The 55,862-nt window shown below is 61.9% G+C and carries 44 protein-coding genes and 1 tRNA gene; 30 read left to right on the top strand and 15 right to left on the bottom strand.

The window, feature by feature from the left end; genetic code table 11:
• Positions 1-581: 581 nt before the first annotated feature.
• A complete protein-coding gene (locus P792_RS28280) occupies positions 582-971 on the top strand; it encodes a heme-binding protein (RefSeq protein WP_023978688.1) in 390 nt (129 codons plus the stop codon).
• Between the two features lie 138 nt (positions 972-1,109).
• Here the strand turns inward: P792_RS28280 and P792_RS28275 are convergent.
• Together P792_RS28275 and P792_RS0119040 are read right to left on the bottom strand one after the other, a co-directional pair.
• Positions 1,110-1,186: transfer RNA gene (locus P792_RS28275), tRNA-Arg, on the bottom strand.
• A gap of 137 nt (positions 1,187-1,323) precedes the next feature.
• The gene (locus tag P792_RS0119040; protein WP_031240791.1) at positions 1,324-2,367 is read right to left on the bottom strand and encodes an alpha/beta fold hydrolase; all 1,044 of its coding nucleotides are present in this window, start codon (positions 2,365-2,367) and stop codon (positions 1,324-1,326) included.
• A gap of 206 nt (positions 2,368-2,573) precedes the next feature.
• Between P792_RS0119040 and polA the strand changes: the two genes are divergently transcribed.
• The 3 genes from polA to P792_RS28260 are packed head-to-tail and all read left to right on the top strand — an operon-like array spanning position 2,574 to position 7,691.
• Positions 2,574-5,333, top strand: coding sequence for a DNA polymerase I (gene polA / locus P792_RS28270; RefSeq protein ID WP_023978687.1), 2,760 nt, complete (start codon positions 2,574-2,576; stop codon positions 5,331-5,333).
• 3 nt (positions 5,334-5,336) lie between these two features.
• Complete coding sequence (locus P792_RS28265) at positions 5,337-5,963, top strand: SCO family protein (RefSeq protein WP_023978686.1); 627 nt, start codon at positions 5,337-5,339, stop codon at positions 5,961-5,963.
• Positions 5,964-5,975: 12 nt separating this feature from the next.
• On the top strand, positions 5,976-7,691 hold the full coding sequence (locus tag P792_RS28260) for an ABC transporter substrate-binding protein (protein ID WP_023978685.1): 1,716 nt from the start codon (positions 5,976-5,978) through the stop codon (positions 7,689-7,691).
• A gap of 106 nt (positions 7,692-7,797) precedes the next feature.
• On the opposite strand, the gene P792_RS28255 is transcribed toward P792_RS28260, so the two are convergent.
• Positions 7,798-8,994, bottom strand: coding sequence for an acyltransferase (locus P792_RS28255; RefSeq protein WP_161630840.1), 1,197 nt, complete (start codon positions 8,992-8,994; stop codon positions 7,798-7,800).
• Positions 8,995-9,232: 238 nt separating this feature from the next.
• On the opposite strand from P792_RS28255, the gene P792_RS28250 reads away from it, so the two are divergent.
• Positions 9,233-9,700, top strand: a complete 468-nt coding sequence (locus tag P792_RS28250) for a hypothetical protein (protein WP_152530192.1) — start codon at positions 9,233-9,235, stop codon at positions 9,698-9,700.
• 322 nt (positions 9,701-10,022) lie between these two features.
• On the opposite strand, the gene purD is transcribed toward P792_RS28250, so the two are convergent.
• The gene (gene purD / locus P792_RS28245; protein WP_023978682.1) at positions 10,023-11,279 is read right to left on the bottom strand and encodes a phosphoribosylamine--glycine ligase; all 1,257 of its coding nucleotides are present in this window, start codon (positions 11,277-11,279) and stop codon (positions 10,023-10,025) included.
• Between the two features lie 58 nt (positions 11,280-11,337).
• On the opposite strand from purD, the gene xseA reads away from it, so the two are divergent.
• The gene (xseA, locus tag P792_RS28240) at positions 11,338-12,789 is read left to right on the top strand and encodes an exodeoxyribonuclease VII large subunit (RefSeq protein WP_023978681.1); all 1,452 of its coding nucleotides are present in this window, start codon (positions 11,338-11,340) and stop codon (positions 12,787-12,789) included.
• Positions 12,786-13,160: a hypothetical protein gene (locus tag P792_RS28235; protein WP_023978680.1), complete on the top strand. Its 375-nt coding sequence runs from the start codon at positions 12,786-12,788 to the stop codon at positions 13,158-13,160. The genes xseA and P792_RS28235 overlap by 4 nt, the downstream gene beginning before the upstream one ends.
• A gap of 451 nt (positions 13,161-13,611) precedes the next feature.
• On the opposite strand, the gene P792_RS28230 is transcribed toward P792_RS28235, so the two are convergent.
• The gene (locus tag P792_RS28230) at positions 13,612-16,551 is read right to left on the bottom strand and encodes an Rne/Rng family ribonuclease (protein ID WP_023978679.1); all 2,940 of its coding nucleotides are present in this window, start codon (positions 16,549-16,551) and stop codon (positions 13,612-13,614) included.
• A 519-nt stretch (positions 16,552-17,070) separates the two neighbouring features.
• Between P792_RS28230 and P792_RS28225 the strand changes: the two genes are divergently transcribed.
• Together P792_RS28225 and P792_RS28220 are read left to right on the top strand one after the other, a co-directional pair.
• Entirely contained in the window at positions 17,071-17,973 is a 903-nt protein-coding gene (locus tag P792_RS28225; protein ID WP_031240784.1) for an N-acetylmuramoyl-L-alanine amidase, read from the top strand.
• A 237-nt stretch (positions 17,974-18,210) separates the two neighbouring features.
• A complete protein-coding gene (locus P792_RS28220) occupies positions 18,211-19,782 on the top strand; it encodes a 2-isopropylmalate synthase (RefSeq protein WP_023978677.1) in 1,572 nt (523 codons plus the stop codon).
• Positions 19,783-19,977: 195 nt separating this feature from the next.
• Here P792_RS28220 and P792_RS38815 read toward each other — a convergent pair whose 3' ends face one another.
• The gene (locus P792_RS38815) at positions 19,978-20,439 is read right to left on the bottom strand and encodes a hypothetical protein (protein ID WP_023978676.1); all 462 of its coding nucleotides are present in this window, start codon (positions 20,437-20,439) and stop codon (positions 19,978-19,980) included.
• A 24-nt stretch (positions 20,440-20,463) separates the two neighbouring features.
• On the bottom strand, positions 20,464-20,733 hold the full coding sequence (locus P792_RS0119035) for a hypothetical protein (RefSeq protein WP_031240782.1): 270 nt from the start codon (positions 20,731-20,733) through the stop codon (positions 20,464-20,466).
• Between the two features lie 397 nt (positions 20,734-21,130).
• On the opposite strand from P792_RS0119035, the gene P792_RS28210 reads away from it, so the two are divergent.
• From P792_RS28210 to P792_RS0119030, 6 genes are all read left to right on the top strand, one after another.
• Entirely contained in the window at positions 21,131-22,177 is a 1,047-nt protein-coding gene (locus tag P792_RS28210; RefSeq protein WP_023978674.1) for a rod shape-determining protein, read from the top strand.
• 21 nt (positions 22,178-22,198) lie between these two features.
• Positions 22,199-23,143, top strand: a complete 945-nt coding sequence (gene mreC, locus P792_RS28205; protein WP_031240780.1) for a rod shape-determining protein MreC — start codon at positions 22,199-22,201, stop codon at positions 23,141-23,143.
• A gap of 4 nt (positions 23,144-23,147) precedes the next feature.
• Positions 23,148-23,714, top strand: coding sequence for a hypothetical protein (locus P792_RS28200; protein ID WP_023978672.1), 567 nt, complete (start codon positions 23,148-23,150; stop codon positions 23,712-23,714).
• 111 nt (positions 23,715-23,825) lie between these two features.
• On the top strand, positions 23,826-25,733 hold the full coding sequence (mrdA, locus tag P792_RS28195; RefSeq protein ID WP_023978671.1) for a penicillin-binding protein 2: 1,908 nt from the start codon (positions 23,826-23,828) through the stop codon (positions 25,731-25,733).
• Positions 25,733-26,887, top strand: a complete 1,155-nt coding sequence (rodA, locus tag P792_RS28190) for a rod shape-determining protein RodA (RefSeq protein ID WP_023978670.1) — start codon at positions 25,733-25,735, stop codon at positions 26,885-26,887. Before mrdA ends, rodA begins: the two co-directional genes overlap by 1 nt.
• Complete coding sequence (locus P792_RS0119030; protein ID WP_051395872.1) at positions 26,884-27,339, top strand: DUF3293 domain-containing protein; 456 nt, start codon at positions 26,884-26,886, stop codon at positions 27,337-27,339. Before rodA ends, P792_RS0119030 begins: the two co-directional genes overlap by 4 nt.
• On the opposite strand, the gene P792_RS28185 is transcribed toward P792_RS0119030, so the two are convergent.
• Genes P792_RS28185 through P792_RS28175 form a run of 3 tightly spaced genes read right to left on the bottom strand, consistent with a single transcriptional unit; the run spans position 27,323 to position 29,999 of the window.
• Positions 27,323-28,189, bottom strand: a complete 867-nt coding sequence (locus P792_RS28185) for a LysR family transcriptional regulator (RefSeq protein WP_023978668.1) — start codon at positions 28,187-28,189, stop codon at positions 27,323-27,325. The genes P792_RS0119030 and P792_RS28185 overlap by 17 nt on opposite strands.
• The gene (locus P792_RS28180) at positions 28,186-28,560 is read right to left on the bottom strand and encodes a YidH family protein (protein WP_023978667.1); all 375 of its coding nucleotides are present in this window, start codon (positions 28,558-28,560) and stop codon (positions 28,186-28,188) included. Before P792_RS28180 ends, P792_RS28185 begins: the two co-directional genes overlap by 4 nt.
• Complete coding sequence (locus tag P792_RS28175) at positions 28,560-29,999, bottom strand: FAD/NAD(P)-binding protein (protein ID WP_023978666.1); 1,440 nt, start codon at positions 29,997-29,999, stop codon at positions 28,560-28,562. Before P792_RS28175 ends, P792_RS28180 begins: the two co-directional genes overlap by 1 nt.
• A gap of 464 nt (positions 30,000-30,463) precedes the next feature.
• Between P792_RS28175 and P792_RS37055 the strand changes: the two genes are divergently transcribed.
• Positions 30,464-30,673 carry a hypothetical protein gene (locus P792_RS37055; RefSeq protein WP_152530191.1) on the top strand — a complete coding sequence of 70 codons (210 nt, stop codon included), beginning with the start codon at positions 30,464-30,466 and terminating at the stop codon, positions 30,671-30,673.
• A 413-nt stretch (positions 30,674-31,086) separates the two neighbouring features.
• Here the strand turns inward: P792_RS37055 and glyS are convergent, their stop codons facing one another.
• Positions 31,087-33,156 (bottom strand): glycine--tRNA ligase subunit beta, encoded by a 2,070-nt coding sequence (gene glyS, locus P792_RS28165; protein ID WP_023978664.1) that lies wholly within the window; start codon positions 33,154-33,156, stop codon positions 31,087-31,089.
• Positions 33,156-34,043 (bottom strand): glycine--tRNA ligase subunit alpha, encoded by an 888-nt coding sequence (locus P792_RS28160; protein WP_031240773.1) that lies wholly within the window; start codon positions 34,041-34,043, stop codon positions 33,156-33,158. The genes glyS and P792_RS28160 overlap by 1 nt, the downstream gene beginning before the upstream one ends.
• Before the next feature lie 174 nt (positions 34,044-34,217).
• Here P792_RS28160 and P792_RS28155 point away from each other — a divergent pair, with 174 nt between their 5' ends.
• From P792_RS28155 to P792_RS28135, 5 genes are all read left to right on the top strand, one after another.
• The gene (locus tag P792_RS28155) at positions 34,218-35,006 is read left to right on the top strand and encodes a DUF2076 domain-containing protein (RefSeq protein ID WP_023978662.1); all 789 of its coding nucleotides are present in this window, start codon (positions 34,218-34,220) and stop codon (positions 35,004-35,006) included.
• A gap of 218 nt (positions 35,007-35,224) precedes the next feature.
• A complete protein-coding gene (gene surE, locus P792_RS28150; RefSeq protein WP_023978661.1) occupies positions 35,225-35,998 on the top strand; it encodes a 5'/3'-nucleotidase SurE in 774 nt (257 codons plus the stop codon).
• Positions 35,999-36,213: 215 nt separating this feature from the next.
• The gene (locus tag P792_RS28145; RefSeq protein WP_023978660.1) at positions 36,214-37,731 is read left to right on the top strand and encodes an FAD-dependent oxidoreductase; all 1,518 of its coding nucleotides are present in this window, start codon (positions 36,214-36,216) and stop codon (positions 37,729-37,731) included.
• Positions 37,732-37,817: 86 nt separating this feature from the next.
• Positions 37,818-39,653 (top strand): aspartate--tRNA ligase, encoded by a 1,836-nt coding sequence (aspS, locus tag P792_RS28140; protein ID WP_023978659.1) that lies wholly within the window; start codon positions 37,818-37,820, stop codon positions 39,651-39,653.
• A gap of 56 nt (positions 39,654-39,709) precedes the next feature.
• Positions 39,710-40,549, top strand: coding sequence for an EipB family protein (locus tag P792_RS28135; RefSeq protein ID WP_023978658.1), 840 nt, complete (start codon positions 39,710-39,712; stop codon positions 40,547-40,549).
• A gap of 180 nt (positions 40,550-40,729) precedes the next feature.
• Here the strand turns inward: P792_RS28135 and xth are convergent, their stop codons facing one another.
• Positions 40,730-41,497: an exodeoxyribonuclease III gene (xth, locus tag P792_RS0119025; protein WP_031240768.1), complete on the bottom strand. Its 768-nt coding sequence runs from the start codon at positions 41,495-41,497 to the stop codon at positions 40,730-40,732.
• The gene (locus P792_RS28130) at positions 41,494-41,865 is read right to left on the bottom strand and encodes an iron-sulfur cluster assembly accessory protein (RefSeq protein WP_023978657.1); all 372 of its coding nucleotides are present in this window, start codon (positions 41,863-41,865) and stop codon (positions 41,494-41,496) included. The genes xth and P792_RS28130 overlap by 4 nt, the downstream gene beginning before the upstream one ends.
• Before the next feature lie 58 nt (positions 41,866-41,923).
• On the opposite strand from P792_RS28130, the gene P792_RS28125 reads away from it, so the two are divergent.
• The 9 genes from P792_RS28125 to dld all read left to right on the top strand — a co-directional run bounded on the left by P792_RS28125 (position 41,924) and on the right by dld (position 52,428).
• Positions 41,924-43,093 (top strand): deoxyguanosinetriphosphate triphosphohydrolase, encoded by a 1,170-nt coding sequence (locus P792_RS28125; protein WP_031240767.1) that lies wholly within the window; start codon positions 41,924-41,926, stop codon positions 43,091-43,093.
• Between the two features lie 40 nt (positions 43,094-43,133).
• Positions 43,134-44,939, top strand: a complete 1,806-nt coding sequence (gene argS, locus P792_RS28120) for an arginine--tRNA ligase (RefSeq protein ID WP_023978655.1) — start codon at positions 43,134-43,136, stop codon at positions 44,937-44,939.
• Positions 44,936-46,144, top strand: a complete 1,209-nt coding sequence (locus P792_RS28115; RefSeq protein WP_023978654.1) for an SPOR domain-containing protein — start codon at positions 44,936-44,938, stop codon at positions 46,142-46,144. Before argS ends, P792_RS28115 begins: the two co-directional genes overlap by 4 nt.
• A gap of 38 nt (positions 46,145-46,182) precedes the next feature.
• On the top strand, positions 46,183-46,968 hold the full coding sequence (locus tag P792_RS28110; protein ID WP_051395875.1) for a ScpA family protein: 786 nt from the start codon (positions 46,183-46,185) through the stop codon (positions 46,966-46,968).
• On the top strand, positions 46,968-47,699 hold the full coding sequence (scpB, locus tag P792_RS0119020; protein WP_023978652.1) for an SMC-Scp complex subunit ScpB: 732 nt from the start codon (positions 46,968-46,970) through the stop codon (positions 47,697-47,699). The genes P792_RS28110 and scpB overlap by 1 nt, the downstream gene beginning before the upstream one ends.
• 50 nt (positions 47,700-47,749) lie before the next feature.
• Positions 47,750-48,499 carry a Sec-independent protein translocase protein TatB gene (gene tatB / locus P792_RS0119015; protein ID WP_023978651.1) on the top strand — a complete coding sequence of 250 codons (750 nt, stop codon included), beginning with the start codon at positions 47,750-47,752 and terminating at the stop codon, positions 48,497-48,499.
• Entirely contained in the window at positions 48,481-49,275 is a 795-nt protein-coding gene (tatC, locus tag P792_RS28105; RefSeq protein ID WP_023978650.1) for a twin-arginine translocase subunit TatC, read from the top strand. Before tatB ends, tatC begins: the two co-directional genes overlap by 19 nt.
• Before the next feature lie 22 nt (positions 49,276-49,297).
• Positions 49,298-50,560, top strand: a complete 1,263-nt coding sequence (gene serS, locus P792_RS28100; RefSeq protein WP_023978649.1) for a serine--tRNA ligase — start codon at positions 49,298-49,300, stop codon at positions 50,558-50,560.
• 146 nt (positions 50,561-50,706) lie between these two features.
• Positions 50,707-52,428 (top strand): D-lactate dehydrogenase, encoded by a 1,722-nt coding sequence (dld, locus tag P792_RS28095; protein ID WP_023978648.1) that lies wholly within the window; start codon positions 50,707-50,709, stop codon positions 52,426-52,428.
• 647 nt (positions 52,429-53,075) lie between these two features.
• Here dld and P792_RS28085 read toward each other — a convergent pair.
• The gene (locus P792_RS28085) at positions 53,076-55,625 is read right to left on the bottom strand and encodes a helicase-related protein (protein WP_023978646.1); all 2,550 of its coding nucleotides are present in this window, start codon (positions 55,623-55,625) and stop codon (positions 53,076-53,078) included.
• Positions 55,626-55,862 lie beyond the last annotated feature (237 nt).

The raw sequence follows: 55,862 nt of genomic DNA, 5'->3' as shown, positions 1-55,862 counted from the left end.
CCCCTCCCGATGGGGAAGGATATGAGCGATGATCCCGCCTATCCTGTGTGACGTGCTGATCGCCCCTGAAGACAACGGCGCGAGGAGGCATGCCGGGGGGCGATCTCGTGATGGCGAGCAGGCGCCCGGACGCTCCATAGCGTTGGCATATAAAGCCCGGACACTTGGTTTCTGCCTTGTTCTAAGCCTTACCGGGTGTGCATCGCATACGCAGCCAGACATGGATGACAGCGCGGGTGCTGATGATCAGGCGCAACGGAGCGATGGCGCGCATGGATCACATGGAGGGGGATCCCATATGGGTGGTCTATGGACTGAAATGACCCGCACGGCCCTGCAGACCGGCATGGGTTTCATCCATCACTGAACGCTTCATGTGCAGCAGCATTTTCAGGGGGCAGGCCGAGCCTCTTCCGAACTTGCCACTGTCACACGACATGGCGCGGGGCGTCGGGGCTGTCCTGCGCCTGGGGGCAGGCGAGCGAATCGCTGTCGTAACAATCTTCGCCGTTGCGTGATCGGACGTCCGGATTTTTTGTCCCTATAGTCGGATTTCAGACCTACTTAGAAAGAGAATTCCGATGCAGCTCGCTACCGCCCTGGACTATATCGACCGTGCCTTGCAGATTGCCCGCGAGCGCGGCGTGAAGGTTGCGGTTGCCGTCGTGGATGCCGGTGGCCATCTGGTGGCTTTCAAGAAGGATGACGGGACGCAGCTGGGAAGCATCGAACTCGCCCTGTCCAAGGCACGTACCTCAGCCCTTTTCCTGCGTCCGACCGAGGATATGGAAAAGGCCCTGCATGCGGGCAAGACCATGATTGCTGCTCTGCCCAATGTTCTGCCTGCAGGCGGCGGTGCACCCATCATGGTCAATGGAGCGGTCATCGGGGCGCTGGGACTGAGCGGCGGGGAGGGTGAGACCGATGCCCGTCTGGCCGAGGTGACAATCAAGGCCTTCGGCATAAGCTGAGTTGGTCTTCTGCGGCCCCCAGCCAGCGCGTCGCATCGTTGGGGGCTGGCCTGTAGGGGCACTCTGCCTCGGCTGAAAAGCGCGTAGAGAACATGGCGCGCTACAGGGCCGTTGAAGCTGATGTAATTTTCAGAGAAATGGCGGACCCGAAAGGATTCGAACCTTCGACCTTCGCCTTCGGAGGGCGACGCTCTATCCAGCTGAGCTACGGGTCCCGCTGGCTCGCTTCATAACCAGATTTTCCAGAGCACGCCAGTCCCAATTTTCGGGTGTCGATCAGACGTGTGATCGCTGTTTTACGAGCAGGCGCTCTCTCAACACCTCTTGCGTTGGGCGTCTTGCAGGGCAAGACTCAGGGAGCAAAATGGCCCGGATCACCCGCCATCCATGCTGCCGCGGCGGCATCGCCACCAGAGGGGAGAGGCTGGTCCGGGTGCAAAATCCATGAAGCGATGTCGCCCGTCGCATTGCGCCCATTGCGGTCGCGCAGCAGCAGATGGTGCCCCCCGGGAATGAGGTCCTTGCGCACGCTCGCAGGCAGGTGGTGCCAAAACGAGGCCATGGGCGGGGCCGGGATCATCTGGTCATGATCGCCGTACAGGACGAGCATGGGAAGTTGGACATTACGTGCCTGGCCCTGGCCATCGGCCATCAGTTCGACCAGCCCGTGCAATGTGTCCAGACGATATTCATGCAGGGTGAGAGGATCGAAATAGAGTCGGCGAAGGGCAGCAATGTTGTTGGTGGCGATATGCTCCCCCGGCACATGCGCGCCGGTAAAGACCCAGTCCGGGGCGATTGCGTCGAGCCCTTGCAGAACAAGGCGTGAGAAGGGGTCGAAGCGCCATATGGCGGGAGAGACGAGAATGACGCCGCTCAACCCCGCGCCTTCGCGGGCTGCCTGCGGATCGGCCGCCAGAATGGTCGCAACCGCGCCCCCCATGCTCTCCCCCATGATGAAAAGCGGCAGGGTCGGGTTGCGGGCATGGATGAAGCGGGCCTCTTCGCGCGCATCCTGAACCAGCCTTGCGGTGCTGCTCCAGCGGCCGCGACTGGCTGTTTCACCAAAGCCGCGGGCATCAGGCGCTATGGTTTCGATGCCTGAGGCCGCGAGCTGCGGTGCGGAGAATTCCCAGGCGTCGCGACTGTCACCAAAGCCGTGAAGCGTCAGAATGATGGCACGCATCGGCGCTTTGGCAGGCCATACACGCAGCGGCGCAACGGCACCGTCAGACAGGGTGATATGCATCGAGGCGGGAACAAGCGCGGCTTCCTGCCCGCGTGGTTGCGGCGCATGGCGGGGTGGGGCGGTGGTGCAACCCGACAGGATCAGGCCACAGATCACGACAGGAACGAGGAGCGCGAGCCGTGCCCGTGGCGAAACGGACGCGCTCATGCCTTTCTCAGGGCAGGCATCGATCGCCCTTGCCCTGCGACGGTAGTTTGAATGTGGGCGGAACTCTCGTATCATCGGAAGAGTATTGCGTCCTCGGGGCGCGCTGGCCAGTAGGGGCGCAAATCCGCCCCGCCGGGACGCCGTTCGATGGCGTACCCGCAGTAGGAGATGCGCAGCTTGTCATTCTCGATCATACAGGTTGCCGCATGAGCGCCGGGAAACATCTGGTTCTGGTTGATGGTTCGGGCTTTATTTTCCGTGCCTTTCATGCGCTGCCGCCCATGAGCAGCCCCGAAGGGGTGCCGGTCAATGCGGTGTATGGCTTTACCAATATGCTGCAACGTCTGTTGCGCGATCATGTCGGCACGCATCTGGCCGTTGTTTTCGATGCCGGGCGCCAGACCTTCCGCAACGATATCTACCCCCAGTACAAGGCGCATCGTCCCGAAGCGCCAGAAGATCTGCGCCCGCAATTCCCGCTCATTCGCGATGCGACGCGGGCCTTCAATGTGCCCATGATCGAGTTGGCCGGGTTCGAGGCGGATGACATCATCGCTTCCTATGCCGAAATCATCGAGCAAGAGGGCGGTCAGTGCACGATCGTCTCGTCAGACAAGGATCTGATGCAGCTGGTGAGCGATCGTGTGGCCCTGCTCGATCCGATCAAGCAAAAGCCGATCAAACTGGCCGAGGTCGAGGCCAAGTTTGGCGTACCGCCAGAGCGTGTGATTGATGTGCAGGCCCTGATGGGCGATCCGACCGATAACGTGCCGGGTGTGCCGGGGATCGGGCCCAAGGGCGCGGCGCAATTAGTGCAGGAATTCGGCACGCTGGAGGCGATCCTCGCGGCCGCTCCCGACATGAAGAAGTCCAAACGGCAGCAATCGCTGATCGACCATGCCGAGGCCGCCCGTATTTCGCTCCGGCTGGTGACGCTGGCACGCGATGTGCCCTTGCCTGAACCTGTCGAGGCTCTTGGCTGCCGTGAGCCCGACGCGCCCGTCCTGCGTGATTTTCTTGAAAAGATGGGGTTTCACTCGGTCATCCAGCGCATGGGTCTGGGGGCGCTGGCGGGCAAACGCGGCGTCGGCAAGGTCGAGCCGACGGCCAATGAAGCAACCGAAGAGACGACCGAGGGCGACAAGCCCTATGGCCCGTATGAAACCATCCAGTCCATCGACACACTCAAGGACTGGATCGCCCGCGCACAGCACCGCGGGTATTTTGCTTTCGATACCGAGACGGATTCGCTCAATGCCCGTCAGGCGACGCTGATTGGCCTGTCACTGGCCGTGGCACCGGGCGAGGCGGCCTATGTGCCGCTGCGTCATGAGGGCACGCTCGAGCACCCTGCGGGCGGCCAGCTGGATATGGCAGAGGTGCTCGAAACCCTGCGCCCGCTTCTGGCGGATGAGTCGGTGCTGAAGATTTTCCAGAACGCCAAATACGACCTGCTCGTGCTGTCTCACGCGGGTATCGATAACGTGGCACCGATTGATGACACGATGCTCATTTCCTATGCCCAGTCGGCGGGTGAGCACGGTCAGGGCATGGATGAACTGTCACGCCTGCATCTGGGCCATGAGCCAATTTCCTATGACTCCGTCACGGGAACAGGGCGTAGCAGAGTACCTTTTGCACAGGTCCCCATAGCCCGCGCAACGGAGTATGCGGCCGAGGATGCCGATGTGACGTTGCGTCTGTGGCTCGCTCTCAAGCCTGCCCTGCGCGAGCGTCATGCGCTGGCGCTCTATGAGGAAATGGAACGCCCTCTGGTTGCCATCCTCAGGGATATGGAACAGGCGGGGGTCAAGCTCGATGCCGCGGAACTGCGCCGCATGTCGGCCGATTTCGGCTCGCGCATGGCCGAAATGGAAATCGAGATCCATGCTCTGGCGGGGCGCAGTTTCAATCTGGGGTCGCCCAAGCAGCTTGGCGAAATCCTGTTCGACGAAATGAACCTGCCCGGTGGGAAACGCACCAAGGCGGGCGCGTGGGGCACGGATTCATCGGTGTTGCAGGAACTGGCCGATGCCGGCCATGAACTCCCCTCGCGTATTCTGGCGTGGCGTCAGCTCGCCAAACTGAAATCGACCTATGCGGATGCGCTGGTACAGCAGATGGATGTGCGCACCCATCGCGTGCACACCTCGTTCCAGATGGCCATCACCACCACAGGCCGTCTGTCATCCAACGACCCCAACCTGCAGAATATTCCCATCCGCACCGAGGAAGGCGGGCGCATCCGCCGTGCCTTCATTGCCGAAGAGGGCTATGTGCTGGTTTCAGCGGATTATTCCCAGATCGAACTGCGCCTTCTGGCCGAAGTGGCCGATATCGGCCCGTTGAAGGAAGCCTTCACGCTGGGGCAGGATATCCATGCCCGCACGGCTGCCGAGGTGTTCAATCTGCCGCTCGAGAATATGGACCCGCTGACGCGTCGACGCGCCAAGGCCATCAATTTCGGCATTATCTACGGCATTTCGGCTTTCGGTCTGGCGCGTCAGCTTGGCATAGCTGCAGGTGAGGCGCGTCGTTATATCGATGCGTATTTTGCCCGCTATCCGGGTATTCGCGATTACATGGATCGTACCAAGGATGATGCCAAGCGTGATGGTTACGTCACCACGCCGCTGGGGCGTCGATGCTACGTGCCGGGAATTGGCGAAAAGAACGGGGCCAGACGTGCTTATGCCGAGCGTCAGGCGATCAACGCCCCCCTGCAGGGCGGGGCTGCCGATATCATCAAGCGCGCCATGGTGCGTCTGGGGCGGCGCTTGCCACAAAGCGGGCTGGACGCCAGAATGTTGCTTCAGGTGCATGACGAACTGCTGTTCGAGGTCCGGGCTGACCAGGCCGAGGCTCTGGCAGAATTCGTCCGTATCGAGATGGAGCAGGCCGCGACACTGAGTGTGCCGCTGGTTGTCGAGACAGGTATTGGCAAGAACTGGGCGGAAGCACATTAAGCAATGAACAAGAACCGTACACCCCGCAAGACCTGGACCGCTCCGCGTCTTTCCATTGTCGTCCTCATTCTCGCTCTGGCGCTCAGCTGGAGCGCGTATCGCCTTTCTGAGAAATACGGCAGCACGGTTTCGACCCAGGGCAACGAGATTGGCGGGAGTTATCGTCTGGTCGCGCTGGGCGAGGGCAATGTCACCGAGGGTGATTTCAAAGGGAACTGGGTTCTGGTCTGGTTCTTCGACACGCATTGTCCCAAGGGACTCTGTGGTCCGGTGCTGAAAACCATGAGCGATACCAAGCTGGCTCTTGCGCGCGAGGGGGTGAAGGTTGCCCCGTTGGCCATTACACTCGACCCGCTTCACGATGAATCAGACGACCTCAAGAAATACGCCCTGCCTCTGGGCGATCACGTCGTGCCGCTCACGGGCTCACCCAGCATGATCGACCGGGTGGCGCAGGAATTTCACGCACCCAACGAGATGGTCCATGCCGAAGATGGTACAGCCTATCATCTCCCGGCCCCACGTATTGTGATCATGGACCCGCAAGGGCGTTACGCCGGGACGGTCGATTCGACAGCAGGGACCGAGGCGCTGGTAACGCGCATCCATCAGCTTGCCCATCGCGGCTGAGAGCAGCGCAGCGTGAGAGGGCGTTACGGCCTCATTCTTGCCGGGCTGGGCGCCGTTCTTCTGGCGCCCTCCCTTCACAGCCAGGGAGCACAGGCGGCGCCCCCCGGTGCAGCGGAAGCATCGCCCGCGATGTCAGATGGCATCACGCAAGGTAGTCCTCATCGCGGTGGTGGGTTGCGCCTGACCGCCGATGCGCCGGGCGGTACGCTGGACCCGCAAATCAATTACACCAGCGAATATATCCAGCTTTTCGTGAACATGTATGACGGGCTCGTAACCTATCGTCAGGCTGATGGGACACGCGGGCTCGAGGTCGTGCCGGATCTGGCGGAGGCGCTACCCGAGGTGAGCGCGGATGGTCTGGTGTGGGCGTTTCGTCTGCGTGAGGGGATACGCTTTTCCGATGGCGCGCCGGTAACGGTCGAAGATGTAGCGGCATCGCTGCGCCGCATCTACAAGGTGGGTAGCCCCACCGCCTTGTCCTTCTATGGCAATATCACCGGCGCCAAGGCCTGCCTTGCCGATCCGGCTCATTGCCGTCTTGAGGGGGTGACGACCGATCCGGCGACGCGGCGTATTACCATCCGGCTCGATGCCCCTGACGGCGAATTTCTTCAAAAGCTCGCTTTTCCTCATGCTGTGATCCTGCCCAGGGATGCTCCAGCGACGGAATCGTCGCTGACGCCCCTGCCGGGCACAGGGCCATATCGGATCACGCATTATGATCCGTCGCGCCGGATGGAGATCGGGCGTAATCCCTATTTCAGGGTCTGGAATCCGGCCGCGCAGAGCGAAGGCTATGTCGATCGGATCGATTATGATTTCGGCTTGTCTGACGAGGCCGAGGTGACCGCCATCGAGCAGGGGCAGTATGACTCGATGCTCGATGCCAAGCCGCAGGACCGGCTGGACGAGTTGGGCAGCCGGTTTACCGATCAGGTGCATCTGCAGCCGCTTCTTGGCCTGTATTATTTGGCCCTGAATGTGCATGAGCCGCCTTTTGACTCGCTTGCCGTCAGGCAGGCCATCAATCATGCGATCGACCGCCATGCGATGACCATTCTCTATGGCGGTTCGGCCATTGCCGAGCCGCTTTGCCAGATTGTGCCGCATGGTATTGCCGGGGCCGATATTCCATGCCGGTTCGGGCGGCTATCCGATTCCGGGCAATGGCAGGGGCCCGATATCGATCGCGCCCGGGCACTTATCCGCCAGAGTGGCCATGCCGGGCAAAGCGTGACGCTTGTCGTGCCCAATCAGGCTATTGGACTGGCGATGGGGGTCTATCTGCGGAACATGCTGCAATCCTTGGGATTTCAGGCCAGTGTGCGCCCTATGACACCCGCCACGGCGGAAGGCTATGCCCGCAATTCAGACAATCACGTGCAGATCAGCCTAGCTTACTGGTATGCGGATTACCCGTCGCCTTCGACTTTTCTCGATGCCTTGCTGGGTTGCGACAACGCACGCCCTCACTCTGACAGCGCAACAAATGCGAGCGGGTTTTGTCATCCCGGGCTTCAGAAGCTCATGACGCAGGCCGAGCACAGCCTTGATGCGGGACAGGCTCGCACGCTGTGGGAGCAGGCAGGCACATTGGCGATGGAGCAGAGCGCCGTCATACCGCTCATTCAGATGCGCTATGTGGACTTCGTCTCGAAACGTCTGGGGAATTATCACTACTCATTGCTCAACCACATGCTGATTTCGCAGGTCTGGGTGCAATAGGCTCGCGCATCCCGCACTCCGGTTCCTCAAAGGGCGTGGTCGTTCAAGCACCGTCTGAAGAGAGCGCTCAGATGCTCTCACGCTCTCGCCCAAACGATCGCTGCTTTCATGGAGTGGCGCCTGGCCAGCCACGTAGCCGCTTGTCGAGCGGCTGTGAAAAACCGAGGCTGATCACGCGGCCGAGGCCGAATACAGCAAGCAGGGTAGGGGGGTAGATCAGCCATGCCCAGCCGGTATCGAGCCCCGATAACCGGGTGAGCGCGACGACGGGCATGACGATGAACATGTGGCTGAGATAGATTTCATAGCTGTCTTGTCCCCAGCGACGCAGCCAGCGTGTATGTCGCCCAGTGTATGCGGCCCCCCATCCCCGGGCGAAAGCCCAGACACACAGGCCTATGGCCGTATTGAAAAACAACGGTGTCGCGAGCCCGAAAAGGGACCAGCACCAGCCCCCCTGCAAAAGATAGAGCGCCATACCGGCAATGCCTGCTGAACCGGCCATCGTGACAGCCAGTCGGTAACGCGGGTGCAAAGTCCGCCTTGCGACCAGAGCCGCGAACACACCCGTGGCGATGGCGCTCATGCCTGGGCCATAGGCCTTTTCCTGCCATATCTCGGTAGCGTCACGCAGTTGCCACTCGAAATACGGCGCGGCGAGAGCGAGAAGTGCTGCACAGATCAGCAGGGCTGTTCTGGAGCGACCGAGGCTCAGGCAGATCAGCGGGAAGGCAAGGTAGAAAACTTCCTCGACCGAGAGTGACCAGAGCACATCCCAATAAGCCGGCAGATATCCTGTGCGGCCCTCATAGACATTCAGATGCATGAACAGGGCGGAAAAGGCCGCTCCACCGAGGCTTTGTCCCGGATGGTCCGGCACGAAGCTTGGCACATGCAGCGCACCAAGCGTGCAGCAGATGGCGATGAGGGCAAGAAGGCAGGGCAGGATACGCGCAGCACGTCGGCCCGAGAAGGCGCGCCAGTCGAGCGCGGCAGGACGGCCGTAGCGTCTGATCATGTGATCCGTGATCAGGAAGCCGGAAATGACGAAGAACATCGTCACCCCCTTGATGCCGCCCCAGTTAAGCATCCTCAGCACGCGATACGGCATGACGCTCGCAAGACTGGTTTCTGTAAGGGGAAAACGCAGAGCCAGATGATGAATGACCACCAGAAGAATGGCGATCCCACGCAGGCAATCGATCCCGTCATTACGACGCGGGCTGATCCCGTCCTGCGCTTGGTGGGCGGCGCAAGCGAGAGGCGTGGCGGAAGGGGACAGGGAACGCGGAGGCGCGCTCATGATGTGGCAAAGCTCCGCAGGGATGATGACGCTGCGACCTGACATCCCATCATGGCACCATGATGGCCGATGCGACGCGAGCATGGCCCATCCTCGTCGCGTCAGTGAACTCTTTGGCGCGGCAACTAAGGTCGATTGTTACCTAAAACTTCAATATAACGTGATATATGGGACTCGTAACGTTATTTTCGCTATCGTGAAGATGTCGTCGTGTTGTAACGGCGTCATGGAGAACACGATGATGCAGCATACGATCATGGCGGTATTCGATACCGCCCGTCATGCCCAGATCGCTGTTGATGACCTTCTGGTTTGTGACATCCCATCAGAGACAATCCACCAATATCCCCTGCATGCAGGCGATGCCCCTGCCGAGGCCATGCGAACGGGCAACGAGCTTCATCGTCCACCGGGCGTGTGGACGTGGCTGATCAATGATCATCCACAGCCCGGTTCGGACAAGGCGCATCAGGTGGCGCTTTATAACGAGAGCCGTGCGCGAAACGAGCCTGTGCTGGTTGCCGTGGCGTCATCTACGCTGAACGAAGCCAGGATCAGGAAAATCCTCAATGACCATGCCCCGCTGGATGTAAAGGGCTCGGAAGAAGGACAACATCATGAGACCACGTCGCTTGCGCAGGAAAGCCAGATGGACCCGTCGTTCCTTGAGCCCACGGCCCCTGTCGAAATGACGGAATACCACTAGGGCCTTTTAGCCTTCCCGGTCCGGTCTGATTGCCGGGCCGGGGAGAGGCTCACCGTATCCTTGCGTAAGGCGGCTCCTATCCCGGCGAGGGAGAGGAGTACGCATGCCTTTGCGCATTGTGTTTATGGGCTCACACGCGCGCGCCGTCCCTCAGGCGGATGCGGCCACGGGTCAGACTCAAGCCTGACGCGGCCGGTTTGATCCGCCGCCGACTCAGACTTTCGTATTCGGCAGGCAGAATTACCTCGCCTGTTCCGACAACAGGACCAGGTTGCTGCCTTCAGAACGGCCCTGACGCATTCGCAGAAGGGACAGGCTGGCTTCAGAGACCGATATCGCGACGGTAGATCCCGTCATCCCAGTCTATAGCCGAGACGCCTTGATAGGCCCGTGCCCGTGCCTCTTCCGGCGTTGCACCTGTGGCGCACACGGTCAGGACGCGGCCACCGGAAGCGACGAGCTTACCGTCCTGCATGGCTGTGCCGGCCTGAAACACCTGTACGCCTGGCACAGCATCGGCCCGCTCGATGCCCCGTATCACCCCACCTTTGGAAGGGGTGCCCGGATAGCCACGCGCCGCCAGCACGACCGAAATCGAGGCCTCATCGGTGAAACTGATGGCGGCGTCATCAAGGCGTCCCTCGGCCAAGGCTTTGAGCACGGGCAGCAGATCCGATTGCAGGCGGATCAGCAAGGCCTGTGCCTCGGGGTCGCCGAAACGCACGTTGTATTCGATCAGCTTGGGGCCATCCTCGGTCAGCATCAGCCCTGCAAAGATGATTCCCCTGAAGGGCGTCCCACGCCGGACCATCTCGGCCAGCATCGGGCGCACCATGATATCGAGCGCCTTTTCCTGCGCGTCGCGATCGAAATTGGGCGGCGGCGACACGGCACCCATGCCTCCGGTATTGGGCCCTGTATCCCCTTCACCAATGCGCTTGTGGTCGCGCGCGGCACCAATCAGCACAGCCTCACCGTCAGAGCAGAAGGCGAACAGCGAGACTTCCTGCCCGACAAGACATTCCTCGATCACAATGCTGGCGCCGGCGGCACCGAAACTGCGATCGGTCAGGATATCGATGATGGCGGCCTCGGCCTCTTCGAGCGTCAGGGCCACGATCACGCCCTTGCCGGCGGCCAGACCATCGGCCTTGATGACAATGGGGGCACCGCGGCGACGCACGAAGGCGAGGGCAGGTTCTGCTTCCTGAAAACGTTCCCATCGCGCCGTGGGAATACCGGCGGCATCGGCCACATCCTTGGTAAAGCTCTTGCTGCCCTCAAGCGCGCTAGCGGCCTGGCTCGGCCCGGCGCAGGCAATGCCGGCTTCGGCGCAGAGATCGGCGAGACCGGCGACAAGCGGCGCTTCCGGGCCGGGAACGACGAGATCGATTCGCTGTTCACGGGCGAAATTCACGAGGGCCGTGACATCGTCGGCGGCAAGAGGGACCAGCGTACCAAGCGTCTGCATGCCCGGATTTCCCGGTGCAATGAAGAGCGTTTCCAGCTCCGGAGAGCGGGAGAGGCAGGCTGCTAGAGCATGTTCGCGTCCGCCTGATCCGACAAGTAACACCCGCATTGTCATTCTTCCTGTTCTGACTGGTCGTAGCCCGCGTTCCGTAGCATAGACTGTGCTCATGAGCGAAAACGATCACAGCGCGAGCGGGAATGTCCCCGAATATTCGGTCAGTGAAATTTCCGGCGCCATCAAGCGTACGCTCGAAGGCAGCTTCGGCCGCGTGCGTGTGCGCGGCGAGATTACCGAACTCAAGCGCTATCCCTCGGGCCACATCTATCTCTCCCTGAAAGACCAGGGAGGCAAGATATCGGGCGTGATCTGGCGCGGCTCGGTCTCACGCCTTGGCATGGTGCCCGAGAACGGGGTCGAGGTGATCGCAATCGGCCGCGTTTCGGCCTATGGCGACAGGTCGAGCTATCAGCTTGTCATCGACCAGATGAGTTTTGCGGGTGAGGGCGCGCTTCTCGCCAAGATCGAGAAGCTGCGCCAGAAGCTTCTGGCCGAAGGGTTGTTCGACAGCGAGCGCAAGAAGCCGCTGCCCTTCCTGCCACGGCTGATCGGGCTCGTGACTTCGAGCCGCGGGGCAGTGCTGCACGATATTCTCACCACATTGTCACGCCGCTTTCCACGCCCGGTTCTGGTCTGGCCCGTGGCTGTGCAGGGTGAGGGCGCTGCGGCCCAGATAGCGGCGGCCATCGAAGGGTTTTCGAGCCCGACCCTGCCTGAAGCGCTCCGACCCGATCTGATGATCGTGGCGCGCGGTGGCGGTTCGCTGGAGGACCTCATGGCCTTCAATGATGAGTCGGTTCTTCGCGCCGTGGCAGCCTGTCCCATTCCGCTGATCTCTGCGGTCGGGCACGAAACCGATACCACCCTGATCGATTTCGTGTCGGATCAGCGCGCGCCCACCCCCACGGCTGCGGCTGAGATGGCCGTTCCGCTTCGTTCGGAGATGGTGGCCGATCTGGCTCATCGCGGCGCACGGCTTGCTGGTGCCCTGTCGCGGCAGTTGCAAATGGCCCGGGCGCGACATGACCAGATCGTTGCGCGCCTGCCCGATCTGCCGGGATTGCTGGAAACAGCGCGTTTCAGGCTGGACGAGCGCGGACAGCGTCTTGAGCTTGCCCTGCCAATGGTGGCGTCCAAAGCTCGGCAACGTCTGATGACGCTTGAGGGGCGCATGCCCTCGGCCGCTCACTTCATGGGCCAGAAGCAGGCGCGTCTTGGCCTGGCCAGCGCCGCTCTGGCTTCGGGCATCCGTTATCGCATGCAGCAGGAGCGTGCGTCATTCACGCATGCGCGTCTTGGAACCGAAACGGTCAGCGCTCGTCTTGGTCTCGATCGGGCGAAATTGTCCGGTATGGTGGGCAGGCTTGAGGCCGTGTCGCCCGAGGCGGTTCTGGCCCGCGGTTACGCACTGGTGCAGGATGCACAGGGCAAGCCGGTAACAACCGCTTCCGGGCGGCCACGCGGCGGTGCCATTACGCTTCGTTTTGCAGATGGCACGCGCCAGGGACGGCTCGACCCTCTGGGAACGCAAAAGAAAGAACAGGGGGATTTAGGACTATGAAAACGCGCTTTGCACTCACACTGGCGCATGCCGGTCTGCTTGGGGTTTCGCTTCTGGCCGGTTGTGCCGACACGCCTGCGCCCCAGCCAACTCAAGCCCAGACCCAGGCGCGTATTCCGCCGCAGGACTTCGCACCGGGCCTGACCGGCGAAACACCGTTGCCCGCCAATGAGGCGCAACTGACCAATGATCCTTCGGCCCCGGTTAACACCCCCCTCTGCGGTGCCGTGCAGCAGGAGACCAACCGTATGGGTGGGCAGGTGTTCAGCGACGGTCTGGCCTCAGGCAGTACCTGCCCGCAAAATGCGTGCTTCAACCCGCTCACGGGCACGTATATCGCAGCGACCGGCGCACCGAGCGTTTGCCGCTAAACTGGGTGGGTATCTTTCCCCGGATTTCCTACTAAAGACTGTATTCGCCTGATAATGCGATACGGTCACGGAGCGAGCCTTCTGCGTTGAGACGGGGTGGCGCTCGCTCGGTGAGCGTATGACCCGACGGGCGAATGTCGAGCGTGCTCGATTGGCGCACTGTTTCGCACGGTATGGGGTCGAGGCCGAGGCGAGTGCAGCCCTTGACTGCCAAGGTGAATACAGTTCCGCCTGCGCGTCACTGTGGCCGTTTGGCGTATCAACCTAGATTTATAGCGGAGATTGCGCGGTCACTCCGTGCCTGTTCCGGCTTAAGGAAACTGCCTTTCTCGGGATGTCTTTTCGCGGCTGCTTGCGATACCGGGCCTCGCCATCCGTTCTCCCAAACAAAAAAAAACAGGGCGGTGTGAGCCGCCCCGTTTTTCCGCTTCAACAATGAAGTCTGTTGCGATTACCGCTTCCACCAGCCCGTGCGGGGCTTGGCAGGAGCAACCTCATCGACATTGATGGGCTGCACGACCGGTGCTGCATCGTCGGCCTTGGCCTTGCCACGGCGGGCCGAGGTCTTGGCGGGCGCCTTCGCAGCCTGTTCCTCTGCCTTCACCGCGCTGTCAGTCTCAACGTCGCTCGCAGCTGCCTTGCGCGGCGTGCGGCCACGGCGTGGCTTGGGTGCATCGGCGGTTGCTGCTGCGGGTTCCGCGTCAATAGCATCCCCTTCAGGCAGGGCAGCTGCAGCAGGTGCCTTGCGAGGGCGGCCGCGACGACGGGCTGCGGGCTTGTCCTGATCGGCCTCTGCCACAGCGACCGGCTCAGCCACGGAGGCTGAGTCCGATTCCACCGGCGCAGTCGGCGCGGGTTCGGCCTGCTCAGCAGCCACCGGACGACGACGCGGACGGCCACGCCCCTTGCGGGCACCAGCCTCATCACCCTCGCGAACGCGGCTTGCAGCCGTTTCGGCGGGCGCTTCTGCCGGAAGGTTGGTGGTCGACGCAGGGATTTCTGCCCTTACAGATTCCCCGCCATTGTCGGTCGCACTATCTGCCAGAGTGAGCTTCGGCTCCTCATTGCGCGCAGACGGTGCGCCCAGACGGGATTCTGCCTGTTCGATCATATCGAAGATGTCGAACGAGGCGCCACCGAAGGGATCGGCCGGGGTAGGGCCATTCCAGCGGTTTTCCGGCTGGTTGCGACGACGATCCTCGTTGCCACGCTTGGCGCCATTGCGCTCACCGTTGCGGTCCGCGTTGTCGCGTGTCTCGGCCTTGCGGGGCTCTTGGGCACGGGTTTCGCGCGGCGCTTCGGCCTGGCCGCGTTCCTCACGGGAGACACGACGCGTGCGCATGCGACGACGGCCGGGAACGATCAGGGCTTCGCTGTCGCCAGTTGCCTGATCGTCACGCGATGCCGCAACGTCCTGCTCAGGTGCCGTGCCTTCTTCGTCCTCTGCTTCATCAGAGACATCGGCCCCGGCTGCCTGCGGCATGTCGCGCGACTCATCCGAGCGTCGGCCATTGCGACGACGACGGCGACGGCGACGGCGACCGCCATCTTCACGGCCGTTTTCCTCGCGCGGCGCTTCGTCACGGCTTTCCTCGGCCGAAACCGCGTCCAGATCGGATTCCTCTTCCACAACGATGGAAGCAGGTGCGACGGGGGTCGCTTCAGGTTCATGACGCTCGGGCTGTGCCGCGCGCTGCTCGGCAGGAACCTGCGGGCGCAGGCGTTCGATACGCAGATCGGCCGGTGTCAGGCTGTCATCCGGCTGGAACGACACGCGCATGCGGTGGCGCTGTTCGATCTCGCCCAGCCAGTCGCGCTTGTTGTTGAGGATGTAGAGCGCGATGCCCGACGTAATGTGGACACTGATCTCGGCGGCTTTCTGCTTCAGCCCTTCCTCGTCCAGGGCGCGCAGCACATGCAGGGCGGCACTTTCAATGCCGCGCACATGGCCTGTGCCCTGACAATGGGGGCAGGGAACCAGAACGGCTTCCGAGATCGACGGGCGCAGTCGCTGGCGGGACATTTCCAGCAGGCCGAAATGCGAGATCTGGCCAATCTGGATGCGTGCGCGGTCAGAACGCAGGGCATCCTTCAGGCGCTTCTCGACCATCGCATTATGCTTGCGGCTTTCCATGTCGATGAAGTCGATCACGACAAGCCCGGCAAGGTCGCGCAGACGAAGCTGACGGGCGACTTCCTCAGCGGCTTCGAGGTTCGTGCGGACTGCCGTATCCTCGATATTGCGCTGACCGGTCGAGCGACCGGAGTTCACGTCGATCGAGACGAGGGCTTCGGTCTGGTTGATCACCAGATAGCCACCCGATTTCAGCTGGGCCGTGGGCGAGAAGATCGCGTCCAGATGGCCTTCCACATGGTAGCGACCGAACAGGCTCTGGCTCTGGTCGCGCCAGAGTTTCACCTTGTTGGCGTTATGCGGCATCAGAAGACGCATGAATTCGCGCGCATTCTTCCAGGCCGGCTCACCATCGATGATGATTTCTTCGATGTCCTTGCTGAACAGATCGCGAATGGCGCGCTTGATCAGATTGGCTTCTTCATAAATCAGCGTCGGGGCGACCGATGACAGCGTATGGTTGCGGATATCGTCCCAGAGCTGAAGCAGATATTCGCAGTCACGCGTGATTTCGGGCCCCGGACGCTGCGCACCAGCCGTGCGCACGATCATGGCCATGCCGCGCGGCAGGTCGAGCTCGGCAATGACGTCGCGCAGGCGCTTGCGATCGCTGTCGGATGTGATCTTGCGCGATACGCCGCCGCCGCGCAGGGCATTGGGCATCAGCACGCAATAACGTCCCGCCAGAGACACATAGGTGGTCAGAGCCGCACCCTTGTTGCCGCGCTCTTCCTTGACGACCTGAACGAGCAGGATCTGGCGACGGCGAATGACTTCCTGGATCTTGTAGTTACGCAGGAAGCGTGCCGTGCGACGGGCGGCTGCACCCTCGTCACCCGTGTCATGCTCACCACCAACGGTCTCGGGGCGGGCTTCGAAATCGGGCTGCTCTGCAGGCTCGGCCTGTTCCGCATCCGCAGTGGTCTCGGCGCCTTCGTTCTCGGTCTCGACGCGCTCATCGGCGCGGAGATCTTCGTCCTGAAGGGCGAGAAGCTTTTCGCGGTCGGCAACCGGGATCTGGAAATAATCCGGATGGATTTCGCTGAAGGCAAGGAAGCCGTGACGGTTGCCGCCGTAATCGACAAAAGCAGCCTGAAGGCTGGGCTCTACGCGAATGACCTTGGCGAGGTAGATGTTGCCCTTGATCTGCTTTTTTGATGATGTTTCGATATCATAATCTTCGAGACGATCACCATCCATGACCACAACGCGGGTTTCTTCCGCGTGTGTGGTGTCGATCAGCATACGCTTGTTCATAAATAAGGAGACTCCGGTCAGCCCTTGTCACGGCCGGCATCAAACCCTGTGCAGACACAGTGGCGTTTCCGGCGCGCGCGGCAGAATGTCGAGGCGTGGTTTGTAAGAAAGAGCCATCAGACCAGCGCTCGCGGAACAGCGTCGGACACAGGTCGATGCCTGCTCCGGTAGTTTTCCACAAAACGAGACTGGCAGATTTCATGCGGCCCCTGCGAGTTGTCATCTGCGCCCAGGCCTGGAAGACTGACCTCTCTTGTCGTCCCGCGGCTGTGCCTGCGGGAGGGAGGGGGCTCTTGCAAACCATGATGACGCGCGAAGCATGCCAGAAAACGGGAGCGGCGCGTGGAGAATGCCCCTCTAGACGGGGCTCTGTCCTGGCGCCGGATCGACCGTATCGTGATCCTTCTCCCACAGGATGACGGAAAATGCCGTGCTATGCAAGATGGCCGCCATCGCCTTGTTGACACCTTATTTTTTGATCAGAAGATGCGCTGTCATCTCTCATCACCGGGGCCGCCTATGCCTGTTTTCGATCCGACCCGCCGCAAGGTGACGCGACTTCTGGGGGGCTCGCTGGCCACAGGCACGCTGCTGGGTGCGTTTCCTGCGCGTGCGGAAGGCCACCGGGCAGCCCATCACGTAGCGCAGGGGGCGGGCAGCCATCATCTGACGCCGCACGCCAGCGGCAAGGCGCCTGCGCTGACAGGCAAGGCCGCACCACCGCGCCCTGTGATCATGCTCGACCCCGGTCATGGAGGCAAAGACCCAGGGGCGATCGGTGTGAGCGGCACCTATGAGAAACACATTGCCGCGGCCGCAGCGCAGGAACTCTATCATCAGATCAGAAGTGCCGGACGCTATGATGTCGTGATGACGCGAGCGGACGATCATTTCATTCCGCTCGAGGGGCGCGTGGACCTTGCGCACCGCCACAAGGCACAGCTTTTCATTTCCATGCATGCTGATGCCCTTCATGACCCGGAGGTGAGGGGCGCTAGCGTTTATACGCTTTCCAACGGTGCATCAGACGCGCAGACCGCCTCACTCGCCCAGACCGAGAATAGCGCCGACCGGTTTGCTGGCCCGGCATTTCACGGCATGTCCTCCGAGGTGCAGGCCATTCTCGCCAGTCTGGTGAACGAGGAGACGAGGCGGGGGTCGGCGCATATGGCCGCCAGTGTTGTATCAGCTTTCCAGCCGCGTATCGGCCTGCTGCGCCATCCCGCGCGTCATGCAGCCTTTGTCGTTCTCAAATCGGCCGATATTCCCTCTGTGTTGGTCGAGATGGGTTTCATGTCCAACCGGCATGACGAGGCGGCCCTGAGGCAGGGAGGCTATCGCAAGCAGGTGGCGACCGCCATGAGCGCGGCAATCGATCGCTATTTCGCCGGATCTGGCATGAATATTGCGCATTCGGGCTAGAAAATGATGCGACTGCGCTAGGCAAGAGCTGGTCTTTTACAGTAGGAAGGGCGTCATGAACATTCTGGCGCCCCTTTCAAGCATAGGATCCCGTGCAGCAGCACGCGCCGATCTGTGCCCGGGCCTCCTTCTTCGTACGCTTCGACTTATCTGCCCCTGAGCGCATTTTGCGGCCGGTTCGACCGGCGCGTTCAGGGGTTATGATCCTGTTGTTCAAAGCCACGAAAAGACAAAGCCATGACCATCATCCATCCTTCTTTCGGCACGGTTGCTGACGACCGCGTTATCATTTTTGACACCACCCTGCGTGATGGCGAGCAATCGCCCGGCTTCTCGATGAATCTGGAAGAGAAGATCCGTATGGCGAAGGCTCTTGAAGAGCTGGGTGTCGATGTGATCGAGGCCGGGTTCCCGGTTGCGTCGCCCGGCGATTTTGAGAGCGTGCAGAAGATTGCCGAGACGGTCCGCGAGGCCGTGGTGTGTGGTCTGGCCCGAAGCGGTGGCAAGCGGGACATCGAGGCCGCAGGCGAGGCTATCGCCAGGGCGCCGCGTCGTCGAATTCACAACTTCATCTCCACCTCCCCGCTGCACATGAAGTACAAGCTGCGCATGGAGCCAGAGACGGTTCTGGAGCTGATTGCCGAGGGCAACAAGGCATCGCGCCACTTCACGGATGACGTGCAGTGGTCGGCTGAGGATGGTTCACGCACCGAGCCGGATTTCCTGTGCCGTTGCGTGGAAATGGCGATCCGTCATGGCGCGACGACCATCAATATTCCTGACACGGTTGGCTTCACCACGCCGGATGAATTGCAGGCTATTTTCACCATGCTGCGTGAGCGCGTGCCGGGTGCGGAAAAGGTGATGTTCTCGACCCATAACCACAACGATCTGGGTCTGGGTGTTGCCAATACACTGGCAGCAGTTGCCGGTGGCGCCCGCCAGATCGAGTGCACGATCAACGGTATTGGTGAGCGTGCAGGCAACGCGGCGCTGGAAGAAATCGTCATGGCGATCCGCACGCGTCGTGACAAGATTCCCTTCCAGAACCGCATCGAAACGCCACGTCTGCTGGGGATTTCGCGCCTGCTGGCTAATATCACCGGCTTTGACGTGCAGCCCAACAAGGCGATTGTCGGGCGCAATGCCTTTGCTCATGAGAGCGGTATCCATCAGGATGGCATCCTGAAGAACGCAGCGACCTACGAGATCATGACGCCCGAAAGCGTGGGTTGGAGCAAGACATCGCTCGTTCTGGGCAAGCATTCGGGGCGCGCTGCCTTCCGCGACAAGCTCAAGGCGCTGGGCTATGACCTGCCAGATGAAAAGATCCAGGATGCGTTCGAGCGCTTCAAGGTTCTGGCGGATCAGAAAAAGACCGTATTCGATGACGATATCCGCGCCCTGGTCGATGACGAAACCCGTGATCACGACCGTATCCGTTTTGTCGCGCTGGAGCTGACGGCTGGCTCGAAGCGACCGGCCGAAGCAGCGCTCGAATTGCTCGTGGATGGCGTTGTGCGCACGGCAAAGGTCAGCGGCAACGGTCCTGTCGATGCTGCCTTCAAGGCAATTGGCGAGATCTTCCCGCATGAGGCCGAGCTGGCGCTGTTCTCTGTCGGCGCCGTGACCGAGGGCACGGATGCTCAGGCCAAGACGACTGTCCGTCTGCAGGAGGGCGGCAAGATGGTGGATGGTCAGGGCGCTGATGCCGACACGATCGTTTCCGCAGTGCGTGCCTATGTTCATGCGCTGAACAAGCTGCTGGTTAAGCGTGCCCGCAGCGAGCCCGAGGCGCTTAACGCCTGATCAGGCGGCAGATTCGATGTTTTCAAGCCCCGGCGGCCTCAGGCTGCCGGGGTTTTTTCATGGCACCATGAGGCTCTCATGAACTTGCACCCGCTTATGAGAGCAGTAACGGCCCGGGATAAAGGAAACCGCCCCGAAGCGGCATCGCTGCGGGGCGGTTTCCGTGTGGTGTTCAAAACGGCACAGCCGTTTCGACTAGTATCCGTAACCCTGATTATAGGCTGGATAACCCTGCTGGGCGGGATACGCAGCTTGGGGCTGCGCGGGATAGGCCGGAGCGGCGTAGCCGTTCTGGCCATTATTGTAATAGGGCTGCTGATAGCCCTGTTGGGGCGGGGCCTGGTTGTTGTAACCACCCTGGTTATAATACCCGCTTTGAACGTAACCCCCTCCAGGCCGGTTCGGCGTGGTGGCTGCACCACCAGCCGCGCCGACCAGTCCGCCTGCCAGCGCGCCGATCGCTGCTCCACGTCCACCACCCGCAAGGGCACCGATCGCCGCACCCGCACCGCCGCCGATCAGGGCGCCCGAACCGGCGCGCGAGCCCGGGTCATAGGGGCTGCCGCAGGCGCTGAGCAGGGTACAGAGACCCGCCGTACCCAGAATAGCCAGTGGCCATTTGCGGCGTGAGGGGCGGGGCGAGGGAGCAAGTATCATGACACGCTTTCAGCGGGTAAGAGATCAGTAACCGGAACGCGGGCGGTTGGGGGTGGTTGCGGCACCACCGGCAGCACCCAGAGCGCCGCCAGCAAGAGCGCCAATGGCGGCACCACGGCCACCACCGGCCAGCGCACCAATGGCAGCGCCACCACCAGCACCGATCAGGGCACCGGAACCAGCGCGTGCGCCGGGGTCATAAGGATTGCCGCAAGCGCTTAGGCCCAGCATGCCGAGACAGGCCGAAGCGGCCAACAGCTTGCGCGAGCTACGGAAGGAAACACGCTTGGTCATTGTTCTTGTATCCTAGGTCATTTGTCCAACACTGTCAGAACGGGGTGGTTTTTGATGAGTTTCCTCAAGCCACTGAGTCGTGAACAGGTTATGAACAAATAAGCCGATGACTCGGGTTGGGAGCATGTTCGCATCATGGCCAAGCTGGGACGATTTGTAACGCAAGGTAACTGCCGCGATAAAGCATGGCTACGGCGGTGTTTATGGTCATTAAACTGCAATTTTCCCCAATCACCCCTTGCCCCCCACACGGGGCCCCGGTAAGCCACCCGCCAGAATATCTCGCGCCATGACTTCAGCCCGCCAGGGGCTTGCGTAGCCCCCAAGGGGATCATGCAGGCAAGATGGAGGCAGGGCGCAACCCGCGCGCGCAAAACCTTTCAGCCAGGAGGCTTGAATGTTCTCACGTCTGCTGGGTCTCATGTCGGCAGACATGGCTATCGACCTCGGCACCGCCAACACGCTCGTTTATGTCAAGGGACGGGGTATCGTCCTGGATGAACCTTCTGTCGTCGCCATCGCCGAGGTGCGTGGCAAGAAGCAGGTTCTGGCGGTTGGTGAAGAAGCCAAGCTGATGGTCGGTCGCACGCCGGGCAATATCACGGCCATTCGCCCGCTGCGTGACGGCGTGATTGCCGATTTCGAAGTCGCGGAGGAAATGATCAAGCATTTCATCCGCAAGGTGCACAACCGTCGCGCCTTTGCCAGTCCGCAGATCATCGTCTGCGTGCCCTCTGGTTCGACTGCGGTCGAGCGTCGCGCCATTCAGGAAAGTGCCGAAAGCGCCGGTGCGCGCAAGGTCATGCTGATTGAGGAGCCCATGGCGGCTGCCATCGGTGCAGGCCTGCCGGTGACGGAGCCTTCAGGCAGCATGATCGTCGATATCGGCGGTGGTACGACGGAAGTGGCTGTGATCTCTCTTGGAGGCATCGTCTATGCGCGTTCGGTGCGCGTCGGCGGCGACAAGATGGATGATGCGATCATTTCCTACATCCGCAAGACCTTCAATCTCCTCATTGGCGAGAGCTCGGCCGAGCGTCTGAAGATTGATATCGGTTCGGCCTGCCTTCCCGATGACCCGCGTGACCCGGGGCCGGTAAAGGAAGTCAAGGGGCGCGACCTCATCAACGGCGTGCCGCGCGAGGTTCTGGTGAGTCAGGCACAAGTGGCCGAGAGTCTCTCTGAACCCGTCATGCAGATCGTTGATGCCGTCACAACGGCGCTCGAGAATACGCCCCCTGAACTGGCTGCGGATATCGTGGACAAGGGTATTGTGCTGACAGGCGGCGGTGCACTGCTCTACCGTCTGGATGATGTCCTGCGCAATGCGACAGGTCTGCCGGTGACAGTGGGTGAATCGCCGCTCTCCTGTGTTGCGCTCGGTACTGGGCGCGCGCTTGAGGAGATGCGTCGCCTGCGGAATGTCCTGATCTCGATGTACTGATAGCCAGGGAGCATCCCGTCGATGCTGTCGATACAGGGACGACATGCACTCGCGAAGCTGATGCTGCCGTTTTTCTTCATTCTGGCGGTCGGGTTGATCATGCTTGGTCTGACCCGACGACCGGCGGTTGATTCCCTGCGCATGAAGCTCGCCGACGGGCTTTCTCCGGCTTATCGCCTGATGGCGGCCCCGGGTACAGGTTTCGGGCACCTCCGTCAGTCTCTTGTCGGGCTGACCGATATCGCCGGCGAAAATGCTCGCCTGCGGGCCGAAAACCAGAAACTGCGCCGTTGGTATGATGTTGCTGTAGCGCTCGCGGATGAGAATGCGCAGCTCAAGGCCAGCCTGCACTGGATTCCTGACAACGCGCCCAACTTCGTCAGCGGTCATGCCCTTCGCGATGCGGGCGGGTTATATGGCCGTTCCATTCTGCTGGCAGTGGGTGACGATCATGGAATCGTGCCGGGTGACGTCGCGCTCGATGCCTCAGGCCTTCTGGGCCGCGTAACCGAAACCGGGTCGCATACGGTGCGTATCCTGATGATCAATGACGAAGCGAGCCGTATCCCGGTCATGCTCACCGCGTCACGCGGCAACGCCATCATGGCCGGCGATGGCTCGCTTTATCCGCGTCTGATCTATTATGCGCAGGATAACCGCCCGGTAGAGGGTGAGCGCGTGGTCACAGGCGAACAGCCCGCACCAGAAGGGCGTGATCACGGGGCTTTTGCGGGCATGCCGGGTGGGCTGGTGGTCGGTACAGTGCATTACCTGCGTCCCGGTTCACCGGTCGTCGTGCCGGAGGCAGCGCTGGATCACCCTGATATCGTTCGTGTGTTCAACTACATGATCGCTGACCATAACGGTCCCGATGCCCCGGGGCGCGTCCATCTCACCCCGCCCATGCCGGTTGCGCCGGAACTGCCTTTCGTTCCGTTCCAGAAGCCCGTGCGCGGGCAGGGCTGACACCATGGTTTCCCATCGTCTGCCCCCTGATATCCATCCCGGCATTGCTCCCCGACAAACCCTGCGTCGGCGTATCGACGGACTTGTACGTGCCCTCATGCCGTCGCTTTTTGTGGTCGTCTGTGCACTCACTCTCTCGGCAGGGCTTGGCCTGCCGGGCCAGAGCGAGCTCTGTTTTGGCATCGCGGCGAGTACCGTGTTTTTCTGGTCCTCGCATCGCCCCCAATCCATGACGCCTTTCATGACGTTCTGTGTGGGGGTGATCTGTGAGGCGCTGAGCTTCGGGCCGCCGGGTGTGTTTCTTTTTTCGATGCTTGTGTTTCATGGCGTTGCGCATCTGTGGCGCTATGGTTTGAGCCGGATCAGCTTTCTGTTCGGCTGGGCGCTGTTAGGGGCTCTTGCCCTTGTTTTGTCGTTGTTTGGATGGATCATCGCGTGTATCGGGTCGTTGGCATTGCTGTCTCCGGGGCCGAGTCTCTTTCAGGCAGCGGTGACGATTGGTATCTATCCGACACTGAGCGCGCTGTTTGCCTGGGCGCGTCGTACAGTGGCCAACCCCGAGCAAGCCTGAAGGCCCCGACTTGACCCTTACGTCCCGTTACAGCGCAGTGCCTTGTGTTGAACGTCCGACCGGCGAAGGCGATGTTGTGACCTGTCTTAGGCTCGGGATCCTTGCCGCGTGATGAGAAAGAGCAGGCGGACTCCACCTTCCCGGGCACGTGCCAAACGCGAGGAGATCACCCCCTCGCGCGGTGTCTTTACGCGCAGGGCGCTTCTTGTTCTGGCAACGCAGGCCGGTGTGCTCGGCGTGTTGGGCAAGAAGCTCTATGATCTTCAGGTGCATGAAGGGGACCACCTGCGCGATCTGGCGGCGCGCAATCGCACGAGCAAACGATTGCTGGCCCCGGCGCGTGGCCAGATTGTCGATCGCTTCGGCATCCAGCTTGCTGGCAACAAGGTCAACTGGCGGGCGCTTCTCATGCCTGAGGAGACGACCGATCTGCACGCAACGATTGCCCGTTTCGGTCAGATCATCGCGCTGGACGAGCGCGACCAGGCCCGTATCGAGCGCGACCTTCGTCATATCCGCAAATATGTGCCTGTTGCGCTCAAGGACTTCCTGAGCTGGGACGATATGGCGCGTATCGAACTGAACGCGCCCAGCCTGCCTGGCGTGCTGATCGATGTGGGAACGACGCGCCTTTATCCCTATGGGCCGCAGCTCGCGCATATCGTCGGCTATGTTGCCCCGCCTAACGAGCGCGATGTGGCCTCAAGTCCCATGATGGCGCTGCCCGGTATGCGCGCGGGCCGCGCGGGCATCGAGCAGACGCAGGATCTCCTGCTGCGTGGCGAGCCGGGCTCGGTCGAGATGGAGGTCAACTCCAAGGGCCGTGTCATGGGCGAGATGGACCGCCTGGACGGTCAGCAGGGCGATGAAGTTGTCCTGACCATCGATGCCGGCTTGCAGCAGATGGTGCTTAACCGCATTGGTGATCAGGCGGCGAGCGTTGTGGTGATGGATTGCCGCAACGGCGAGGTTCTGGCCATGGTCAGCACCCCGTCATTCGATCCGTCGCTTTTCGATTCCGGCGTGAGCCATGCCCAATGGATCGAGTGGACGAACAACGTCCGGACACCGCTCATCAACAAGACCGTGGCGGGTGTTTACCCACCGGGCTCGACATTCAAGCCCGCCGTGGCGCTTGCCGCATTGCAGTCAGGGCAGATCAGCCCTCAGGACCGGTTTACCTGCCCTGGCTATTACGATATGGGCGGCGTTCGCTTTCATTGCTGGTCGCGCTGGGGACATGGCAGCATCACCATGCAGCAGGCGCTCATGTATAGCTGCGACGTCTATTTCTATCTCGCAGCGCGCAAGATCGGCATGGAGCCGATCAAGGCGATGGCCAACGGGTTTGGTCTTGGCACCAAGCTCGATATCGAATTGCCCCATACACGTGCGGGTGTGATCCCCACGCCGGAATGGCGGCAGAAGCACGGCTTCCACTGGAATGGTGGCGACACGGTCAATGCCGGTATCGGGCAGGGCTTCGTGCAGGTGACGCCGCTCGAGCTTGCAACCTATGTCTCGCGCATCGCCTCCGGCCGGAATGTCACGCCGCATCTGGTGCGCAAGGTGAATGACAAGGATTCCGAGCACACGCCGCTTGATGCCGCGCCTGTGCTCGATATTCCCGACACGCATCTTGCCGTTATCCGGCAGGGGATGTTCGATGTGGTCAATGCACCACGAGGCACCGCGCCCAAGGCCCGGCTGAACATTCCCGATGTGGCCATGGCAGGCAAGACGGGCTCCGCGCAGGTGCGACGCGTTTCACGTGCCCTGCGTGAGAGTGGTCACTTCAATTCGATGAACCTGCCTTGGGAAGAGCGCCCCCACGCGCTGTTCATCTGTTTCGCTCCTTATGACGCGCCACGCTACGCGATTGCCGTTGTGATCGAGCATGGCAATGGCGGTGCCGATGCCGCGGCCCCTCTGGCGCGGGACATCATGACCGACACGCTCACGCGCGACCCGGTCAATCATGACCATGCCCCCGGTCAGGCCGTCGCGGACGCCGAGTAATGAACTGGCAGAAACGCCTGTGGCGTCCCGAGCCGAGTTTCAGGCTTCTGGGCAAGCTTCTCCAGATCAACTGGCTCTACGTGCTTCTCATCTGCGCTCTGGCCGGGGTCGGCTATCTCGCGCTCTATTCAGCCGGAGGCGGCACGGCTAAGCCTTTCGCACGCCCGCAGATGGTTCGGTTCGGCTTTGGTCTGGTGATGATGATCGTGGTTGCGCTTACCAGCCCCAGAGTGCTGCGTCTGCTCTCCATTCCGATTTACCTCATGGCCATCACCCTGCTGACCCTCGTGCTGCGCATGGGCCATGTGGGTAAGGGCGCAGAGCGCTGGATCAACCTGGCCGGTATCCAGTTTCAGCCCTCGGAATTCGCCAAGATTGCTCTGGTCCTGGCTCTGGCGAGCTGGTTTCATCGCATCGACATCAAGCGCATGGGCAATCCGCTCCGATTGATCCCGCCCGCCTTGCTGACGCTCCTGCCAGTGGTTCTGGTGCTCAAGGAGCCCAATCTGGGTACGGCTGTCATCATCGGTCTCATCGGTGCGACCATGTTCTTTGCTGCGGGCATGCGCCTTTGGCAGATCGTGCTGCTGGTGGCGCCGGTGCCGTTCCTAGGCAAGTTCGTCTATGCGCATTTGCATGACTACCAGAAGGCCCGCATCGACACCTTCCTGCACCCTGAGCATGACCCGCTTGGCGCTGGCTACAACATCATCCAGTCCAAGATTGCCCTTGGCTCGGGCGGGATGTGGGGCGAGGGTTATCTGCGCGGGACGCAGGGGCAGTTGAACTTCCTGCCGGAAAAACAGACCGATTTCATTTTCACCATGATTGGTGAGGAATGGGGCTATGTCGGCGCGGTTTCGGTCATTGGTCTCCTGGCCACGCTTGTGGTCGGGGGAATGCTCATGTCCATGCGTAGTCGCAACCAGTTCGGGCGGCTGCTGGCTCTGGGCATCTCGGTCGACTTCTTCCTCTACTGCGCGGTCAATCTGTCGATGGTCATGGGGGTCATTCCGGTGGGTGGCGTGCCGCTGCCCCTCATCTCCTATGGCGGTTCGGCCATGCTCACCATGATGTTCGGCTTTGGCCTGCTGCTTTCTTCCTGGGTTCATCGCAACGAGCGCGATGTTGTCGAGCGTAATCCGGATCTGTGAGAAGGATCAGACCGCCGGGCCCGGCGATCCTGCGTGCCTATCATGACACGGCGTATCGGATTCCGCCCTTTACCCTGCGTATCGGGCAGACACTCAGGCCGTGGCCTTTTTCCGTTCCGGCGCTTGTGCTGATCGGGGCCTGTAATCCTGGTGGCAGGCGTATGCCTGATCGGTACAATCAGCGCGCCATGACGGCTTTGCATGCGACACTCGACCGTGCGTTGCGTTCGTCTGGCTCAGGGTTCACGCCGGTGGTGCTCTGTGGTGAGGGTGTGCTGGGGCAGTGGCAGGAGCCGTTTTTCGCAGTGCCGCTCTCGCCTGACAGAGCCCGTGTACTGGGCCGGCAATTCGGTCAGAATGCCCTCGTCATCGCACGAAGGGGCCAAAAGGCCCGGTTGGTGTGGCTATGCGACCGCCTTGCGCTAACCGAAGCGTTCAAAGCAAGGCGATAAATGCTTTCTCTGCGGGGGAAAGCGCTCTGGCGTTGCGCACAAGCGAGAAATGACGTTCGGGGAAGCGGATGCCGACATGATGCAGCAGCCCGTTCTCGATCAAGCCAGCGACCACACTGGCCGAAAGCACCGTGGCTGCATTGCCGGTTGCGACAGCATTGGCGATTGCCTCGTTAGATGTCAGCTCCATCACGACAGACAGGGCAGCGCGGTCAACGCCCCAGTCTGCCACCGCTTTTTCAAAGCTGGCACGGGTGCCTGAGCCTTTTTCGCGCAGGATCCAGTCTGAACCGGCAAGGTCCTGGGGGCAGGGCGGTTGGCGGGCCCATTCGTGCTCGGGAGTGACCACGAGCAGCAGCTGATCGGTTGCGACCGATGTGGCTGTCAGGGTGGGGGCCGCCACAACGCCCTCAATCAGCCCCATGGCCAGCGTATCGTCCAGCAGATGCTGACAGATATCCTCGGTGTTGCTGATGGTGACTTCCAGCGTGATAGCCGGATGCTGTTCATGAAAGCGGTTGATACGGGCGGGCAGCCAGTAACTGGCGATGGTCTGGCTGGCCCAGAGATGCAGCGACCCCTCATCGAGCGTCGTGAGGGCGCGCATGCGCTGCTGGGCCGCCCCGGCGCGTTTGAGAACTGCACGGGCTTCCTCCAGAAAGAGCGCGCCCGCTTGTGTCAGGCGTATGCGCCGCCCGATACGATCGAAAAAGACGAGGCCGAATGTCTGTTCCAGCGTCATGATGGCATGGCTGACCGCTGACTGGGTCAGGCAGAGCGCTTCGGCTGCACGGGTCATATGCTCGCGTTCCGCGACCGCCACAAAGATGCGCATCTGGTCAAGCGTCATGAAGGCAGAACGCCGAGCAGCGAGAGCAGAATGGCGCCGATCAGGGCGCAGAGGAGCAGACAGAAGATACCCTCCAGTCCACTCAGCGTGATCTCACGGGGTTCTTCTGCCGAGAGGGCTTCCTTGACCTTGCGAAACCGCCACCAGCTTGCAGGCAGAAGGGCAAGCCCGGCACAGATGGTCGCCACCCCGATCCAGGCTGAGGACCCCGGCAGGACCGGCATGGCAGCATGATGCTCGCTGCTGATAAGGCGCAGAAAAATGTTGAATTTTGCCAGCATGCACCCGATGGCGACCATCGCCAGCGCCGTACGCACCCAGGCCAGAAAAGTGCGTTCATTGGCGGCGTGGTCGGTATAGCGGGCAATCATCAGGAACGGCTTTCATGACGGGGGGAAGCAGACGCGCCCTTTGGTGTCTGGACGGCTGAAGGGCTGGCGAGGCGTGTGGCGAGATCATAGGCCTGCTGGCGGATTTCCGGAATGGCGATGGATTCGAACAGTGTTCCCAGTCGGGCGGGTCCCAGTGTGTAGAGGGCATGAGGACTTTCGCCATTGGCGTCGATCAGCCTGCTATCATTGCCCGTATCCAGCCCGGCGCCCCGGTGGCCTTGCGAGGCGAGCCCCGAAGCAAATAACTGCTCAAGCAAGGCCGATCCGACACGCGCGTAGTCGAGATCGGGACCTGTGCAATTCAGCACATGATCAGCGCGAAAGCGCGTCTGGCCCCCGGCATGGCTGGCTGTCACGATCAGGCCTTCAGGCTGCGCCTCGATATACGTGACACGGCCGGCGTGAAGTTTAAGCGTGCCCTCCTGAAGGGCATCGTGCAGGAAAGCGGCGATCTGTGGTGCGATGCGGTGACGCGCTACATCCCATCGACGCCTGAGATGACGATTGAACCGCGCCTGTTCAGTCTGCGAAAGCGTCGCCCACAAGATATTGGTGATGGGACGTAGGCTGTCGATCGCACTGCGCCAGTCCAGTCCCAGCCTCAGCGCTGCATGAAACTCGCGGACATATCGGCTGAGACGGGCGCCTTTGTGATCGGCGCCTTTTTCGACGCTGATAACAGGCGCGACGGATTTCTGGCCGGGTTTATGAGACTTCGGCAGGCTTGCATGTCCTGACAGGAGATGGATCGGTCCCGCATGTCCGGCGAGGCGCGCCTTCATGACCATGTCGATGGCGGTGAGGCCACTACCGATCATCAGTAATGTTGCCTCAGGGGCAAACGGGGTGAGGCGGCCCTTCGTGGCCATATCTTCGGCAGCGGCATTGCGGTAACCGGCTCCGCTATCCCAGACATTGTGATGATAACGCGGGTCGCGCATGACTTCAGGAGTTGTGCCACGCAGCATGGCAGGCGGGAAATTGCCAAGGGCCAGAACGACCTGCTGCGCCATGACGATTTCTCCGGAGGCCAGAACAAGCCTGAAACCCCTGGCGACAGCATGGCACGCCACCACCTTGCCCCGCACGGAGACGACGCCGCTTTCATCAAACAGGTGCTGGAGGTAGAGGCCGTAAATCGCGCGGGGGATGAAGGCATCGGGTGCGATACCCGGATCAATGTGTCGGTGTAGCCACTGCACGAAATGATCCGGCTCGTCCGCCAGCCCGCTCATGCCGCAGGCAGGAACGTTGAGCAGGTGGCCGATGCACCGCGTGCCATAGGCCATCCCGAGAGTCGGGTTGGCGTTGGGATCGATGATCAGACAATTCCGTCCATGTTGTCTTTTCAGAACATGGGCAAGCAGGGTTGCGCTGGCTCCCCCGCCGATAATGACAATCTCATATGGCCTGTCCATGGTTTCCTACTCCCTCGCGTCTCAGGGACTATCAGGGGTGTGGGTCAATCGATCCAATTGATATTATGGATCGCACCGATCGATTTTCATGAACAGTATCCTTGGTGTGGCCGCGGTTTGTTGCAGGCATCGTATCCTTGGGGTTGCTGCTTAGGTATTGAACAATCGCCTGGGAAATATGGGGGCTAGGGACAGGAAAAAGCGCCCGACCCGTAAAACTGTTGCGCGACTCCGGATCGAGACCTGAAGATCGCCTCACTGACTCTTCGGGAAGGTTCGAGATGATCCAGGACCGTGTGCGGAGAATGATAGTTGTTGCCTGCGCGGCTGCCTCACTGCCTTATCCGGCTCGTGCGAAAGGGTTCTTGACCGTCCTGCCGCTCCGGTTCGATATGCCTGCCGGCAAGATAGTTCCGCCCTCAAATGGCCCGTTGGCGGGATCGGGACGCTGGGAGCCCGCGCCAATGCCTCGCCCGATGGCGGCACCGCCTTTACGGCGCACCGCGATGGGCAGGATCGTGGATTTCGGGCGGCAGTTTCTCCCTGTAGGAAATGGAGCACCGGGGCACGATCCGACAACAGGCACATCGATCGGTGCGTTTGGACCGGCCTATCAGGATGCCAGTCTGGTCGGCCACGGACGCGCCCCGCCGGGCGAGACAGTAGGGCACTGAGCAGGAAGCTCGGCGCGGACCGCTTCTTTTTCCTGTCGACACGGATCATGGACAGAGCGCAGGCGCGAGGAACCCCGCGTGACTCTTTTTGGGCTCTGGGAAGTTTGAGGAGGCATCGTTCATGAGCTGGAGCCGGGAACGTGTGGGAGCCTTTTCGCGGAGTTACGGCTTAAGTTGTGTGCCGGGCCTTGATATCAGCCAACACCCGCGACGATGCATTCCTCAAGCCCAGATGGGCGCTTTTGTCTGATGAGAAGATAGGCTGTGGCTGACGAAACCGCCGGGTACAGCTTGCGGCCGCACTGTCCGCAGGATGGTTGCGCGAGAGTTGAGGGCGGCGCAACCTTCAGCTCAGGCAGGAAGCCTTCTGTCTCCAGCGCTTCAGGCGTCGGAGACAGGGGTAGGCGTCGATATCAGCCTTCGATCTGGACGAACTCGGCAATCTCGGTCAGTGTCTCACCAATCTGGGCCAGAAGGCGCAGGCGGTTGAGGCGTCGAGCAGGCTCGGGATCATTGACCGTCACCTCGGCAAAGAACTGATCGAGGCTCGGGCGCAGCCCTGCTGCCACACGCATGGCATCGGCAAAGCGCTCTGCCACCAAGGCATCGTGGATATCCTTGCGGGCACACGCAAGAGCGTGGCCCAGAGCGCGTTCCTCATCCTGCACATAGAGGGCCGCATCGGGTTCACCCTGATGCGGGCCGTCCTTGCGGTTCTCGATACGCAGGATATTGGCGGCGCGCTTGCTGGCCGCCAGCAGGTTGCGTCCGTCATCCGTGTCCACCATCTCGGCCAATGCCGAGGTGCGGGCCAGAAGGCGTACGAGGTCGCCATCCAGTCCACCTGCCAGTGTAGCGGCGAGCACATCATGGCGCTCGCCCTCGGTGCGAAGCTGCACGCGCAGGCGCTCGGCCAGGAAGCCGGGCAGGGCGGCGAGCTCGCCGCCTTCGCGCAGGCCTTCGGGCAGGTTCTGCGCAGCCTGTGCGATCAGGGCTGTCAGATCGAGGCGCAGCTGGTTGTCACGAATGATGCGGATGATCCCAAGCGCCGCGCGACGCAGCGCATAGGGGTCGCCGGAGCCGCTTGGCGTCTCGCCCATGGCGAAAAAGGCCGTCAGCAGGTCCAGACGGTCTGCCAGAGCCACGGCGACCGAGACAGGCGCACGCGGTGTGTCGTCATTCAGGCCGCGCGGCATGTAATGCTCTGCCACCGCATCCGCAACCGCATCGCCTTCGTGGTCATGACGGGCGTAGTAGCCACCCATGATCCCCTGAAGTTCGGGGAACTCACCGACCATGCCGGTGGTGAGATCGGCCTTGGCCAGCAGGGCGGCCCGTTTTGCGTGGTTCTGTGCGGTGTCATCCAGCCCCATCGCCCGCGCCACGATACCGGCCAGCGTCACGATGCGCTGGACGCGCGCACCCTGACTGCCAAGGCGGGCATGGAAGGTCACGGCATCGAGCGCCGCAACACGATCGGCCAGCGTCGTCTTGCGGTCGAGATCCCAGAAATGGCGGGCGTCGGCAAAGCGTGCCCGCAGCACGCGCTCGTTGCCTGCAATGGTCAGGGCGCCACCATCGGCGAAGTCCATATTCGCGATGAATGCGAAATGCGGGGCTGCCTTGCCGTCCGCCGTGCGCAGCGCAAAATAGCGCTGATTGATGCGCATCGAGACCTGCATCACCTCAGGCGGCAGATCCATATAGGCATCGTCGATACGCCCGAGCAGGGCAACGGGCCATTCGGCCAGACCCGAAACTTCCTCGACCAGCTTGTCATCCTGCACAAGGGTCAGGCTGGCCCTCCCTGCCTGAGCCTGCAACCCGTCGCGAATGATCGACAGGCGTTGCGCCGGGTCGAGCACGACCTTGCGGGCAAACAGCTCGCTCCTGAGCTGCTCGAAGGACGTCACCTCGAACGCCTCCGGTGCCATGAAACGATGGCCTTCGGTCTGCGTACCGGCCACGAGCCCGTGGGCATCATCGGTGTCGGTAGCGAGGCTGAAAGGCACCAGCTTGCCGTCAAGCAGGCAGATCACGCGGCGCAGGGGGCGTACCCAGGTGAAAGCGCTGCCCTGTCCCCAGCGCATTGATTTGGGCCAGGGAAAGCGCCAGAGCAGGCCCGGAATGGTCGCTGCAATCTGCTGGGAAGCGGTGATGGCTGGCAGTGTGCGATTGAGCACCCAGAAACCGTTTTCGAGCACGAGCGCATCGCGCTCGGCACCGTGCTTGCGAAGAAAGCCGGCAAGCGCCTGTTCTGGCGCGCTCTCGCGCGGGCCGCGCTCGGACTGCGTCGTTTCAGCAATCTGATCGTTGATCTCAAGCGAGACGCCGATACGGCGCGCGCCCCAGAAAGCTGTGACGTTTACGGGTGACAGGGGCGAGAGGGCCTCACTGACCAGACGGGCCAGATCCTGCCCCGCCGTTTCCTGCATCCTGGCGGGAATTTCCTCGCAATCGAGAACGAGAAGGAATTCGGCCATTATTTCGACTCCTCGTCGCCAGCAAGCCAGGTTTCGCAGCACAGCTTCGCAAGATTGCGCACCCGACCGATGTAAGAGGCACGCTCCGAGACCGAGATCACACCGCGTGAGTCGAGCAGGTTGAACAGATGGCTGGCCTTGACGCACTGGTCATAGGCAGGCTGGGCGACACCGGCTTCTGCCAGACGGACAGACTCCGCCTCGGCATCACGGAAGTGACGCATGAGCATTTCGGTATCGGCCAGCTCGAAATTGTGACGCGAGTAATCCTGCTCGGCGCGCAGGAAGACATCGCCGTATTTCAGGCCCTGACCGTTGAAGTCGAGGTCATAGACGTTTTCGACGCCCTGCACATACATGGCCAGACGCTCGAGCCCGTAGGTCAACTCGGTTGAGGGTACGACGGTCGGGATGCCGCCAACCTGCTGGAAATAGGTGAACTGCGTGACTTCCATGCCATCGCACCAGACTTCCCAGCCCAGACCCCAGGCGCCGATGGTCGGGTTTTCCCAGTCATCTTCCACAAAGCGGATATCGTGCTTTTCCGGATCAATCCCGATGGCACGGTAGCTGTCGAGCAGCAGGCGCTGGCTGTCCTCGGGTGTTGGCTTGAGCAGCACCTGATACTGGTAATAATGCTGAAGACGGTTCGGGTTTTCGCCATAGCGGCCATCTGAGGGACGGCGGCAGGGCTGCACATAGGCGGCCTTCCACGGCTTGCGCCCCAATGCCCGCAAGGTGGTGTGCGGCGAGAGCGTGCCCGCGCCAAGCTCTGTGTCATAGGGCTGGAGCAGGGCGCAGCCCTGTGCCGACCAGAACTGGTGCAGGCGCAGGATCAGATCCTGAAAGGAAAGGGGGCGTCCGCCGTTTTCGGGCAAGGGGGTCAAGGATCGAGGCTCCGGTCTTGTTCACTTGCCCTGTTCTACCCCGACAGCCCAAACAAGCCAATCGCAGGCGCGGCATTCAATAGGCCGGGCCGTTGAGCCGGGCACTTGCAACTCTTTCCGACCCAAACCACATTATATGCCGTTATCATTTTGACCGGATGGAGAGTCATCCCCATGAACCAGCAAGAGCGTGATCTTATTTCGCAGTTCGTTGCCCGCGTCGGCGGAGCGCCGAATAGCGGGTTTGGCGGCTCTCAGGCCCCGGCCAATCTGCCTCCGGTCGATCCCGAGGCGGATCGCTGGATTGCGGATAACTTCCAGAAATACCCTGAAGCCCGCTACCGCGTGACCCAGATGGCTGTGGTGCAGGAAGTGGCGCTGGCCGAAGCGCAGAACCGCATCCGCCAGCTCGAGTTCCAGTTGCAGCAGGCGCAGTCCCAGTTGCAACAGGCACAGCAGCAGCGCCCGCAGGGCGGTGGCGGCCTGTTTGGTGGTCTGTTTGGCGGCGGTAACCGCCAGCAGTCATCGGCACCGCCTCCGGGCTGGGGTGGTCAGCCCCAGCAAGGCTACGGTCAGCAGGGTTATGGCCAACAGGGCTACGCTCCGCCGCCGCAGGCCAATCTACCCCCGGGCTACTCGACCGGCATGTTCCAGCAGCGCGGGTCGGGCTTTCTCGGCTCGGCACTGACCACGGCCACGGGTGTTGCAGGCGGTATGCTGGCTGCCAACGCCATTGAAAGCCTGTTTTCGGGCCATCATGGCGCCGATGTTGCCGGTGGTTTTGGTGGTGGTGAAACCATCATCAACAACAATTACGGCGGTGCGGGTAATGATCCCTTTGCCGGGGGCGGTCAGGACGCCGGGCAGAACTACGACGCCAATGACTGGGGCAATAATGGCGGCGATAGCGGCGGAGACTGGGGTGGTGACAGTGGTGGCGGCTGGGGCGACGATTCCTTCTGAGCCCGTCATCATGGCCTGATCCGAGCGGATCTCCGGGCTATGCGGCCTCAGCGCAATTAACGCAGAAGCCTCAGACCCACGACTGATTTCTGGAAAACCCGGCCCTCACGCCGGGTTTTCTTTTGCCCGCCGACAGATCGTGACAGGGTCGCTTGTCCATGTCCGGCATCGGGGCATGATTTTTGTCCGTCCCGCTATCCGTGAGGAGAAACTCCCTAATGAGCCATCCTGTTTTCCGCCGTATCCTTCTGACCAACGATGACGGCATTGACGCGCCCGGTCTGGCGGTCCTCCAGGACGTGGCGGCGCAGTTGTCGGATGATGTATGGGTGGTTGCCCCGGCGCGGGATCAAAGCGGAATTTCGCATGCACTCAGCCTGCACGACCCGTTGCGAGTGCATCAGCATGGGCCAAGGCGCTTTGCCGTGACCGGCACGCCGGGCGATTGTGTGGCCATTGCAACACGGCATATTCTGGGTGACGCGGCCCCGAGCCTTGTTCTGTCCGGGGTCAATCGTGGGGCAAATCTGGGCGTCGAGACGGTGTTTTCAGGTACGGTGGGGGCGGCCATGACAGCCATGCTTCTCGGCCTGCCTGCATTTGCGCTCAGTCAGGCTTTCAGCGACGGCAATAATGTGCCGTGGGAAACAGCCCGAAAACTGGCACCTGATGTCATTGCCGCCTTCGCCCCCCTCGCGCTGCCGGAGCCCGCCTGCCTGAACATCAATTTTCCTGCCTGTCCCGCCAGTGAGGCAAAGGAGGCCGTGGTAACGACGCAGGGCCGCGGGCTGCTGCGCGATGTCGAGGTTGTGGCGCGCGAGGATATGCGCCGCGCGGCCTATCACTGGCTGCATCTCAAGCGCGATCATGAGAGCGACGCACCCGGTACGGAAACCCGTGCCATCGCCGAGAAACATGTGAGCGTGACGCCGCTTTCCTTCGGGCGGACAAACAAGGTGGTTCATGACTCGCTAATGGCACGGGCCCGCTAGCTGTCGGGCGTTCTCCTCTGCGCGGACAGATCGGGGGAGGCAGGCGAAGGTCTCACACTGGTCGCTACCGTATCCCGTCATGACACGACCCGGGCTTGCTGACGTCATGCGCTGCTTTCGGGGGGATGACGCAAGCCAGAGGCCCCAACCGGATCCGTTTCCCGGCGTTGCAATTGGTATCCAACACTGATTCATCCGATTGCACTGGAAACGACATGAGCCAAGATCTGCTGGACTGGACCGATGTTATGGCCCTGAATGACCTTCCAGAGGAGGTCATCACGCCCTTTACCATCGGTGACAAGGCGCTGGTTCTTTATCGCTCAGGCGATCAGATCCGGGCATTCGACGGAAAATGCCCGCATAAGGGGGCCCCGATGGAGCAGGGCGTGGCCTGCCGCTCGCTGCAGGGCGATGTGCAGCTTGTCTGTCCCTGGCACAAGGCGAGTTTCTCGGCCGAGAGTGGTCGCCTGATCGAGCCGCCCGCTCTCGATCCGCTCAATCGCTACCCTGTTGAAGTTCATGATGATCGCGTGCTGGTGGGCAAACAGCCCATGAGCCAGACAGCGCCAGCCCCCATGCGCGAGCACGAATTCATTGCCGTCATCGGGGCCGGGGCGGCGGCGATTGCTGCGGCCGTGACTTTGCGCGAGGAGGGCTTTGCCGGACGCGTGGTACTGGTCAGCCCAGAGCCCGACCTGCCCTACGACCGCACAGCGCTCAGCAAGATGGTGCTTGGCTCGGGTGAGGAGGGGGCACCTCCTCCGGCTCTGCGCCCGGCAGAATGGTATGACGCGCACAGGATCGAGCGGCTGGTTGATCGGGCGGTCAAGGTCGATCTCGAAACCCGCCTGATCACGCTGGAGAAGGGTAATCCGTTCACGCCGGATCATATCCTGCTTGCCTCCGGCTCTCGCGCCCGCAAGCTGGATGTGCCCGGCGCCACGCTGGAAGGAGTGCATGGGCTTCGCTCCGCGCAGGACGCCCAGCAGATTATCGCGGCGGTGGACAAGAACACGAGTGTCGTCGTGATCGGCTCCGGCTTTATCGGCATGGAGGCGGCGGCGGCGTTGCGCAAGCGTGGGGCTGGCGTGACGGTGGTCTCGCAAAGCGAATTGCCATTCCAGAAGCAGCTTGGCGACAGCGTGGCAGGTGCCATGCGCAGCCTGCATGAGGAGAAAGGTGTTGCCTTCATCGCCTCGCGTAAGGTGAAGGCCATTGAGGGAGACAAGGCAGTCAGCGCTGTGACGCTGGATGACGGAAGCACCATCAGCGCCGATGTGGTTCTGGCCGGTATCGGTGCCAGCCCGGTGCTGGATTATCTGCCTGATTTTGCCATCAACAATCAGGGCGGGCTCGATGTGGATGAGTCCATGCGGGTTGCCCCTCATGTCTATGCGGTGGGCGATATCGCCAGCATGGCGCATGACGGCCAGCGTTACCGCATCGAGCACTGGCGCACGGCACAGTGTCAGGCGCGTATCGCGGCACGCACGATGCTGGGCCTGCCCGGCGGGACATTGCCTGTGCCGTGGTTCTGGACGCAGCAATATGACCGCAAGATCGAATATCTCGGCTGGCCCCAGAGCTTCGACAGGGTCGAGATCGACGGCGAGACGGATCGTTTCGATTTCACCGCACGTTATCTGAAGGGTGATAAAATTGTGGGTCTCGCCATGGCGGGACGTCCAAAAGAGATGGCGAAGGAAGCCGTCACCTTCGACGATGCTTGACAGACAAGGGGTGGAGCGGCTTCCTGCGCTTCATTCGCGGGGGGAACACCCCCGCAACCCCGTGGTTACGAATCAGGAAGACGCCCATGCACCTTTATCGCACGCATAGCTGTAGCGCCCTGCGCGAAAGCGACGCCGGCCAGACCGTCCGTCTGTCGGGCTGGGTTCACAGCAAGCGCGATCATGGTGGTCTTCTCTTCATCGACCTGCGCGACCAGACCGGCGTTACCCAGATTGTCATCCCCTCGGGGACGGATCTGCTGGAGACAGTAGAGCGTCTGCGCGTCGAGAGCGTGATTACGGTGACGGGCGAAGTCGTGGCGCGTGAAGACGGCCAGCGCAACCCGCATCTCCCTACGGGCGCCATTGAACTGCGCGCACGCGAGATCGAGGTTCGCTCCCATGCCGCCGTGCTGCCTTTTCAGGTGGCGGGCAACGAGAACTACCCCGAGGACCTGCGCCTCAAATATCGTTACCTCGACCTGCGTCGTGAGAAGATGGCGGCAAATATCCGCCTGCGTTCGGCAGTCATCGCTTCCATGCGCTCGCGCATGATCGGCCACGGATTTACCGAATTCCAGACGCCCATCCTGACCGCGTCCTCGCCTGAAGGCGCGCGTGACTTCCTCGTGCCTGCGCGCCTGCATCCGGGCAAGTTCTATGCGCTGCCGCAGGCACCGCAGCAGTTCAAGCAGCTGGCCATGGTGGCGGGTTTCGACCGCTATTTCCAGATCGCGCCCTGCTTCCGCGATGAAGCCTCACGCGCTGACCGCAGCCCCGGCGAGTTCTATCAGCTCGATTTCGAGATGGCGTTCGCCACGCAGGAAGACGTGTTTGCCGTGCTGGAAGACGTGCTGAGCGGCCTGTTTGCCGAGTTCGGCAAGGGCCGCAAGGTCGACACGGCACCTTTCCGCCGTATCCCCTATGACGAGGCAATGCGTCTTTATGGCTCCGACAAGCCGGACCTGCGCAACCCGCTCCTGATCAGCACGGTGACAGAAGCCTTTGCCAATTCCGGCTTTGGCCTGTTTGCCCGTATCGCGGCCAATGGCGGCGAAGTGCGCGCCATTCCGGCCCCCGGTGCCGGGACGCGTCCGCGCGGCTTCTTCGACAAGCTCAATAGCTGGGCGCGCGATGTCGGTGCGGGCGGTCTGGGCTACATCATCTTCGAGGAAGATGGCGGCAAGGGCCCGATTGCCAAGAATCTGGAAGCCGATCGCGTTGAGGCCATTCGTGAAGCCTGTGGCCTCAAGGCGGGCGATGCCGTGTTCTTTGCCGCAGGCGAAGGCGATGCCGTGGTCAAGTTCTCGGGTCAGGTGCGTACGCGCATCGCGCAGGAACTCGATCTGATCGAGCAGGACGCGTTCCGTTTCTGCTGGATTGTCGATTTCCCGATGTTCGAGCGCAATGAGGAGACGGGTCAGATCGACTTCTCGCACAACCCGTTCTCCATGCCGCAGGGCGGGCTTGAGGCGCTGAACTCGCAGGACCCGCTGACCATCAAGGCCTATCAGTACGATATCGTCTGCAACGGCATCGAGCTCTCCTCGGGCGCGATCCGTAACCATCTGCCGGAAGTCATGATCCGTGCCTTTGCCATTGCCGGCTATGGCGAGGACGTGGTCGAGGCGCGCTTTGGCGGTATGCTCAACGCATTCCGTTATGGCGCCCCGCCGCATGGTGGCTCGGCACCGGGTGTGGACCGCATTGTGATGCTGCTGGCCGATGAGCCGAATATTCGTGAGGTCATCCTGTTCCCGCTCAACCAGAGCGGTGAAGACCTCATGATGGAAGCCCCGGCGCCGGTTGAGCCCGCGCGCCTGAAAGAGCTTTCGCTCGCCATCCTGCCGCCCAAGCCCAAGGCTGCGGTCGTCAAGGACGGGGGACAAAAAGAAGCTGGCCAGAAGGACGGGGCGGCCTGAGACCCCCTCGGAGCAGAGCAATGCGGTTGAGCCGGGCAAAAGGAGCATCGCCTGCGATGCTCTGCCTTCGGGCTGTGGCCTCGGCAGGTGCCAGTACGCTGTCGGGTTTCTGGCTGGCTCTTTACGGTCTGGGTTCCCCGGCACACGCGGCGCAAGTCCCGAAGGCCGAGCCAGCCTTGCTCGCCCATAAGGTGACCTACACGCTCGATCTCGCTCGTCTCAAGGCGGGGTCGCTGGCAACGGCGGGTGGTCAGGCCACTTACCAGATTCATGATCTGTGCGATGCCTGGTCTGTCAGCCAGAAGCTCGATGTGCAGGTGACCGGTGCCGATGGCACGGTCTCGGCACTGAGCTATCAATCGGCAACGCTCGAGGACAAGAAGGGCCGGTCCTTCATTTTCCGGACGGTCCAGACTCAGGATAACGAAACCACCAGCGAGACCGCCGGAGAGGCCAGACGCCAGCGCAATGGCAATGTGGTGGTGCGCTCTACCAAGCCAGAGGCCAAGGTCATGACCTTGCCGGCACGGGTCGTCTTTCCCACGCAGTTCACCCTTCAATTGCTCGATGGCGCGCATAAGGGCGTACTGCATCTGGAGCGTGATCTGTTCGATGGGGCTTCGACCGATGGCGCGACGCCAAGCTATGCCACGCTGGGGCGACTGGTGCAGGTGAAGCCAGATAGCCCCAATGCGATCTTTGAAAGGCTCAGCGCCGTGCCGGTCTCGGTAGCGAGCTTTGGCGTCGGCAACGCAGCGTTTCTGCCTGACTCGACGTATAGCGACCGCCTCTGGACGAACGGCGTCGAGGACAGGTTGCTGATCGATTTTGGTGATTATGTTCTGTCAGGCCAGATCGAGAGCCTGACAACCCTGCCAAGCCCTCGCTGCCCCTGACGCGAGCCCTTCGCTTTCGATTGACGGCCATGCCGACACCCGACAAGAGCGTGTCGGCTCTTGGTCGCGCCCCGAATGCGTTTTCGCGCGGGTGCGGCCAGTGCCGCGACAGCCGGATGAGGGGGGGGGCTGCAAAGGCCGTCGCGCCTTTCTCAAGCAACGGCCAACAGAGCCCTGTATTCAAGCCAGCGCAACAATCAGCGGGATGTGATCCGATGGCTGATCTTTCCCCCGCTCATCACGGTCGGGCGTGACCGATACAAGACGTTCGGCCAGTTTTGGCGACAGCAGGGCATGGTCGATGCGTAAGCCGGCGTTTCGCTGGAAGGCAGCGTTCTGATAATCGAAGAACGTGTAATGCCGTCCCGAAGGTTTGAGCGCGCGCAATGCATCAGTCAGCCCGAGCCAGAGCAGACGATGCCAGCCTGCGCGGCTCTCGGGGCGCAGCAGGGCATCGCCCGGGCTCAGGGCCCCGGGGGCGAAATCCTCATCTGTGGGGCAGACATTGAAATCACCCGTGAACAGGAAATCGGCTTCCTCATCACGCAGGGTTCTGGCCCGCTCGGCAAGTGCCGTGAAAAAGTCGAGCTTGGTGGCAAAGCCTTCTGCCCCGCCCGAATTGCCGTTGGGTAGATAAAGATTGCCGATCGTCATGCCTGCCATGCGGATTTCGACATAGCGGGCGGCTTCGTTGGCGAAGCCGGGCAGGCGCTCATGAACCACGTCGACAGGCGTGCGCGCCAGCATGGCAACGCCGTTATAGCCTTTCTGCCCCACCACAACCGGATGATATCCGGCCTCTGCAAAGCTTGCCGGAAAGAGATGCGTCTCGCATTTCAGTTCCTGCAGGCAGAGCAGATCCGGTTTGACGCGGTCGAGCCAGTCGAGCACGTGTTTCTCACGCTGGCGGATGGAATTGACGTTCCAGCTTGCGAAGGTAAAGCTCATGCGAGGGAAAAGCTCGTACCGCACCCGCAGGACGAGGCTGCGTTGGGATTGGCGACCGTGAAATGCGCCCCCATCAGCTTGTCCACGAATTGCAGCTGGGCCCCACCCAGCAGGTCCAGGCTGACCGGATCGACCAGAACCGTTGCGCCGTCCTGTTCGATCACCACATCATCATCTGCCCGGTCAGTGTCGAGCTTGAATTGATACTGGAAGCCGTTACAGCCCCCGGCCAGCACGGCCACACGCAGGGCCAGCCCCGCGGGCTCGCCCTGCTGGGAGATGATCTCGACAATCCGGGCAGCGGCACCGGGCGAGACCGAAAAGCTGCCCGCAAGGGCCGCGTCGGAAGGGGGCGTGGTCTGGCTCATGATTTACCATATAATGCGCTCGGCCATGCTCTTAAAGCGGGCAAAGTGGAGAGTGTGGATGATCAGTCAGGATGTCGCCCCCTATGCCGTGCGCCGCGAGACAGCGCGAGGCCGCCTGCATCCCGAGGAGGATGCGCCCACGCGCTCGCCCTGGCAGCGTGACCGCGATCGCGTCATTCATTCCGCAGGGTTTCGCACGCTGCAATACAAGACGCAGGTTTTTATCAATCATGAGGGTGATTTCTTTCGCACACGCCTGACCCATTCGCTTGAGGTGGCGCAGATTGCCCGCTCCATTGCCCGCCAGCTTCGTCTGGATGAGGATCTGACCGAGGCACTCGCTCTGGCGCATGATCTTGGTCATACGCCTTTTGGCCATGCGGGGGAGGATGCGCTGAAAGCCTGCATGCAGGATCATGGCGGCTTCGATCATAACACCCAGTCCCTGCGTCTCGTGACCCTGCTTGAGGGGCGCTATCACGCCTTTGACGGCCTCAACCTCACCTGGGAGACGCTCGAGGGGCTGGCCAAGCATAATGGCCCGGTCAAACGCCCGACGCCCTATCTGCTAGAATACGACGCCCAGCATCACCTCGATTTCGCCAGCTATGCCTCTGCCGAGGCTCAGGTGGCGGCGCTGGCCGATGATATTGCCTATCATGGCCACGACCTTGATGACGGGTTGCGCGCAGGGCTGCTTCGCTTTGAGGATATCGCAGGTCTGCCGATCGTGGGGCCAGCGCTTGAGCGGGCGATGAGTGGCGCAAGGGCGACCGAGCGCTATGATCGCGAACGCCGGATACGCCATGAGACCATAAGGCAGGTCATCAATGTGCTGGTGACCGATCTCACAATGCAGACAAGGGCCAATATCGAGGCGCTTCGGCCGGAATCGTCAGACGACATCCGCCAGGCCCCAGGGCCCGTGGTTGCCTTCAGCGAGCAGGTGGCGCTGGAGAACAAGGAAATCCGCAAGTTTCTCTATGCGCGTATGTATCGTCACTGGAAGGTGAAGCGCATGACCCGCAAGGCCCGCTTGGCGCTGGGCGAGATTTTCGGGATATTGGCAGAAGACCCAAGCCTGTTGCCCGATGGCTGGCGCGAGAAGGCACAGCAGGGCGATGAGAACGGGCGCAGACGTGTTGTGGCCGATTACATCGCAGGAATGACCGATCGATTTGCGATGGATGAACATCGACGGTTGACGGAACTCTCGATGCTGGGTTGATACAGGCAGCAGAATACACGTCAGGAACGCAAGGCTCTTTATGTCCGATACACCAACGCTCACCACAGACTGCCTTTTCGCCCGTTACCAGAACCAGGTGCGTGAGGCATTGCGTTCGGTGGTGGCCGATCTGCCTGACGAGATTGCGGCCCGTGTCGAGGTAACGCCGACGCGCGACCCGTCTCATGGTGACATGGCAACCAATGCCGCCCTGCTGGCCTCGAAATTCGCCCGTCGTCGTCCTGCCGATATCGCAGCCGATCTGGTGCCGTTGCTTGTGGCGCTGCCGGGTGTCGCCAAGGCAGAAGCTGCCGGACCGGGCTTTGTGAATATCACGCTCAGCCCTGACGTGCTGCAATCGGTGGCGCGCAGCGTGATCGAGGCCGGGCCGCGTTTTGGTGAGTCGCGTCTGGGGGCGGGCAAGCGCGTGAACGTGGAATATGTTTCGGCCAACCCGACGGGCCCGATGCATGTGGGCCATTGCCGTGGCGCCGTGGTGGGCGATGCCCTCGCCAATCTGCTGGGCAAGACCGGGCATGACGTTACCAAGGAATATTACATCAACGATGCCGGGGCGCAGGTCATTGCGCTGACCTGGGCGGCATATTGGCGCTACCTTCAGGCCATTGGCACGCAGGTCGATACCGAGGCTTTTGCCGCGCTGACACCAACCGGTCTGCAATATCAGGGCGACTACCTTATCCCCATCGGTGAGGCTCTTGCGGCTGCGCATGTCAAGGCGCTGGCGAACGAGGCCGGGCAGGCCGCCGAGCCTTCCGTATGGTTCGAGATCGTGCGTGCCGCCACGCTCAAGGCGATGATGGAAGAAATCCGCACCGATCTTGCAGCTCTGGGTATTCATCACGAGGTTTTCGCCTCGGAAGCCGAGACGCTTGCGAGCGGTCGCGTGGATGAGGCGATTAACGCGCTGGACGCCAAGGGGCTGCTTTATGAGGGTGTGCTTGAGCCCCCCAAGGGCAAGACGCCGGAAGACTGGGAGCCTCGCCCCCAGACGCTGTTCCGCTCCACCCAGTTTGGTGACGATGTGGATCGTGCCCTGCGCAAATCCGATGGCAGCAACACCTATTTTGCCAATGATATCGGCTATCACGCCAAAAAGGCCGAAGCAGCCGATGTGCTGATCGACGTACTGGGCGCCGATCATGGCGGCTATGTCTCGCGTATGCGGGCTGCTGTCAGCGCACTGACCGATGGCAAGACCGAGTTCGAGGTCGTGATGTGCCAGATCGTGCGCATCATGAAGAGCGGCGAACCCGTGCGCATGTCCAAGCGTGCCGGTACCTTCGTGACCCTGCGCGACCTGCTGGACGAGGTGGGGCGCGACGCCGTGCGCTTTACCATGCTGACCCGCAAGGCCGATGCGCAGATGGATTTCGACCTTGATGCGGTCGTGGCCCAGACGCGCGACAACCCGGTTTTCTATGTTCAGTACGCCCATGCCCGCTGCCGCTCTGTCATGCGCAGTGCCGAAACCATGTTCGGTGCCGACAGCACGAGCGATGCCTCCCTGCTCGGTGCCGATCTGTCGCGCCTCAATGCCGATGTGGAGCTTGCCGTGCTGCGTCGTCTCTCGACCTTCCCGCGTGTGGTCGAGGGGGCTGCCCAGACGCGTGAGCCGCATCGCATCGCCTACTATTGCGGTGAGCTTGCCGCCGATTTCCATGCCTTGTGGAACAAGGGCCGTGAGGATACGACGCTGCGCTTCCTGCATGAGCAGGACCGCCCGGCGAGTCTGGCCAAGCTCGCTCTCGTGGCGTCGGTTGCCAGCGTGTTGCGCTGTGGCCTGGCCATTCTCGGTGTCGAGCCGGTTGAGGAGATGCGATGAACGACGACACGCCAGACTGGCGCGACGATCAGCCGGGTGGCGACGGGGGCTATGACCGCCCCCGCCAGGAAGCAGGCCGTGGCCCGGACCGGCGCGCCAATGACCCGCGCTTTACCGATACGCGTCCGCCTTCCTATCCTTCGGACGCTACGGGTGGTGCCGGGTATGACGGTGCGACGGGCTCTTCTCGTGGCGCATCGTCGCAGAATTCCTCTCCGCGTGAGCGCCTGAGCGCCGATTACGATGACGAACCTGTTTTCAGGCGCCGCAGCGCCGGGGCAGGGGGTGGTCTGGCGTCGTTACTGGGCTCTGACATCATGACACGTCGTCTCGTTTACGGGGCTGCGGGTCTGGGTGCGCTGCTTGTCGTTGGCGTGGGTGGCTGGTCGCTGCTGGGCGGCCATTCAGGGGGTATTCCCGTCATTGGGCCGCCTCCCGGTCCTGTGCGCGACCGCCCGGCCGATCCGGGCGGGATGCAGATCATGGGTGATGGCACCGACCTTGACGTGACAGGCAAGGGTGAGGCCCATCTGGCCCCTGAGCCAGAGCAGCCACGCCCCGAGGCGCTGGCGGCGCGTACGGCCCCCGAGACGCCTCCTGCCGGAGCAACGGCGCCTGCTGGATCAGCAAGCGTGGGAGCAGGGCAGGATACGGGGGCTGATAGTGCCGGGGCTTCGGGGCAGAGCGCCTCTGGTGGCCTGCCCGACACGTCCGTTCAGAAGCTGCCGGAAGGTGCCGGAGCACAGGGTGAAGCCGATCAGGGCGGGTCTGCCGCACCGACGGCATCGGAAAGTTCGGCTCCTGAAAAGGCGATACCCGAAAAAGCTGCGCCTGAGAAAGCTGTGCCGGAGCGCGCACCGTCCGAGAAACCGGCCAAGGCAGCATCGGTCCCTCCCGCTGCATCGTCTTCCGCAACCACTGACTCTGCCAGCAAGACCGCTGCCGCCAATACGGCAACGGGCGGGCATATGGTCCAGCTTGCAGCCCTTGGCAGCGAAGCCGACGCCAAGGCGACGTGGAGCAAGCTTTCGAAGCAGGCCAGTGATCTGCTGAGCGACCGCACGCCGATGATCGAGCAAAAGACGATCAATGGCCATGTGTTCTATCGTCTGCGCGTAGGCGGGTTTGATACTACCCAGGCCGCAAAGTCGTTCTGCGTGCGCCTGCATGCACGCTCGATTGCCTGCACACCGGCTGTTTTCTGATCGGTATGGGGGAGGGGAGCAACGCCTTTTCGTCGGCCATGGTACCGGGTGGCGCAGATCTAGAATCGGCGCCGCATCTCTCCCTGACCGGATTTGAGGGGCCGCTCGACCTGTTGCTCGATCTTGCCCGTGCCCAGAAGGTCGATCTGGCGCAGATTTCGATATTGCAACTGGTTGAGCAATATCTGGCTTTCGTTGAGGGCGCGCGGCAGATCAGGCTCGAACTGGCCGCAGACTGGCTGGTCATGGCAGCTTGGCTGACATGGCTCAAATCACGGCTGTTGCTGCCCATCGAGAATGAGCCCGATACCGAGGCGGAGGATGCCGCCGGTTTGCTTCAGGGCCGATTGCAGGAGCTGGAATCCATCAGGGCGCTGGCCGTATGGCTCGATGACCGTCCCAGACTGGGCGAACATGTCTTTGCCCGTGGCTATGGCGAGGATATGACGCGTATCGATCGTTCAGGGCTGCGGGTGGATCTGATGGGGCTGATCAGCGCCTATCTGGCTATGACCCGCCGTCGTGGGCTCAAACGTATCTACGCGCCACCACGCCCGCGCTACTGGACCGTGACCGAAGCCGTATCAGCCCTGCATCGTCTTTTGAATGCGAGCGAAGTCGCAGGCTGGCAGAAACTGACCTCGCTTTTGCCAGCGCAATCCGCTGCATCGCCACGGGCAAGGGCTGCCGCCATGGCCAGCGCCCTAGTGGCAGGGCTCGAAATGGCCAAGAGCGGAACGGTGGAATTGCGGCAGGATAGCGTTTTTGCCGAGATCATGCTTCGGGCCCCTCAGGGTGACTTTCAGGAAGTGACAGAAAGCTGATGTCAGAACTTTCCATGCCCGGCGGGCCGATTTCCCCTGCGGATGCAGTGGAACAGGCCGAAGATGTGTCGGTCGCCGCTCCGACGGCAGGTTCCATCACTCATCCGGATGCGGTCCCCGACGCGCATCAGGCAGCAACGCATCGCGACCGCGGGTTCGAGGCCGTGAACGCGCTCTCCCGTCTGGTTGAGGGACTGATTTTTGCCAGTGCCGAGCCCGTTACCGAAACGGCGCTGAAGCAGTTCGTGGTCTCGCAGGGGGCCGATGAGTCGCTCCTGGGGCCGGTTCTGGCCTGCGTCGTGGCAAGATATGAGGATCACGCGGTGGAGCTGGTGTCGGTCGCCAGAGGCTGGCAGTTCCGGACCCGTCCGGAAATCGCTCCGGCACTGACACGGGTGGTGGAGAAATCGCGCCGGCTGAGCCGTTCCGCGATGGAAACATTGGCGATCATCGCCTATCATCAGCCCTGCACCCGTGCCGATATCGAAGGCATACGCGGCGTCTCGCTGAGCCAGACCGTGCTTGATACCCTGATCGAGGATGGACTGATCAGGCCCAAAGGGCGCAAGGAAGTACCGGGTCGCCCCATATTATGGGGGACCTCGACGCATTTTCTGAGCAGTTTCGGGCTAAGTGATCTCGGGGCTCTGCCGCGGCGTGAGGAATTGCTGCTCGATCCCGATGCTTCGGGGCGTAATGATCGTATCGTGACCCAGAAGGGCGCGGGCTAGGCCGGGCGTCGTGCAAGACCGGAGCCGGGTTTCTGAGATGAGTGGGGAAGATGTTCGATTTTAGCTGGTCGGAAATTGCGCTGATCGTTGTCGTGGCGCTGGTTTTCGTCGGCCCCAAGGACATGCCGACCGCCATTCGCGCCGTCAGTCGGGGTATCAAGGCGGTGCGCCGCATGGCGTCCGAGTTTCAGGGCCATGTGGATGAGATGATCCGCGAGGCCGATCTGGGGGAAGCACGCGACCATCTGCGCGACCTGAAGCGCTTCGACTTCCGAGACCGTATTGCGCGCACGATCGACTCTGACAAGACGATCAGCAAGAGCCTGGATTTCACGCCGCCTCCGTCGCTTTCCTCTCCGGCCCACGGAACGGACAACGCGATCCCGGTCACGGGGCCTGGTGTGACAGAGACGGCCAATACCCATGCCTACGGGGCCGGTGAGGCCGAGGCCCACAGCTCAGCCAGGCCGGCCGAGGCCTCTGGTCCGACGATCCTGCCCCCGGCAACGGCGCGTCGCCTCCGGCATGAAGAGACGCTGTGGCATGCCCCGGCCGTCATTCCGCCCCTGCGAGTCATCCATAACGGGCGTCGTATCGCGCTCGATCCGCCACCTGCTGCGCCTGCGCCTGCGCCGGTGCCTCCTGCATCGTCAAAGCCTGACGACGCGATGAGCGATCATCCCGCTGCCGCGACCCCCGATCTTGCCCAAGCGCCCTATCCTGCCATGACCCCAGCGGTCTCAACGGCCCCGGCCCCTGCGCCGGGGGTGATCCTGCCTGAATGTCCGACAGCGCCATGACGAATAACGACTCCCTCGATGACAAGGCCATGCCGCTTCTCGATCACCTGATCGAGCTGCGCAGGCGGCTTATCTGGTCTCTGGTCGCGTTTATCGTCGCCTTCCTGCTCTGCTATCATTTCTCGGAGCAGATCTATCTGTTTCTTGCCGAGCCTCTGGCGAGGATCATGCGCCAGCAGGGCGAGCAGCCGCATCTGATCTACACGGCGCTGTCAGAAGCCTTTTTTACCTATGTGCGCGTAGCGGTGTTCGGCGCCGTGTTCCTGTCATTTCCGATCATCGCTATGCAGGCCTGGATCTTTATTGCGCCGGGCCTGTATCGCAACGAGAAGCGGGCCTTTGCGCCCTTCCTGATTGCCACGCCGCTGATGTTCCTGCTTGGCGCGACCATGGCGTATTACTTCATCTTCCCCATAGCATGGCGCTTCTTCCTGTCGTTCCAGACGGCCCCGGCAGGCTCGCAGGGGCTGCATATCGAATTGCAGGCGAGGGTCTCGGATTATCTCTCTCTGGTCATGAAGCTGATCCTGGCTTTCGGTGCGGCTTTCGAACTGCCCGTCGTGCTGACGCTGCTGGCACGTGTGGGCATCGTGACCTCCAAAGGCCTGAAGAAATTCCGCCGCTATGCCATTGTCGGTGCAACGGTCATTGCCGCCATACTGGCCCCGCCCGATGTGATTACCCAGGTGGGCCTCGCCGTGCCGTTGATCTTTCTGTATGAAATCTCGATCTTTACGGCACGTCTCGTTGAGCCGCGCCCTGCGACGATCGACTGAAACCTGACAGGACTTTATTGACATGCATGACTTGCGCGCCCTTCGCGCCGACCCGGCTGGTTTTGATGCGGCTCTAGCCCGTCGCGGCCTGTCGCCTGTCGCCGGTGATCTGGTGCGACGCGATGAGGAGCGTCGTGCGGCCCTTCAGGTCCTCCAGGAGCAGCAGGCACAGCGCAAGGTTCTGGCCAGGGAAATCGGTCAGGGCAAGAAAGCCGGGCAGGATACCAGCACCCTTGAGCAGAAGGCTGTCGAACTGCGCGATCATATCGCGGCGCTCGAAGCCAGCGCCTCGACAATCGAGAGCGAGATCAGCGCCACGCTGGCCGGTCTGCCCAACCGTCTCGATGAAACCGTGCCGGAAGGGCGCGACGAGGAGGCCAATCAGGTTGTTCACCAATGGGGTGAGGTGCCTGTTTTCGACTTCGAACCCAAGCAGCATTTCGAACTTGGCGAACAGCTGGGGCTGATGGATTTCCCGACAGCCGCCAAGCTTTCAGGGGCCCGTTTCACGGTGCTGCGCGGGGCGCTGGCGCGGCTGGAGCGTGCGCTTGGGCAGTTCATGCTCGATACCCACACGCAGGAATTTGGCTATAGCGAGACCATCGTGCCGCTTCTGGTCAATGATGCGGCCATGTATGGCACCGACAAGCTGCCCAAATTCGCCGAAGATTCCTTCCAGACCACGGATGGCCGCTGGCTGATCCCGACCGCAGAGGTGCCTCTCACGGCCAGCGTCGCAGGTGAAATCCTCGAGGCGAAGGCGCTGCCATTGCGTATGACGGCGCTTTCAAGCTGTTTCCGTTCCGAGGCCGGGTCGGCCGGGCGTGACGTGCGTGGCATGTTGCGCCAGCACCAGTTCAGCAAGGTCGAGCTGGTGTCCGTTACGACGCCTGAGGCCAGCGCGGATGAACATGAGCGCATGACGCGCTGTGCAGAAACCATTCTGGAGCGGCTGAATATCCCCTATCGTCGTATGCTGCTCTGCGCCGGAGATACCGGGTTCGGTGCTGCCAAGACGTTCGATCTCGAAGGCTGGTTGCCTGGCCAGAAGGCCTGGCGCGAAATCTCTTCATGCTCGAACACACGCGATTTTCAGGCACGCCGCATGAATGCGCGCTACCGCACCGAGAACGGTCCGGCTTTTGTAAACACCCTCAACGGGTCTGGTCTGGCAGTGGGGCGCACGCTGATTGCCGTCATGGAAAACGGCCAGACGGCCGATGGGGCGATCGAGATCCCCGAGGTGCTGCACCCCTATATGGGCGGGATGACCCGCATCGGCTGATGATGACCCTCGATGGGACGCGCATCCGATGGCACGGCAAAGCCAGTCTGTCGGATAAGGTCGCATCGAGGCCGTGCGGGTGAGCGCCTGCCTGACACGCCCGTAAAAAGGGCGTCGTGACTGACATTGCGAGAAGGAAGACCCTCATGCGTCTGACCGAACCGACCCTTCATGCCGACAGGCTTCTTGTGCTGTTGCGTCAGATCGTCGGCACGCCGCATGTGCTTGTCGCGCCCCATGCGACAGCGCCCTATACCAAAGGGTTCCGGTTCGGATCGGGCAAGGTGAGGGCGGTCATCCGGCCACGGACGCTGGTGGAATTCTGGCGTGTGGCCGAGCTTTGCGTGGCGGCTGACCAGATCATGATCGTGCAGGCGGCCAATACCGGGCTGACCGGGGGCTCGACACCAGACGGCGACGCGTATGATCGCCCCGTCATCCTGATCAACACCCGTCGTCTGCGCGGCATGCATCTGCTCGATGGTGGCCGACAGGTGATCTGCCTGCCCGGCACAACCCTGCACAAGCTTGAAACCACCCTCGCACGTTATGGGCGTGAGCCCCATTCGGTTATTGGCTCATCCTGCATCGGGGCCTCGGTGCTGGGGGGGATCAGCAATAACTCAGGGGGCGCGCTGGTGCAGCGCGGCCCGGCTTATACCGAGATGGCCCTGTATGGTCGCGTCACGGCAGAGGGGCGACTCGAGCTCGTCAATCATTTGGGCGTGAAGCTGGATGCTGACCCCATCAAGGCGCTGGCCCGTCTGGAAAGTGGCGCGTTCACACGTGACGAGATCGAATGGACCGGCCGGAGAGGGCATGATGACGGCTATGTCGCGCATGTGCGCGATGTTGAGGCCCAGACACCTGCGCGGTTCAACCAGGATGAGCGCCGTCTGTTCGAGGCATCTGGCTGCGCAGGCAAGCTGATCGTCTTTGCCGTGCGCGTTGACAGCTTTCCGGCCGAGGTCGATTCCCGCGTTTTCTATATAGGCACGAACTGCACCGATAAGCTGGAGGATCTGCGCCGCCATCTACTGACGGCCTATGACACGCTGCCGATCGCCGGTGAATACATGCACCGCAATGCCTTTCGTATCGCCGAGGCCTATGGGCGCGACACGGTGGCTCTCATACGCTACGCGGGCACCAAAAACATTCCGCGTCTCTTTGCGGCCAAGGCCTGGCTGGATGACTGGCTTGGTCAATGGAAATGGCTGCCTGCGCACCTGACCGACAAGGTCATGCAGAAGCTGGGGCGTGTGTTACCCCAGCAGATTCCTGGGCGTATGCTCGCCTTCGAGGCGCGATTCGAGCACCATCTCATGCTGCGCGTTTCGGCAGATCTGGCCCCCAGGGTCGAGGCGCATTTGCGCGATACGTTCGCGACAGAGGGAACAGACTGGTTTGCCTGCACGCCCGATGAGGGCAAGCGTGCCTTTCTGCATCGGTTTGCGGCAGCCGGTGCGGCGCTGCGTTATCGCGCGGTGCATGATCATGAGGTGGGGGAGATTGTTGCCCTTGATGTTGCGCTGCGACGCAACGACAGGAAGTGGTCCGAAACCTTGCCCGCAGCACTTGATGCCCGGATTTTGGAGAAGCTCTATTACGGGCATTTTCTCTGCCACGTGATGCATCAGGATTACGTTCTAAAGCCGGGGGAGTCGGCGGAAGCGACCGAGCATGAAATGCTCAGGCTGCTGGACCAGAGAGGGGCCCGCTATCCTGCGGAACATAATCTCGGTCATCTCTATGAGGGCGATGACGCCCTGTTTGCCCATTACCGGGATCTGGACCCTTGTAACTGTCTCAATCCCGGTATCGGAAGGTCGACAAAGAAGCGAAACTGGAAAGCAGAAAGTATCTGAGGAGAGTAGAACGGGTGGCCCTGCGCAAGACCTGTCAAAGCAAGGTGGCGTAGGGCCGAGGCGCACCTTTACGGTGGGCCAACCCCTTTATATTTGGCATCAGCAGAGAAAACCCTGATCGAGGTCATAGTTTTCGACGAAAATGTGCTTACGGAAAAACCAGACGACATATCTGTATTCCTTCTTCACATGGCGCACGATGCGCACTATTTTGCGTTGGCCGAATTTTACTTCAATCAACCGGAGTAACTTCCGGAGAATTACTTGAAGCAACCTCGGTTGCCGCAAAGAAACGCTAGCGCGGTTTTTGTGAAAAATGGAAGAACTTTTTGCGTCGACCACGCGAAAAAATTCATGTGTCGCGCCAGGAACCGAGACGATGATCTGGATAAGTCTTTGTTTTGACTGAATTTTCTTGCTCATAGCGAGGCTGGGCGAATCGTCAAATCCGGCCCATTACAGCGCCCGCCCAACCGTTTCGCATGGTGCTGACGCCAGCTCGGCAGCGATGCAGGCACCAGCGACAGGAAGGGGACGCGCACACGCGATCTTACGCAGCCATCCTACCACGCCCCTCTTCCGGGCATGCTTTGCCACCCTGCCGGGGCGCAGCGAGACGACGCGGGGTAGAAAGCGATTGCGGCGTGTCAGCCGCGGCCGCGACCACCCTTGCCGCCCTTGCGTGGGCCGCCCGCTCCCTTGAATCGCCTGCCGGAGGGCGATCCGCCGGGGGAGCGCTCACCCGATTCGCTTCTGCCGCCATCGCGCCCGGCGCCGTCACGACGCGCATCGCTTCTGGATGACGGGGGGCGGCCGGGGCCGGAATAGCCTCCGCCGGACCGGTCACCAAATCCTTTCCCGCCGCCGCGCCTGCCGGGTATGGCGCGTTTCTGGTGTTCGCGCTCGCGGCTTTGCTGGCGAAGCACCGCCTCGATCCATTCATTCAGCGCCGTCGTGTTGTCCTCGGCGGCCTGCTTGTCGGTGTAGGCATCGGCAAAGCGCAGCGAGAGCCAGCGCCACGCCACAAGGCGCTTATGCCGTTTCTCGGCGCGTTCGAGTTCCTCGCGCCCGGCCTGTGAAGGCTGGACCAGACGCCCAGTGCCGGGCGGCGGCACCCGCCGACCCGCTGCATGATCGCTGGCCCAGCCGACCAGCCGCGAAATGCCATTATCGCGCTCATCGATGGGGCACATGGCGTAGACCCAGCGCTGGGTGAGGGACAGCCCCTCCACACCTTCCAGGGCTGAGGCAATCTCGAAGGCCTGATCCATATCGGCCAGACGGTAATTCGGGTCGTCGGCGCGCAACACGGCGCGCTTGATGCGCACCAGCACACCGTAAAGGCTGTCGGTCTCGATTTCCTCAGCCACCGCGCGCACGATATCGGCATCCGGCTGCACGAGGGGGCGCAGTTCCGTGATGGGCTCGGGCGGTGCGGCCAGCATCTTGCGGATATGGGCCGGTGTGCCAGCTTCACCCAGCACGGCGACGACGCCGTTTTCATGATGGCCGTAGCGCCCGGCGCGACCGCCAATCTGCTTGATTTCCTGCGCGGTGAGGTCTCGCGTCTGCTTGCCGTCATATTTGCGCAGCGCACTGAACACCACGCGCTTGATGGACAGGTTGAGCCCCATGCCAATGGCATCGGTTGCGACAAGGATTTCGGCCTCGCCATTATTGAATCGCGCGGCTTCGGCACGGCGCACCTCAGGGCTGAGCGCGCCATAGACTACGGCCACACGCTTGCCGAGCGTCAGAAGCTCGGCGCGCAGATCCAGCACCTCGCGTCGTGAGAAGGCAATAAGCGCATCGCCCGCCTCCAGATCGCGCAGGCGCAAGGGTGCGCTGGCGGCGCGGAGTGGCGATTTGCGCTCAAGGCTGATTTCATCCAGCGGGTCATCGCAAAGCTCGGCAATACGCCTGATGAGGGGGATGCAATCGGGGGCGCCCAGAATATACAGATGACGCGCCGGTACACCCATGATGGCAGCCGTCCAGGCCGCGCCGCGATCGGGGTCCATCAGCATTTGCGCTTCATCGATCAGCGCGACATCGACCGGGTTGTGAAAGGGGCACATCTCGACCGTCGCGGCCAGATGGCGGGCGCCGGGGAAATCGATGCGTTCCTCACCCGTGGCGAGCGAGGCCGGAACCCCGCGGGACAACAGGGACTCGCGAAACTCATGGGCCAGAAGGCGCAGGGGGGCGAGGGCGAGGCCGCTCTCGGCATTGGCCAGCGCATTGAGCGCGGTGTAGGATTTGCCTGAATTGGTCGGGCCGGTCACCAGCGTGATACGGCGCTTGAGCGAGCGTGCCGTGCGAAAATGCGCGACATAGCGATCGAGCGCGGCCACACGGGCGATGACAGCATTGCCGACCTTGCGTCCGGCAAGCGCTGGCGTGCCTTTCTGGCCTCCGCGCCATTCCGCCAGCTGCGAACGCAGGCGCTTGAGGATTTCGGGATCGAACTCGAATTTTTCGGTGCCGTCGGGCTGCGGGGTACGGCGTGTGACGGGAAGGCGGTTTTCGGCAATCCAGCGCAGCGCCTCACGCGGGGTGCAATGCAGGATAGCGGGCACCTGATCGAACCCGACGAGGCTTTCTTCCCATGCCTTGAGGCGCTCGTTTTCCCGCTTGCGCCGGGCCTCGGCACGCGCCTCGATCCGCTCTTCCTCTTCGCGTCGCGCCTTTTCGCTCGCGATCAGTTCGGCCTCGAAGCCGGTATCCTCCACCCCGAAAGCCGAGGCGATGATCTGCGCCAGCCGATCGATCTGTCCGCCCGAGAGGAAGGTGCCCGCATCGGTCAGATCGGCCTGCACCGCTTCAAGCACGTCGCGCGGCGTATGCCCCATATCGCGAAAACGTGCGGCCAGCGTGTCTGCCAGCGTGGCACGGAGCAGCTCTGGCGTGGCCCGGGGGTCGTGTACGCGACTCACCGCATCGAGCATGTCAGCCTTGCTGATCCAGAGTTCACCCGCGCGGCGGGTGAGGTTCATCAGCTGTGCTGCCCAGTCCTTGCGGCGCACATCGCATATCAGGCGCTCATATTCAGAGGCGAGGATGGTGTTCGTCCCCGGCACGAGGCTTCGTGCGATCAGTTTGAGCAGGCGCGGCTCTTCCTTGGGGGAGGGCGAGAGGCCGGTTTCCTCGATCGCAACAGAGAGCGCGTGATCGGCGGGGGAGAGTGCTGAGTCCATGAATCCGTTTGTGCGTTATGACACGGTTTGCTGCAATGGGAGACTTGCGGCCATGGGCGTTTCGCTTTCCTATACGCAACCGGAACGATACGCCGCGGCGTATTTTTTTGAGACGTGACACAAGGAGAACCCGGTGCGGTTCAAGCAAGCTCCGAAGATTTCTGCTCTTTTCGCTCTGACGGCTTTGATGGGCGGCACGGCCCTCGCAGCGCCGGACATGCCGCCGCCGCATATGGG

Source organism: Asaia sp. SF2.1, from assembly GCF_000505765.1.
GTDB lineage: Bacteria > Pseudomonadota > Alphaproteobacteria > Acetobacterales > Acetobacteraceae > Asaia > Asaia bogorensis.
Note: the sequence above shows the minus strand (reverse complement) of the source record. Positions and strands in the feature narration are given on the sequence as shown.

Coding starts and splice junctions, on each gene's coding strand:
- P792_RS28235 (WP_023978680.1), top strand. CDS start 12,786: ATGAAAACGCGCTTTGCACTCACACTGGCGCATGCCGGTCTGCTTGGG.
- polA (WP_023978687.1), top strand. CDS start 2,574: ATGAGCGCCGGGAAACATCTGGTTCTGGTTGATGGTTCGGGCTTTATT.
- tatB (WP_023978651.1), top strand. CDS start 47,750: ATGTTCGATTTTAGCTGGTCGGAAATTGCGCTGATCGTTGTCGTGGCG.
- tatC (WP_023978650.1), top strand. CDS start 48,481: ATGTCCGACAGCGCCATGACGAATAACGACTCCCTCGATGACAAGGCC.
- xseA (WP_023978681.1), top strand. CDS start 11,338: ATGAGCGAAAACGATCACAGCGCGAGCGGGAATGTCCCCGAATATTCG.
- serS (WP_023978649.1), top strand. CDS start 49,298: ATGCATGACTTGCGCGCCCTTCGCGCCGACCCGGCTGGTTTTGATGCG.
- P792_RS28220 (WP_023978677.1), top strand. CDS start 18,211: ATGACCATCATCCATCCTTCTTTCGGCACGGTTGCTGACGACCGCGTT.
- glyS (WP_023978664.1), bottom strand. CDS start 33,156: ATGGCCGAATTCCTTCTCGTTCTCGATTGCGAGGAAATTCCCGCCAGG.
- P792_RS28250 (WP_152530192.1), top strand. CDS start 9,233: ATGATGCAGCATACGATCATGGCGGTATTCGATACCGCCCGTCATGCC.
- P792_RS28255 (WP_161630840.1), bottom strand. CDS start 8,994: ATGAGCGCGCCTCCGCGTTCCCTGTCCCCTTCCGCCACGCCTCTCGCT.
- argS (WP_023978655.1), top strand. CDS start 43,134: ATGTCCGATACACCAACGCTCACCACAGACTGCCTTTTCGCCCGTTAC.
- P792_RS37055 (WP_152530191.1), top strand. CDS start 30,464: ATGCCTCGCCCGATGGCGGCACCGCCTTTACGGCGCACCGCGATGGGC.
- mrdA (WP_023978671.1), top strand. CDS start 23,826: ATGAGAAAGAGCAGGCGGACTCCACCTTCCCGGGCACGTGCCAAACGC.
- surE (WP_023978661.1), top strand. CDS start 35,225: ATGAGCCATCCTGTTTTCCGCCGTATCCTTCTGACCAACGATGACGGC.
- P792_RS0119035 (WP_031240782.1), bottom strand. CDS start 20,733: ATGACCAAGCGTGTTTCCTTCCGTAGCTCGCGCAAGCTGTTGGCCGCT.
- xth (WP_031240768.1), bottom strand. CDS start 41,497: ATGAGCTTTACCTTCGCAAGCTGGAACGTCAATTCCATCCGCCAGCGT.
- P792_RS28210 (WP_023978674.1), top strand. CDS start 21,131: ATGTTCTCACGTCTGCTGGGTCTCATGTCGGCAGACATGGCTATCGAC.
- aspS (WP_023978659.1), top strand. CDS start 37,818: ATGCACCTTTATCGCACGCATAGCTGTAGCGCCCTGCGCGAAAGCGAC.
- rodA (WP_023978670.1), top strand. CDS start 25,733: ATGAACTGGCAGAAACGCCTGTGGCGTCCCGAGCCGAGTTTCAGGCTT.
- P792_RS28135 (WP_023978658.1), top strand. CDS start 39,710: ATGCTCTGCCTTCGGGCTGTGGCCTCGGCAGGTGCCAGTACGCTGTCG.
- purD (WP_023978682.1), bottom strand. CDS start 11,279: ATGCGGGTGTTACTTGTCGGATCAGGCGGACGCGAACATGCTCTAGCA.
- P792_RS28175 (WP_023978666.1), bottom strand. CDS start 29,999: ATGGACAGGCCATATGAGATTGTCATTATCGGCGGGGGAGCCAGCGCA.
- P792_RS28200 (WP_023978672.1), top strand. CDS start 23,148: ATGGTTTCCCATCGTCTGCCCCCTGATATCCATCCCGGCATTGCTCCC.
- P792_RS28280 (WP_023978688.1), top strand. CDS start 582: ATGCAGCTCGCTACCGCCCTGGACTATATCGACCGTGCCTTGCAGATT.
- P792_RS0119040 (WP_031240791.1), bottom strand. CDS start 2,367: ATGAGCGCGTCCGTTTCGCCACGGGCACGGCTCGCGCTCCTCGTTCCT.
- P792_RS28265 (WP_023978686.1), top strand. CDS start 5,337: ATGAACAAGAACCGTACACCCCGCAAGACCTGGACCGCTCCGCGTCTT.
- P792_RS28125 (WP_031240767.1), top strand. CDS start 41,924: ATGATCAGTCAGGATGTCGCCCCCTATGCCGTGCGCCGCGAGACAGCG.
- dld (WP_023978648.1), top strand. CDS start 50,707: ATGCGTCTGACCGAACCGACCCTTCATGCCGACAGGCTTCTTGTGCTG.
- P792_RS28145 (WP_023978660.1), top strand. CDS start 36,214: ATGAGCCAAGATCTGCTGGACTGGACCGATGTTATGGCCCTGAATGAC.
- P792_RS28230 (WP_023978679.1), bottom strand. CDS start 16,551: ATGAACAAGCGTATGCTGATCGACACCACACACGCGGAAGAAACCCGC.
- P792_RS28225 (WP_031240784.1), top strand. CDS start 17,071: ATGCCTGTTTTCGATCCGACCCGCCGCAAGGTGACGCGACTTCTGGGG.
- P792_RS28110 (WP_051395875.1), top strand. CDS start 46,183: ATGGTACCGGGTGGCGCAGATCTAGAATCGGCGCCGCATCTCTCCCTG.
- P792_RS28085 (WP_023978646.1), bottom strand. CDS start 55,625: ATGGACTCAGCACTCTCCCCCGCCGATCACGCGCTCTCTGTTGCGATC.
- P792_RS28185 (WP_023978668.1), bottom strand. CDS start 28,189: ATGACGCTTGACCAGATGCGCATCTTTGTGGCGGTCGCGGAACGCGAG.
- P792_RS28180 (WP_023978667.1), bottom strand. CDS start 28,560: ATGATTGCCCGCTATACCGACCACGCCGCCAATGAACGCACTTTTCTG.
- mreC (WP_031240780.1), top strand. CDS start 22,199: ATGCTGTCGATACAGGGACGACATGCACTCGCGAAGCTGATGCTGCCG.
- scpB (WP_023978652.1), top strand. CDS start 46,968: ATGTCAGAACTTTCCATGCCCGGCGGGCCGATTTCCCCTGCGGATGCA.
- P792_RS38815 (WP_023978676.1), bottom strand. CDS start 20,439: ATGATACTTGCTCCCTCGCCCCGCCCCTCACGCCGCAAATGGCCACTG.
- P792_RS28130 (WP_023978657.1), bottom strand. CDS start 41,865: ATGAGCCAGACCACGCCCCCTTCCGACGCGGCCCTTGCGGGCAGCTTT.
- P792_RS28115 (WP_023978654.1), top strand. CDS start 44,936: ATGAACGACGACACGCCAGACTGGCGCGACGATCAGCCGGGTGGCGAC.
- P792_RS28155 (WP_023978662.1), top strand. CDS start 34,218: ATGAACCAGCAAGAGCGTGATCTTATTTCGCAGTTCGTTGCCCGCGTC.